The organism is Streptomyces sp. NPDC017943, from assembly GCF_044328425.1.
Lineage (GTDB): Bacteria > Actinomycetota > Actinomycetes > Streptomycetales > Streptomycetaceae > Streptomyces > Streptomyces djakartensis_A.
On the sequence record NZ_JBIRHH010000005.1, the window covers coordinates 671,657 to 718,651 of the forward strand.

37 protein-coding genes, 1 tRNA gene, 1 rRNA gene and 1 pseudogene (1 of these 40 running past the window's edge) are annotated in these 46,995 nt (G+C 71.6%); 15 read left to right on the forward strand and 25 right to left on the reverse strand.

The window, feature by feature from the left end; all coding sequences use genetic code 11:
* The 3 genes from miaB to ACH4C6_RS19880 all read right to left on the reverse strand — a co-directional run.
* A protein-coding gene (miaB, locus tag ACH4C6_RS19870; protein ID WP_398109888.1) for a tRNA (N6-isopentenyl adenosine(37)-C2)-methylthiotransferase MiaB crosses the window boundary here: on the reverse strand, window positions 1–294 show its 5' portion. 1,224 nt of this gene lie to the left of the window's left edge; only the first 294 of its 1,518 coding nucleotides appear in the window; its start codon is at window positions 292–294; the stop codon falls past the left edge of the window.
* Between the two features lie 63 nt (window positions 295–357).
* Window positions 358–1,011, reverse strand: a complete 654-nt coding sequence (locus ACH4C6_RS19875) for a response regulator (RefSeq protein ID WP_398109889.1) — start codon at window positions 1,009–1,011, stop codon at window positions 358–360.
* A gap of 25 nt (window positions 1,012–1,036) precedes the next feature.
* The gene (locus tag ACH4C6_RS19880) at window positions 1,037–1,984 is read right to left on the reverse strand and encodes a sensor histidine kinase (protein ID WP_398109890.1); all 948 of its coding nucleotides are present in this window, start codon (window positions 1,982–1,984) and stop codon (window positions 1,037–1,039) included.
* A 366-nt stretch (window positions 1,985–2,350) separates the two neighbouring features.
* On the opposite strand from ACH4C6_RS19880, the gene ACH4C6_RS19885 reads away from it, so the two are divergent.
* From ACH4C6_RS19885 to ACH4C6_RS19895, 3 genes are all read left to right on the forward strand, one after another.
* Entirely contained in the window at window positions 2,351–2,836 is a 486-nt protein-coding gene (locus ACH4C6_RS19885) for a TrkA C-terminal domain-containing protein (RefSeq protein ID WP_333935699.1), read from the forward strand.
* A 4-nt stretch (window positions 2,837–2,840) separates the two neighbouring features.
* On the forward strand, window positions 2,841–4,082 hold the full coding sequence (locus ACH4C6_RS19890; RefSeq protein WP_398109891.1) for a cation:proton antiporter: 1,242 nt from the start codon (window positions 2,841–2,843) through the stop codon (window positions 4,080–4,082).
* A gap of 157 nt (window positions 4,083–4,239) precedes the next feature.
* Window positions 4,240–5,241: a TAXI family TRAP transporter solute-binding subunit gene (locus ACH4C6_RS19895; RefSeq protein WP_398109892.1), complete on the forward strand. Its 1,002-nt coding sequence runs from the start codon at window positions 4,240–4,242 to the stop codon at window positions 5,239–5,241.
* 119 nt (window positions 5,242–5,360) lie between these two features.
* Here ACH4C6_RS19895 and ACH4C6_RS19900 read toward each other — a convergent pair whose 3' ends face one another.
* Window positions 5,361–6,767 (reverse strand): sensor histidine kinase, encoded by a 1,407-nt coding sequence (locus tag ACH4C6_RS19900; RefSeq protein ID WP_398109893.1) that lies wholly within the window; start codon window positions 6,765–6,767, stop codon window positions 5,361–5,363.
* 9 nt (window positions 6,768–6,776) lie between these two features.
* Window positions 6,777–7,463, reverse strand: a complete 687-nt coding sequence (locus tag ACH4C6_RS19905; RefSeq protein ID WP_398109894.1) for a response regulator transcription factor — start codon at window positions 7,461–7,463, stop codon at window positions 6,777–6,779.
* Between the two features lie 290 nt (window positions 7,464–7,753).
* On the opposite strand from ACH4C6_RS19905, the gene ACH4C6_RS19910 reads away from it, so the two are divergent.
* The 8 genes from ACH4C6_RS19910 to ACH4C6_RS19945 all read left to right on the forward strand — a co-directional run bounded on the left by ACH4C6_RS19910 (window position 7,754) and on the right by ACH4C6_RS19945 (window position 14,302).
* The gene (locus tag ACH4C6_RS19910; RefSeq protein WP_398109895.1) at window positions 7,754–8,530 is read left to right on the forward strand and encodes an amino acid ABC transporter ATP-binding protein; all 777 of its coding nucleotides are present in this window, start codon (window positions 7,754–7,756) and stop codon (window positions 8,528–8,530) included.
* Between the two features lie 77 nt (window positions 8,531–8,607).
* A complete protein-coding gene (locus ACH4C6_RS19915; RefSeq protein ID WP_398109896.1) occupies window positions 8,608–9,447 on the forward strand; it encodes a glutamate ABC transporter substrate-binding protein in 840 nt (279 codons plus the stop codon).
* 128 nt (window positions 9,448–9,575) lie between these two features.
* Window positions 9,576–10,253, forward strand: coding sequence for an amino acid ABC transporter permease (locus ACH4C6_RS19920; RefSeq protein WP_398109897.1), 678 nt, complete (start codon window positions 9,576–9,578; stop codon window positions 10,251–10,253).
* Complete coding sequence (locus ACH4C6_RS19925; protein WP_398109898.1) at window positions 10,250–11,158, forward strand: amino acid ABC transporter permease; 909 nt, start codon at window positions 10,250–10,252, stop codon at window positions 11,156–11,158. The genes ACH4C6_RS19920 and ACH4C6_RS19925 overlap by 4 nt, the downstream gene beginning before the upstream one ends.
* A gap of 275 nt (window positions 11,159–11,433) precedes the next feature.
* Entirely contained in the window at window positions 11,434–13,053 is a 1,620-nt protein-coding gene (locus tag ACH4C6_RS19930) for an FAD-dependent monooxygenase (protein WP_398109941.1), read from the forward strand.
* Between the two features lie 108 nt (window positions 13,054–13,161).
* Window positions 13,162–13,233, forward strand: coding sequence for a putative leader peptide (locus ACH4C6_RS19935; protein ID WP_309544753.1), 72 nt, complete (start codon window positions 13,162–13,164; stop codon window positions 13,231–13,233).
* A gap of 95 nt (window positions 13,234–13,328) precedes the next feature.
* A complete protein-coding gene (locus ACH4C6_RS19940) occupies window positions 13,329–13,892 on the forward strand; it encodes a cysteine dioxygenase (RefSeq protein WP_398109899.1) in 564 nt (187 codons plus the stop codon).
* Window positions 13,889–14,302 (forward strand): rhodanese-like domain-containing protein, encoded by a 414-nt coding sequence (locus tag ACH4C6_RS19945; RefSeq protein ID WP_398109900.1) that lies wholly within the window; start codon window positions 13,889–13,891, stop codon window positions 14,300–14,302. The genes ACH4C6_RS19940 and ACH4C6_RS19945 overlap by 4 nt, the downstream gene beginning before the upstream one ends.
* Window positions 14,303–14,426: 124 nt before the next feature.
* Here the strand turns inward: ACH4C6_RS19945 and recX are convergent, their stop codons facing one another.
* The 4 genes from recX to ACH4C6_RS19965 form a co-directional block, all read right to left on the reverse strand.
* Window positions 14,427–15,239, reverse strand: coding sequence for a recombination regulator RecX (gene recX, locus ACH4C6_RS19950; RefSeq protein WP_398109901.1), 813 nt, complete (start codon window positions 15,237–15,239; stop codon window positions 14,427–14,429).
* A gap of 3 nt (window positions 15,240–15,242) precedes the next feature.
* On the reverse strand, window positions 15,243–16,367 hold the full coding sequence (gene recA / locus ACH4C6_RS19955) for a recombinase RecA (protein WP_398109902.1): 1,125 nt from the start codon (window positions 16,365–16,367) through the stop codon (window positions 15,243–15,245).
* Between the two features lie 361 nt (window positions 16,368–16,728).
* The gene (locus tag ACH4C6_RS19960) at window positions 16,729–17,895 is read right to left on the reverse strand and encodes an AI-2E family transporter (protein WP_398109942.1); all 1,167 of its coding nucleotides are present in this window, start codon (window positions 17,893–17,895) and stop codon (window positions 16,729–16,731) included.
* A gap of 255 nt (window positions 17,896–18,150) precedes the next feature.
* Window positions 18,151–18,345, reverse strand: coding sequence for a DUF3046 domain-containing protein (locus ACH4C6_RS19965; RefSeq protein WP_398109903.1), 195 nt, complete (start codon window positions 18,343–18,345; stop codon window positions 18,151–18,153).
* A 79-nt stretch (window positions 18,346–18,424) separates the two neighbouring features.
* Here ACH4C6_RS19965 and ACH4C6_RS19970 point away from each other — a divergent pair, with 79 nt between their 5' ends.
* On the forward strand, window positions 18,425–19,369 hold the full coding sequence (locus ACH4C6_RS19970; protein WP_398109904.1) for a hypothetical protein: 945 nt from the start codon (window positions 18,425–18,427) through the stop codon (window positions 19,367–19,369).
* Here the strand turns inward: ACH4C6_RS19970 and ACH4C6_RS19975 are convergent, their stop codons facing one another.
* The 3 genes and pseudogenes from ACH4C6_RS19975 to ACH4C6_RS19985 all read right to left on the reverse strand — a co-directional run.
* Window positions 19,370–19,678: an AzlD domain-containing protein gene (locus ACH4C6_RS19975; RefSeq protein WP_398109905.1), complete on the reverse strand. Its 309-nt coding sequence runs from the start codon at window positions 19,676–19,678 to the stop codon at window positions 19,370–19,372.
* Complete coding sequence (locus ACH4C6_RS19980) at window positions 19,675–20,436, reverse strand: AzlC family ABC transporter permease (RefSeq protein WP_398109906.1); 762 nt, start codon at window positions 20,434–20,436, stop codon at window positions 19,675–19,677. The genes ACH4C6_RS19975 and ACH4C6_RS19980 overlap by 4 nt, the downstream gene beginning before the upstream one ends.
* A pseudogene (locus tag ACH4C6_RS19985) lies at window positions 20,322–21,290 on the reverse strand (AraC family transcriptional regulator); the annotation flags it as partial. The pseudogene ACH4C6_RS19985 and the gene ACH4C6_RS19980, both read right to left, overlap by 115 nt.
* A 91-nt stretch (window positions 21,291–21,381) precedes the next feature.
* On the opposite strand from ACH4C6_RS19985, the gene ACH4C6_RS19990 reads away from it, so the two are divergent.
* Together ACH4C6_RS19990 and ACH4C6_RS19995 are read left to right on the forward strand one after the other, a co-directional pair.
* Complete coding sequence (locus ACH4C6_RS19990; RefSeq protein ID WP_398109907.1) at window positions 21,382–26,310, forward strand: ATP-dependent helicase; 4,929 nt, start codon at window positions 21,382–21,384, stop codon at window positions 26,308–26,310.
* A gap of 28 nt (window positions 26,311–26,338) precedes the next feature.
* Window positions 26,339–27,169 carry an Fpg/Nei family DNA glycosylase gene (locus ACH4C6_RS19995; protein ID WP_398109908.1) on the forward strand — a complete coding sequence of 277 codons (831 nt, stop codon included), beginning with the start codon at window positions 26,339–26,341 and terminating at the stop codon, window positions 27,167–27,169.
* Window positions 27,170–27,407: 238 nt separating this feature from the next.
* Here ACH4C6_RS19995 and ACH4C6_RS20000 read toward each other — a convergent pair whose 3' ends face one another.
* From ACH4C6_RS20000 to ACH4C6_RS20045, 10 genes are all read right to left on the reverse strand, one after another.
* On the reverse strand, window positions 27,408–27,665 hold the full coding sequence (locus ACH4C6_RS20000) for a hypothetical protein (RefSeq protein ID WP_398109909.1): 258 nt from the start codon (window positions 27,663–27,665) through the stop codon (window positions 27,408–27,410).
* Window positions 27,666–27,900: 235 nt separating this feature from the next.
* Window positions 27,901–28,371, reverse strand: a complete 471-nt coding sequence (locus tag ACH4C6_RS20005; RefSeq protein WP_398109910.1) for a Dps family protein — start codon at window positions 28,369–28,371, stop codon at window positions 27,901–27,903.
* A gap of 268 nt (window positions 28,372–28,639) precedes the next feature.
* On the reverse strand, window positions 28,640–29,020 hold the full coding sequence (locus ACH4C6_RS20010) for a helix-turn-helix domain-containing protein (RefSeq protein WP_003993396.1): 381 nt from the start codon (window positions 29,018–29,020) through the stop codon (window positions 28,640–28,642).
* A gap of 109 nt (window positions 29,021–29,129) precedes the next feature.
* Complete coding sequence (locus ACH4C6_RS20015) at window positions 29,130–29,675, reverse strand: CinA family protein (RefSeq protein ID WP_398109911.1); 546 nt, start codon at window positions 29,673–29,675, stop codon at window positions 29,130–29,132.
* Complete coding sequence (gene pgsA / locus ACH4C6_RS20020) at window positions 29,672–30,349, reverse strand: CDP-diacylglycerol--glycerol-3-phosphate 3-phosphatidyltransferase (protein WP_398109943.1); 678 nt, start codon at window positions 30,347–30,349, stop codon at window positions 29,672–29,674. Before pgsA ends, ACH4C6_RS20015 begins: the two co-directional genes overlap by 4 nt.
* 368 nt (window positions 30,350–30,717) lie before the next feature.
* The gene (gene rimO / locus ACH4C6_RS20025; RefSeq protein WP_398109912.1) at window positions 30,718–32,220 is read right to left on the reverse strand and encodes a 30S ribosomal protein S12 methylthiotransferase RimO; all 1,503 of its coding nucleotides are present in this window, start codon (window positions 32,218–32,220) and stop codon (window positions 30,718–30,720) included.
* Between the two features lie 93 nt (window positions 32,221–32,313).
* Window positions 32,314–33,162 carry a helix-turn-helix domain-containing protein gene (locus ACH4C6_RS20030; protein ID WP_398109913.1) on the reverse strand — a complete coding sequence of 283 codons (849 nt, stop codon included), beginning with the start codon at window positions 33,160–33,162 and terminating at the stop codon, window positions 32,314–32,316.
* Window positions 33,163–33,426: 264 nt separating this feature from the next.
* A complete protein-coding gene (locus ACH4C6_RS20035; RefSeq protein WP_398109914.1) occupies window positions 33,427–36,180 on the reverse strand; it encodes a DNA translocase FtsK in 2,754 nt (917 codons plus the stop codon).
* A 129-nt stretch (window positions 36,181–36,309) separates the two neighbouring features.
* Window positions 36,310–36,990, reverse strand: coding sequence for a two-component system response regulator (locus tag ACH4C6_RS20040; RefSeq protein ID WP_398109915.1), 681 nt, complete (start codon window positions 36,988–36,990; stop codon window positions 36,310–36,312).
* Window positions 36,991–37,335: 345 nt separating this feature from the next.
* Window positions 37,336–42,804: a HAMP domain-containing protein gene (locus ACH4C6_RS20045; RefSeq protein ID WP_398109916.1), complete on the reverse strand. Its 5,469-nt coding sequence runs from the start codon at window positions 42,802–42,804 to the stop codon at window positions 37,336–37,338.
* Between the two features lie 379 nt (window positions 42,805–43,183).
* On the opposite strand from ACH4C6_RS20045, the gene ACH4C6_RS20050 reads away from it, so the two are divergent.
* Window positions 43,184–45,937, forward strand: coding sequence for a SpoIIE family protein phosphatase (locus ACH4C6_RS20050; RefSeq protein ID WP_398109917.1), 2,754 nt, complete (start codon window positions 43,184–43,186; stop codon window positions 45,935–45,937).
* Window positions 45,938–45,984: 47 nt separating this feature from the next.
* Here the strand turns inward: ACH4C6_RS20050 and ACH4C6_RS20055 are convergent.
* The 3 genes from ACH4C6_RS20055 to rrf all read right to left on the reverse strand — a co-directional run.
* Window positions 45,985–46,057: transfer RNA gene (locus ACH4C6_RS20055), tRNA-Thr, on the reverse strand.
* Window positions 46,058–46,130: 73 nt separating this feature from the next.
* Window positions 46,131–46,793: a DegT/DnrJ/EryC1/StrS family aminotransferase gene (locus ACH4C6_RS20060; RefSeq protein ID WP_398109944.1), complete on the reverse strand. Its 663-nt coding sequence runs from the start codon at window positions 46,791–46,793 to the stop codon at window positions 46,131–46,133.
* A gap of 114 nt (window positions 46,794–46,907) precedes the next feature.
* Window positions 46,908–46,995 (reverse strand): 5S ribosomal RNA (gene rrf, locus ACH4C6_RS20065); the annotation flags it as partial.

Consider the following 46,995-nt stretch of genomic DNA (forward strand, 5'->3'; position numbering starts at 1 on the left):
CTGCGCGAGGCAGCCGCCGACCGCGATCTGCATGCCGGGGCGGGCGGCCTTCTTCGGCGCGAGGTGGCCGAGGTTGCCGTACAGCTTGTTGTCGGCGTTCTCCCGGACCGCGCAGGTGTTGAAGACGACGACGTCGGCCTCGCCGTCGGCGCCCTCCGGGGCGCGGACGTAGCCCGCGTCCTCCAGCAGTCCGGACAATCGCTCGGAGTCGTGGACGTTCATCTGGCACCCGTAGGTGCGTACCTCGTACGTGCGCGTGCCGCCCACTGACTGGCTCCGGTCGATGCTGCTCATGACGACAAGGGTAGGCGCTCGGCGCACATGGCTCGGCCGCCTGTGGACAACTCCGCCCGGGGCTCAGGGCTCGATGAGCCCGGCCCGGATGGCGTACCGGGTCAGCTCCAGGCGGTCGCGCATGCCGAGCTTCTGCAGGAGGTTGGCCCGGTGGCGTTCGACCGTCTTGGCGCTGATGAAGAGCAGTTCGCCGATCTCCTTGGAGGTGTGGCCCTCGGCGACCAGCTTGAGGATCTCCTCCTCGCGCTCGGTGATGGCCCGCTCCGGCACGCCGTCGCCGCGCCGGAGCCGTTCCAGGTAGGAGCGGACCAGGGCCCGCTCGGCGCCCGGGTAGATGAACGGCTCGTCGCGCACGGCCGCCCGGCACGCCTCGACCAGGTCCCGGTCGGCGACGGACTTCAGGACGTAGCCGCTGGCCCCGGCCCTGAGCGCCTCGAAGAAGTACTGCTCGTTGTCGTACATCGTGAGGATGAGGATGTGCAGGCCGGGCAGCCGGCGGGAGAGCTCACGGGCTGCCTGGAGGCCGGTCATGCGGGGCATGGCCACGTCCAGGACCGCCAGGTCGACGGGGGTCTCCCGGGCCTTGGCCACGGCCTCCGCCCCGTCGCCGGCCTCGGCGACGACGGTGAGGTCCGGTTCGCCGTCCAGGATGAGACGGACCCCGCGCCGCACGAGGGTGTGGTCGTCGGCGAGCAGAACGCGGATCGGGGTGGACATCAGTGGGGTCCTTCGGTGACGGACATCAGCGGGTCTCTTCCGGGACGGGGATGCGCAGCAGCACGTCGGTGCCCCCGCCGGGGGCGGGTTCCAGACCGAGTGCGGCGCCGATCAGCAGGGCGCGTTCGCGCATGCCGGTGATGCCGGCGCCCTCGGCGGCCCCGGTGAGGCCGGTGCCGTTGTCGCGCACGAGGAGTTCGACGCCGCCGGGGACGGGCCGCAGCCGGAGTTCGGCGCGGTCGGCTGCGGCGTGCCGGGCGGTGTTGGTCAGGCTCTCCTGGGCGACCCGGTAGACGACCAGTTCGGCTTCCGGGCTGAGGGCGGGCAGGTCGCCGGTGACGTGGTGGCTCACGGTCAGCCCGTGGGTGGTGAACTCCCCGGCCAGCGAGCGCAGGGCACTGGCCAGGCCCAGCTCCTCCAGGACACCGGGGCGCAGCCGGCGTGCGATCCGGCGGATCTCGTCGAGGCCGGCCCGGGTCGCCTCCTGGGCCTGGCCGACCTCCTCGCGCAGGTCCCCGGGCACCCGGTCGGCGACGCGCTTGAGCTGGAGGAGGACGGCCGTGAGGGTCTGCCCGACCTCGTCGTGCAGCTCCCGGGCGATCCGGTGCCGCTCCCGCTCCTGCGCCGACAGGGCCCGGGCGGCGCCCTCCGCCCGCTCGGCCTCCAGCCGGTCGAGCATCGTGTTGTACGTGGTGATCAGGCCGGCCGCCTCCGCCGGGCCGCTGACCTCGGGGCGGTGTCCCGGGCGCAGCAGGTCGGCGGTGGCCATGGCCCGGTCCAGCCGCTGGAGGGGGACGAGGCCGAAGCGCAGCACGAGCGCGTTGGCGGTGAGCAGCAGCACGAGGCCGCCGAGCAGGACGAGGGCCTCGCCGGGCAGGACGGGCGTGGACACGGTGACCGGACCGAGCAGCAGGGCGGTGGCCACGACCAGGCCCGCGGCGTTGAGCGAGAAGATCCGCCAGAACAACGACACGTTCCCGGACCCGCTCCTTCCGCCCCTCGCGTACGACACAGCCCGTCCCAGCCTCTCCGACCTCCGGCCGTGGCGTATATCCGTCACGACACCCATGTCGTCACCGTACGGCCGGATGGGAGCATGCGGAGACGGCCGATCCGATGATCGGCACGGTTCACCGGAGCCCCGGGCCGTACGGACCTCGGCTCCGGTCCTTCCGGAGCCGGACGCGGGTCCGGGTTCCTCGTGGGCCGGACGCAGATCCGGGTCCTTCGGGGGCCGGACGCAGATCCGGGTCCCTCGGGGGCCGGACGCAGGTCCGCTCCCAGCCGAACACGACTAAAACGACAAACAACACGAACACGACGAACAAGGGGAAGCCACGTGTCAGCTCCGCGCCTGAGGGCGACGCCGCTACCGGGTATCGGGGTCCAGTACGACCTGGAGACCCGGGAACACCGCCATCTGTCGGTGGTGGCGCACCGCGACGGCACGCGCACGGTGAACGTGTACCGGGCCGACGACCCGGACTCCTGCGCGCACTCCCTGCGGCTGACCGGTTCCGAGGCGGGTTCGCTGATCGACGCGCTCAAGCCGTCGCACCACAGCCCGAGCCTGCTGTACACGACGGATCTGGGGCTGGTCGCCGAGCGGATCGAGGTGCCCGCCACCTCCCGCTGGAACGGGCGGGTGCTGGGCGACACGAAGATGCGGACGGAGACGGGCGCGTCGGTCGTGGCGGTGCTGCGGCGGGCGGAGGCCATTCCGTCGCCGGCGCCGGACTTCCGGCTGGCGGGCGGGGACCGGCTGATCGTCGTCGGGACCCGCGAGGGCGTGGACGCGGCCGCGACGATACTCGAGCGGGAGTGAGCCGGTGCACTCCGCGGTCCTGCTGATCGAGTTCGGTTCCATCATCCTCGGCCTCGGCCTGCTCGGACGGTTCGCCGCCCGCTTCCGGCTGTCGCCCATCCCGCTGTACCTCCTGGCCGGCCTGGCGTTCGGTGAGGGCGGTCTGCTGCCGCTGGGCGCGAGCGAGGAGTTCGTCGCCACGGGTGCCGAGATCGGCGTCATCCTGCTGCTGCTGATGCTGGGCCTGGAGTACACGGCGAGCGATCTGGTCTCCAACCTCAAGACGCACTACCCGTCCGGCCTGGTCGACTGCGCGCTCAACGCGCTGCCCGGAGCGGCGGTGGCGCTGCTGCTGGGCTGGGGCCCGGTGGCGGCCGTGGTGCTGGCCGGTGTCACCTGGATCTCGTCGTCCGGCGTGATCGCGAAGGTGCTGGGCGATCTGGGCCGGGTCGGCAACCGCGAGACGCCGGTGATCCTCAGTGTGCTGGTGCTGGAGGACCTGGCGATGGCGGTCTACCTGCCGATCGTCACCGCGCTGGTGGCGGGGGCCGGGCTGCTGGCCGGAAGCCTGACGCTGGCGATCGCCCTGGGGGCGGCAGGGCTCGTGCTGTTCCTCGCGGTGCGCTACGGCCGCGTCATCTCGCGGTTCGTCTCCAGCGACGACCCGGAGAAGCTCCTGCTGGTCGTGCTGGGCCTGACCATCCTGGTCGCGGGCGTCGCGCAGCAGCTGCAGGTGTCGGCCGCCGTGGGAGCCTTCCTGGTGGGCATCGCCCTGTCCGGGGAGGTCGCCGAGGGCGCGCACACGCTGCTCAGCCCCTTGCGTGACCTGTTCGCGGCGGTCTTCTTCGTCTTCTTCGGGCTGCACACCGACCCGTCGAGCATCCCGCCCGTGCTGGTGCCCGCTCTCGGACTGGCCGTCCTCACGGCACTGACGAAGATCGCCACCGGCTACTGGGCGGCCCGGCGCGCGGGGATCTCCGTCAAGGGCCGCTGGCGTGCCGGTGGTGCGCTCGTGGCGCGGGGCGAGTTCTCCATCGTCATCGCCGGGCTCGCGGTCGCGGCCGGTGTCGAGCCGTCCCTCGGCCCGCTGGCCACGGCGTATGTGCTCATCCTGGTCGTCCTGGGCCCGCTCACCGCGCGCTACACCGAGCCGGTGGCGTCCTGGTGGGCACGGCGCCGCGCGCCTCGCACTCCGGAGCTGGCGCCCCGGATGGCGAAGGCGGAGGCGGACGCAAAGGCGGAGGCGGAGGCTCCGGTCGCCGACTGAGCGGTCGGGCCGGGCGGACGGCGAGCGGGGTGGGTGGGACGTCGGTCGAGCCACGGCGGCGGGAAGAGGCGCGACCGCCGTCCCAGGCGCCGCCGGCCGTCGCGGTGACGCCCCCTCCCCTGGTCAGCGAGGCCCCTCGGCTGGCAGGATCGCGCGCATGTCCCAGAAGTTCCCCCGTGTCGGCAGGCGCCGGGCCGCGCAGGGCGGCACCGCCGCCGTCCTGGTCCTCGGCCTGCTGCTGTGGTGGCTGCGCCCCTGGGCGGAGGAGCCCCCCTCGGGGTCGATCGACTTCAGCACCGGCACGCGCGCGGGGGTCTACCACGAGTACGGCGAGCTGTTGCGCACCGCGATCGACAAGGACATGCCCGACCTGCAGGTGCGGTTGCTGACCAGCGCCGGTTCGCAGGAGAACGTCGCGGACGTGGCCTCGGGCGAGGCCGACTTCGCGATCGCGGCGGCGGACGCGGTCGCCACGTACATGCACGACAACCGCCCGGGGGCCGGCCAACTACGCGGGGTCGCGCGGCTCTACGACGACTACGTGCAGCTCGTCGTGCCGCCGGACTCGGACATCCGCTCGGTCGCCGACCTGCGGGGCAAGCGCGTGGCGATAGGGCTGCCCGACTCCGGGGTGCGACTGATCGCGAACGGTGTGCTCAGGGCGGCCGGCATCGATCCGGAGAAGGACATCGAGCCGGCCTCGGACGGCATCGACACCGGGCCCAAGCGGCTGGGACACGGCCTGGACGCGTTCTTCTGGTCGGGCGGACTGCCCACGGACGGGCTCAGCCGGCTGGCCAAGAAGTCGGCGTCGGCCTTCCGGTTCGTGCCGATCGACGCCACGCTGGTGGCCGCGCTGCACGAGCAGGGCGGAGCCACCCGCTACTACCGCGCCACGAAGATGCCGGAGTCGGCGTACCCCTCCGTGCAGCACGGCCACCCGGTGCCCACCCTGGCAGTCTCCAACCTGCTGATCACACGCAGCGACACGGACCCCCGGCTCACCGAGTGGCTCACGCGCACGGTGCTCGACAGCCGGGACCGCATCGGTGCGACCGTCCACTCGGCGCAACTGGTCGACGTGCGCACGGCGATCTACACGGACCCGCTGCAACTGCACGTCGGCGCCCAGCGGTACTACCAGTCGGTCAAGCCGTAGCGGCAGGGGCGGCGCAGCGCCACGGCCGGAGCCGGTGACGTCGCCGCCGGGCGATCGTCCGGTCCGCACAGGGCCGGACCGGACGGCGAGCCTGATCACATCAGGGACGCCGAGTCGGGTCAGGCGGCGGGCGCTGATCGCGGCACGCGTACGGTCACCCGCAGCCCGTGCGGCTCATGGTGGTCGTAGGCGATCGTGCCACCGCCGGCCGCGAGGAGCGCCCGGGAGATGGACAGGCCGAGGCCGGACCCCTTGATGTTCTGGTGGCGGCCGCTGCGCCAGAAGCGGTCGCCGACGCGGGCGAGTTCCTCATCGGTGAGGCCGGGCCCATGGTCGCAGACGGTGACGGTGACAGTGTCCCCCTCCGAGGCGACGGCCACCTCGACGGTCTCGCCCTCGGACGTGAACTTCACCGCGTTGTCGACGACCGCGTCCAGCGCGCTGGACAGGGCGACCGGATCGGCCCAGGCAGTGGTGGGCGGGCAGTCGCCGACCAGGGTCACGCCCTTGGCCTCGGCGGTCGGGGACCAGGCGGCCAGGCGTTCCGCGGTCAGCTCGCCGATGTCGGTGACCCTGAGGTCGGCCTCGCTGTGCTCGGCCAGCGCGAGGTCGAGCAGATCGTCCAGGACCTGGGCGAGGCGCTTGCCCTCGGCCTGGACGGAGGCGATCTCCTTGTTGCCCTCGGGCAGTTCGAAGGAGAGCAGCTCGATGCGCAGCAGCAGCGCCGCGAGGGGGTTGCGCAACTGGTGCGAGGCGTCGGCGACGAAGGCGCGCTGCTGCTCCAGCACGTCCTCCACGTTGTCCGCCATCTCGTTGAACGACCGGGCCAGCCGTCTGAGTTCCGGCGGGCCCCCGGCCGCGGCGACCCGGGACTTCAGCCGCCCGGTGGCGATGTCGTGGGTGGTGGCGTCCAGCACCCGTACGGGCTTGAGCACCCAGCCGGTGAGCCGCAGGGCGGCGCCGACGGCCAGCAGCATGGCGGCGAACTCGCCCGCGCCGATGACCAGCCAGCCGTGCAGGGTGCGGGAGCGCAACTGGCCCGTGGGCGAGTCGGTGACGACGACCGCGACGACGTCCCCGTCCCGGATGACCGGCGAGGCGACCACCAGGTTGTGCTGCTGCCAGGGCCAGACCTGCTGCGGGTCGTGGCTGCGGCGGCTGAGCTTCGCCTCGTCGAAGGCCTCGCGGACCTCGCCCTCCTCGGGCAGGGACCAGCGTGCCGGCGCATGGGCCATGGCGCTGCCGTTGCGGTAGAAGACGCCGGCGCGGATGCCGTAGACCTCGTGGTAGCTGCGCAGTTCGCTGCTGAGGGTGGCCAGCCGCTCGTTCTCGAAGGCCCCGGTGGGACCCTCGGGCGAGTCGGTGACGAACTGGGCGAGGGCCGCGAACCGGGCGGTGTCGTCGATCCGGTCGACGACGACCTTCTGCTGCTGGGCGCCGGCCAGGCTGACGGCGAGGGGCACCCCGAGGGCGAGCAGGACGGCCGCCATCAGGACGATGAGCAGCGGGAGCAGACGCGTGCGCACCCGGCCCCGCTATCCGGCGGGGGCGACGAGCCGGTAGCCGACGCCGCGCACGGTCTCGATGAGGGCGGGCATGCGCAGTTTGGCCCGCAGGGACGCGACGTGCACCTCCAGGGTGCGCCCGGTCCCCTCCCAGCTGGTCTGCCACACCTCGCTGATGATCTGCTCCCGGCGGAACACCACGCCGGGCCGCTGCGCGAGGAGGGCCAGCAGGTCGAACTCCTTGCGGGTCAGCTGGACCACCGCGCCGTCCACGCTGACCCGGCGTGTGGGGAGCTCGATGTGCACGGTCCCGAGCCGCAGGGCGGTCTCTATGCCGCTGGAGGTGTCCTCGTGCGAGGTGCGCCGGCTGACCGCGTGGATCCGGGCGAGCAGCTCCCCGGTGTCGTACGGCTTCACCACGTAGTCGTCGGCGCCCAGGTTGAGGCCGTGGATGCGCGAGCGCACGTCGGAGCGGGCGGTGACCATGATGACGGGGGTGGCGGTGCGCTTGCGGATCTTGCCGCACACCTCGTACCCGTCCTGGTCGGGCAGGCCGAGGTCGAGGAGGACGACACCGAAGCCGTCGCTCTCGGGGACGAGTGCCTGGAGGGCCTCCTCACCGCTGCGCGCGTGCGTGACGTCGAAGCCGTGCCGCGCCAGGACCGCCGACAGGGCGGCGGCGACGTGGTTGTCGTCCTCGACGAGCAGCAGTCTCACCCGGGCCCCCTTCGGTTCACTGGTCGTACGATCCAGGTGTGTACAAAAACGCGTGCACGCGCGCGCGTGCACCTTGTGCAGTCACGCTGATGGATGAGCACGCCGTCAAGAGGGTTCCGGTTGCGAGGAGCTTCCGTTACCCGGCTGGTATGAGCGCTGCTCGCAAGTGCTACGACATGTGTCCGATTGCTATCGGATCGTGATGCTCAGATTCCCCTCAGATGTAATGACGCAGGTCGTAGAGGGTTACTACTGTCCTCCGAAACCGAGGAGGACGGAGCCTGAGAGCGATGACCGAAGTATCGGTGGCCAAGGAAGATGTGGCCGCGACCGGCGATCTGGTCGTCCTGAAGAGCGTCAACAAGCACTTCGGCTCGTTGCACGTACTCCAGGACATCGACCTGACGATCGCCCGCGGTGAAGTCGTCGTGGTCATCGGACCCTCCGGGTCCGGCAAGTCCACCCTGTGCCGCACCATCAACCGGCTGGAGACGATCGACTCCGGCTCGATCACGATCGACGGCAAGCCCCTGCCCGCCGAGGGCAAGGCGCTGGCCCGGCTGCGCGCCGACGTCGGCATGGTCTTCCAGTCCTTCAACCTCTTCGCGCACAAGACCGTGCTCGAGAACGTGATGCTCGGCCAGATCAAGGTCCGCAAGAAGGACAAGAAGGCGGCCGAGGACCGGGCCCGCTCCCTGCTCGACCGGGTCGGTGTGGCCGCGCAGGCCGACAAGTACCCGGCACAGCTCTCCGGCGGCCAGCAGCAGCGCGTGGCGATCGCGCGGGCGCTGGCCATGGAGCCGAAGGTCATGCTCTTCGACGAGCCGACCTCCGCGCTCGACCCCGAGATGATCAACGAGGTGCTGGAGGTCATGCAGCAGCTCGCCCGCGACGGCATGACGATGATCGTCGTCACCCACGAGATGGGTTTCGCACGATCGGCTGCAAACCGCGTGGTGTTCATGGCGGACGGCCGAATCGTCGAGGAGGCTGCGCCCGACCAGTTCTTCAGCAACCCGCGCAGCGACCGTGCCAAGGACTTCCTGTCGAAGATCCTGCACCACTAGGCGCGCGCGTTGCTCCGGCGACGCCACGCCTCACCCGTAACGACGGTTCTTTCTCTTCACGGCAAAGGATGTTCACGATGAAGCTCCGCAAGGTCTCCGCCGCGGCCGCCACGGCTCTCGTCCTCGCTCTCACCGCCACAGCCTGTGGTGGTGACGACGGCGGTGACTCGAACAGCTCCGGCGGCGGCAAGACGATCAAGATCGGCATCAAGTACGACCAGCCCGGTCTGGGCCTGAAGGAGCCCGACGGTTCCTTCTCCGGTTTCGACGTGGACGTCGCGACCTACGTGGCCAAGGAGCTCGGCTACAAGCCCGACCAGATCGAGTGGGTCGAGACGAAGAGCGCCGACCGCGAGAACGCGCTGTCCCGCGGTGACGTGAAGCTGATCGCCGCCACGTACTCGATCACCGACGAGCGCAAGCAGAAGGTCGACTTCGCCGGTCCGTACCTGCTGGCCCACCAGGACCTGCTGGTGAAGAAGGACTCGGACATCACCAAGGCGACGGACCTCAACGACAAGAAGCTGTGCTCGGTCACCGGTTCGACCTCCGCCCAGAACGTCAAGAAGGACTTCGCCCCGAAGGCCCAGCTCAGCCAGCGCGGTGGGTACTCCGAGTGCCTCTCCGCCCTGCAGAGCGGTTCCGTGGACGCCCTGACCACCGATGACTCGATCCTCGCCGGCTACGCCGCGCAGGACCAGTACAAGGGTCAGTTCAAGCTCGCCGGCCTGAAGCTCAGCAACGAGAACTACGGCGTGGGCGTCAAGAAGGGCGACAAGGCGACCCTGGACAAGGTCAACGCCGCCCTGGAGAAGATGGTCAAGGACGGCGCCTGGGAGAAGGCCGTTCAGGACAACTTCGGCCCGGCGAACTACAAGAACGAGCCCGCCCCGAAGATCGGCCAGATCGTCCAGTAACGCGGAACTCCGCCGACGCAGGCTCCCCGCAGTCATTGCGGGGATCCACAGACGCGCCGCCGTCGCTGCTCTGACGGCGGCGCGCCACGTCCGCCCCCTACGCCACACACCCGGAAGCGCGGGAGATCGTGTTCGACTTTCTTTCAGACTATGACGACCCGACCCTGCTGGGCGCTTTCTGGGTCACCATCCAGCTCACCGTCTTCTCGGCCATCGGTTCGCTGATCTGGGGCACCATCCTGGCGGCTATGCGGGTCAGCCCGGTTCCGCTGATGCGCGGCTTCGGCACGGCCTACGTGAACATCGTCCGGAACATTCCGCTGACGGTCATCATCGTCTTCGCGTCGCTCGGCCTTGCCGACATCTTCGGCGTGACGATGGGCGCGCCGGACGACTTCGACCTCAAGTACTTCCGGCTGGCGGTACTGGGGCTCGTCGCCTACACCGCTGCGTTCGTCTGCGAGGCCATCCGCTCCGGCATCAACACCGTGCCGGTCGGACAGGCCGAAGCAGCACGAGCCATCGGACTCAGCTTCAGTCAGGTGCTGAGGCTCATCATCTTGCCCCAGGCGTTCCGTTCGGTGATCGGACCGCTGGCCAACGTGCTGATCGCGTTGACCAAGAACACGACGGTGGCAGCCACGATCGGCGTGGCGGAGGCTGCTCTCCTGATGAAGGAAATGATCGAGAACGAAGCTCAGACAGTGCTCATCGGCGCGGTCTTCGCCTTCGGTTTCGTGGTACTGACCCTGCCCACTGGCCTCTTCCTCGGTTGGCTGAGCAAGCGACTGGCGGTAAAGCGATGACCTCCGTTCTCTACGACACCCCTGGTCCGAAGGCCAAGCGGCGGAATGTGATCTTCACGGTCGTCTTCTCCGTCCTGCTCGCCCTGCTCCTGTGGTGGGTCTGGCGGACGCTGGACGACAAGGGGCAGCTGAACTGGGCCCTGTGGAAGCCGTTCACCACCTCCGAGGCGTGGACGACGTATCTGCTTCCCGGTCTGGCCGACACGCTGAAGGCCGCGGCCCTGTCGATGGTGATCGCCCTTCCGCTGGGCGCCGCCCTGGGCATCGCACGCATGTCGGATCACCGCTGGGTACGCATCCCGGTGGGCGCGGTCGTCGAGTTCTTCCGGGCGATCCCGGTCCTGCTGCTGATGCTGTTCGCCAACGAGCTGTACGTCCGCTCCACGGGCATCCCCAGCGACGAGCGGCCCCTGTACGCCGTAGTGACCGGCCTGGTGCTGTACAACGCCTCGGTCCTGGCCGAAATCGTACGCGCGGGCATCCAGTCCCTGCCCAAGGGGCAGTCCGAAGCCGCCATGGCGATCGGCCTGCGCAAGAGTCAGACGATGTCGAGCATCCTGCTGCCGCAGGCGGTCACTGCCATGCTGCCCGCGATCGTGAGCCAGCTGGTCGTCATCGTGAAGGACACCGCACTGGGTGGCGTGATGCTGGGGTTCACCGAGCTGCTCAACACCCGAAGCACCCTCGCAGCCAACTATGCGAACGTCATTCCCAGCTTCATCGTGGTGGGAATCATCTTCATCATCCTGAACTTCATGCTCACGTCCTTCGCCTCATGGCTGGAGAAGAGGCTGCGCCGGAGCAAGCGGAGTTCGGGAGCCGTCCTCGGTGCGGACAAGGTCGACGACCTCAACGCGGCCGAGGTGGGCGGCAGCTACGGCACGGGGGCCGGCGGCACGATCTGACAGCCCGCCCATGTGCGCACGATGGCCCGCCGGGGAACCGGCGGGCCATCGCCGTCCGCGGCCCCGGCTATGACCCTCGACCGGGCGCGGGGGCCGTTGATGACGAAGGCGCGGCCTGTTGCTCACGATGCGGCAGCATGATCGCCACCACCCGCCGGTCACTTGACGCAAGCACCCGCAATAGGTTGCATACGTTCTGTGATCGTGCACCCTGCTCCACCTTCGTGTTCGCCTACGTCTTCCAGGACAACACCACGGGCAGGGGGCGCCGCGTCGTGGATCCGGTGATCGTCGTCGGAGCGGGGCCCGTGGGGCTCACGCTCGCCCTGGCGCTGGCACGGCAGGAGGTGCCGTGCGTGGTCCTCGACGAGGGCCCGGGCAAGGACGAACCCCGTGCCGCGCGGACCGTCGTCCTGCGCGAGGACACCGCCGCCCTGATGGAACGGCTCTCCGGTGTCCCCCTGTCACGCCTCGGCGCGCATTGGGCCGGATGGCGGTCGATGCGGCGCAAGCAGGTGATGCGCGAGGTCGTCTTCGACGGCCCCGAGCCCTCCCCGCTGCCCTCCCCCCTGCACATCGCCCAGCACGTCCTGACCGGTGCCCTGCGCGAGGCCCTCGCGGACGAACGGCTCGTCAAGATCGCGGTGGAGAGCCGGCTCGACGCGCTGGAGCAGGAGCCGTCGGGCGTCACGGCCCACACCCGCGGCCCCAAGGGCACCTGGTGGCGGGGCAGTTATCTGGTGGGCTGCGACGGCCCCCGCTCGACCGTGCGCAAGCTCCAGGACATCCGCTTCCCGGGCCGTACGGCGGTGGAACGTCACGCCGTCGCCGCGCTGCGGACGGAACTGCCCTGGCACGACGAGGCGTTGCTGCACCGCATGCCGCCCTGGCGCATGTCGGGCCCCTCGGCCGGTGAGGTCACCGCCCGTCCGCTGCCGGACGGCGTATGGCGCCTGGACTGGCTGCTGCCCCCCGGCAAGGACCTGGTCACCCCGGAGCTACTGCTGAACCGTATCCGCGAGACCCTGGCCGGCTGGTCGGGCGGCACGGTCCCGCCGTACGAGCTGCTGGACACCGGTGTCCACACGGTCCACCACCGCCTGGCCCGGCGCTGGCGCGCCGACCGCGTCTTCCTCGCCGGGGACGCGGCCCACCTGCTCGGCGCCCTGGGCACGCACGGTCTCGACGAGGGTCTGCGCGACGCCGACAACCTCGCCTGGAAACTGGCCGTATCCTGGCACCACGGTCCGCACGAGGCCCTCCTGGACAGCTACCAGGCCGAGCGCAGGGCAGTCGTCGCCGCCCGGTTGCGCGCCGCCGACCAGGCGCTGCCGGTGCTGCGCGGCGGCGGAGGACTGCGTTCCTACGTGCCCGGCTCGTCCAAGGGCCACGACACGCTCCTCACCGAAGGACATCTCGGGCACGGCCAGCTGGGCGCGCCGGGTGCGTACGGCGACTCCCCGCTCGCGCCGCGCGATCTGGAGGGCGAGACCCCCGTGGACACGGCGCCCGGGGCGCCCGTCACCGACGTGCGGGTCACCGCGGAGGACGGCACCTTCGTGCGGCTGCGGGACCGGCTCGGCCGGGGCGCGCTGCTCGTGGTGCTGATCGCGCCCGGCACCGGTGTGTGGGAGCGCAAGCACTGGGCCAAGGCCGGCCTCATGCCCCGGCTCGCGGCGGCCGTGACGGCGCTCCCGCACCCGGCCGAACTGCTGGTCGCCGAGGCCTACCCGGGTGCGGCCGCCCACACGGTCCTGCTGGTGCGCCCCGACGGCCATCTCGTCACCGCGCTGAGCGGAGTGCGCCCCGCCGATCTGTACGCCGCGGCGGAGGCCGCCGTGGGCGGACCGGTGAACGCCCGGGCCGGGGCCGGCGCCTCCGTCGGGGCGCCCTGACACGGCACCGCCTCCGACGTGCTCACTGTCACCGTGCGTCCGCATGGTGACAGTGAGTTGACCGGCTTGGGCGGCCGTGGTGTACTCCGGTGCGTGACCGACACCTGTGTGCGCCTGTGGCGGAGGGTCCATATGGACCTCGTCCGCTATGCGGGCTGCGTGTGTCGCCCGTCCTGCTGACTTCGCACTTTCCCTCTCGCTGCGCGCGCCGCGGCCCCTTCGCGTCGGCTGCCGCGCCCTTCGCGAACCCTCACCAGGACTTCAGGACGGCACCCGTGTCTGTATCCCCCTCTGCGTCCCCTTCCGCATCACCTTCTGCGTTCCCTTCCGCTAACCCCTCCGGTTCGGCTCCCAGTCAGGCCGACCTCTACGACTTCGTGCGGCGGACGGCCGCCGACAGCGAGCTCATCTCCTCCCTGCCGCTCGACCCCGAGGGTCGTACGTGGGTGCGACTCGACGGCCCCGGCGGCAGCGAGGCCTGGCTGATCGGCTGGCCGCCGGGCACGGGCACCGGCTGGCACGACCACGCCGACTCCGTCGGCGCCTTCCTGACCGCCTCGGGTGAACTCAGGGAGAACTCGCTCGCCGCCCGGCTGCCCACCGACGGCTGGAAGACGCTCGAGCTCAGCGAGGGCGTGGACCGGGAGCGACGGCTGGGCGCCGGCCAGGGCCGCGCCTTCGGCCGGCACCATGTGCACGAGGTGCTGAACGAGTCCACCGACCGGCATGCGATCTCCGTCCACGCCTACTACCCGCCCCTGCCGCAGATCCGCCGCTACAGTCGAAGTGGCCCCGTGCTGCGACTCGAGCAGGTCGAACGACCGGAGGACTGGCAGTGAGTGCCCCGGAAAGTGCCGGCCGCGCACAGCCGCCCGTGGGGATCGACGAGCTCTTGGAGCGGGTGCGCGCCGGTTACGCACGCATCGCGCCGCAGGAGGCGTACGAGGAGGCCCGGGCGGGGGACGCGCTGCTAATCGACATCCGCTACGCGGCCCTGCGTGAGCGGGACGGTCTCGTCCCGGGCGCGGTTGTCGTCGAGCGCAACGAACTGGAGTGGCGTCTCGATCCGCAGGGCTCCCACCGCCTTCCCGAGGCGACGAGTCACGATCTGCGCATCGTCGTCTTCTGCAACGAGGGCTACGCCTCCAGCCTGGCGGCCCACTCCCTGCATCAGCTGGGTCTGCACCGGGCCACCGACCTGGTCGGTGGCTTCCAGGCCTGGAGGGAGGCCGGGCTACCGGTGGAGTGACCCGCCCCCACCCGGGCCCTCTGTTTGCTCGGGCTCTCCGTGATGCCCGGCACCGAGCGGGAGTGGCGGGCGGCAGAGGAGAGGCGGCAGCGCCATGTCCACGTCCTGCTGCGCCTGACGGCGCTCAGTACTCCTCGCCTCCCAGGAACTCCGTGTCCTGCCCCTCCTCCTCCAGTGCCTGCCGGACCACTCTCAGGGCCATGCCCTCCGGGTAGCCCTTGCGGGCGAGCATGCCGGCGAGGCGGCGGAGCCGCTTGTCGCGGTCGAGGCCCTGGGTGGAGCGGAGTTTGCGGGCGACCAGCTCGCGGGCGGTCGCCTCCTCCTGCTCGGAGTCCAGTTGGGAGACGGCCTCGTCGATGAGGGTCGCGTCGACGCCCTTGGTGCGCAGTTCCCTGGCGAGGGCGCGCCGGGCCAGGCCCCGGCCGTGGTGACGGGACTCGACCCAGGCGTCCGCGAAGGCGCTGTCGTTGATGAGGCCGACCTCTTCGAACCGCGACAGCACCTCCTCGGCCGCCTCGTCCGGGATCTGCCGCTTGCGCAGGGCGTCGGCGAGCTGCTTGCGGGTCCGCGGAGTCCCGGTGAGCAGGCGCAGGCAGATCGCCCGAGCCTGCTCGACCGGGTCCGCCGGAGGCGCCCCCTGCTCTGCCCTCGAAGAGGAGGGGGCGCCTTCGTCCTCGGCACCGGCCGTCTCGCCGAAGCCGCGCCGGCGACGCCCTCGCCGGCCGCGCGGCCCGCCGTCACGCGAGCCACCCCGAGGAGAGCCTCCCTCGGGCGAGCCGCCCCCGCCGCCCCCGTGCGACTCGTCGTCCCCGAAGGGCGCACTCCCGTACCCGTGCTCCGCGTCCCCGGCCGAGCCGATGTCGCCTCCGGTGCCCCTCCCCCGGGGGGCACCGGAGGCGGCGTACTCGTACTCCGCCCAGTCGGTTCGTCGTGTCACGGGTCAGCTCTTGGCTGCGGCGGCCTTGGACTTGCTGGTCTTCGCCGCTGCCGGGGCGGGAACGGCCGGCGTCTCGGCCGGGGCGGAGACCGCGGTGTCGGTGCCCGGCTCGGCGGCGGCCGGCTCCTCCGGGCGCACGCCGACGCCCAGCTTCTCCTTGATCTTCTTCTCGATCTCGTTGGCCAGGTCGGGGTTGTCCTTCAGGAAGTTGCGCGCGTTCTCCTTGCCCTGGCCGAGCTGGTCGCCCTCGTACGTGTACCAGGCGCCGGCCTTACGGACGAAGCCGTGCTCCACGCCCATGTCGATCAGACCGCCCTCGCGGCTGATGCCCTGGCCGTAGAGGATGTCGAACTCGGCCTGCTTGAAGGGCGGCGCGACCTTGTTCTTGACGACCTTGCAGCGGGTGCGGTTGCCGACCGCCTCGGTGCCGTCCTTCAGGGTCTCGATGCGGCGGATGTCGATGCGCACCGAGGCGTAGAACTTCAGCGCGCGGCCACCGGTCGTGGTCTCCGGGGAGCCGAACATGACGCCGATCTTCTCGCGGAGCTGGTTGATGAAGATGGCGGTGGTCTTGGACTGGTTGAGCGCGCTGGTGATCTTCCGCAGGGCCTGGCTCATGAGCCGGGCCTGCAGACCGACGTGGCTGTCGCCCATCTCGCCCTCGATCTCCGCGCGCGGGACGAGCGCGGCGACGGAGTCGATGACGATGAGGTCGAGGGCGCCGGAGCGGACCAGCATGTCCACGATCTCCAGGGCCTGCTCGCCGTTGTCGGGCTGGGAGAGGATGAGGTTGTCGATGTCGACGCCGAGCTTCTTCGCGTACTCGGGGTCGAGGGCGTGCTCCGCGTCGACGAAGGCGACCTGGCCTCCGGCCTTCTGCGCGTTCGCCACCGCGTGCAGGGTGAGGGTGGTCTTACCGGAGGACTCCGGTCCGTAGATCTCCACGACGCGGCCGCGCGGGAGGCCGCCCACGCCGAGAGCCACGTCCAGGGCGGTGGAGCCGGTCGAGATGACCTCGATGGGCTCCTTGGACCGCTCGCCCATGCGCATGACCGCGCCCTTGCCGAATTGCCGTTCAATCTGTGCGAGAGCGGCATCCAGCGCCTTCTCGCGGTCGGTTCCTGCCATGGGTTCCACCCGATTTGCTTGAGTCGATCGCTTCACGTCAATGACGCTAACGCCTGCCACTGACAATGCGTCCTGACGCACGTCCGGCCTGTGGATAACGCGGGCACTTCTCCACCCAAACTACGTCGAAACGCCCGCCGTTGAGCCCTGCCGGCGCACCCCATAAGAATGGATGTTCGATTTTGGTGTCAAGCGCACCACGCGGCACCCGCATGTCGTGTTCTCCGGCGTCGCACCGGGGCGTCCCCCGCGTCTACCCCAGGCATGCCCGGCATCCCGCGCATCCAGTGCGTCCCATGCGTCCCATGCGTGCCGTGCGTCCCACACAGCCGGATGCGGGCCCGCAGCCGAGGACGCGGCGTCAGGAGGAGTCCCCTCCGGTGCCCTCGTCGTCATGTCGTTCCGCCCCCGTGCGGCGCCGCGTCCCCCACAGTCCCCTGGCGCGCACGAGCAGACCCGGCCCCTCGCTGCGCCAGCGATGCCCCTGCACCCGCGGGTCGTCCGTGACGTCGTAGCGCTTCACGTACGCGCCCAGGAAGGCCTGCAGCGTGGCGACGGCGGGAATGGCGATCAGGGCGCCGACCGCGCCGAGCAGGGCGGTGCCGGCGATGACGGAGCCGAAGGCGACGGCGGGGTGGATGTCGACGGTCTTGGACGTGAGCTTGGGCTGCAGCACGTAGTTCTCGAACTGCTGGTAGACCACGACGAAGATCAGCACCCACAGCGCGTACCAGGGGTCGACCGTGAACGCGATCAGCATCGGAAGGGCGCCGGCGAGGTACGTGCCGATGGTGGGGATGAACTGCGAGACCAGTCCCACCCACACGGCGAGCACGGGCGCGTAGGGCACGTCCAGGGCCTGGAGCAGCACGAAGTGCGCCACTCCGGAGACCAGGGCCATCAGACCGCGCGAGTAGATGTAGCCGCCGGTCTTGTCGACGGCGATCTCCCACGCGCGCAGCACCTCGGCCTGGCGGGCGGGCGGCAGGACGGAGCAGATCGTGCGGCGCAGCCGCGGGCCGTCGGCCGCGAAGTAGAACGAGAAGAGCGCGATCGTCAGCAGCTGGAACAGGCCTCCGATGACCTGGGCGGACACGTCCAGGACGCCCGTGGCGCTGTTCTGCACGTAGTTGCGCAGCCAGTCGGAGCGGAGCAGACCCTCCTGGATGTCGACGCGCTTCAGATCGGTCTTGAAGTGGGCGTTGACCCAGTTGATGACGGAGTCGAGGTAGTCGGGGAAGCCTTCGACCATCCTGATGATCTGGCCCGCCAGCATCGATCCGAGCAGCGTGACGAAGCCGGCCGCCACGATCAGCACGCCGATGAAGACGACGAACGCGGCGAACCCCCTGCGCATGCCGCGCGCGGCCATCCAGCCCACCGCGGGCTCGATGGCGAGCGCCAGGAAGAACGCGATGAGGATGTTGATCAGCAGCCCGGTGAGCTGGTGGAAGGCCCAGCTGCCGAGCTGGAACGCGGCGACCAGGGCGAGCGCGAGCACCAGGGCGCGCGGCAGCCAGCGCGGCATGCGGCCGCTCGGACCGGCCGTGCCGGCCGGGGCCCGGTCGGACGGCGGCGTCGTACCGGACGCGGAGGACTGGAGGGCTGCCTGCCCGGACTCGTCAGTGGGTGCCACGGACCAAGTCTCGTACACACCACCGACAGCCGTCTGCCCGCCTGCGATCTTCGTTCCCGGCGGGTCACTGCGCCCCCGCACCGCCGGTACCGTCCGGCTTCCCGGGAGGCCGTCCGAGCCGCTCCCCCCGGTCACCCCTCAGCCGGGTCAGCGGCGCTCCCGTGGCACGTCCATCACCGTGCAGACCACCTGCCACACGTCCTTGGCGTCCCAGCCGGCGTCCAGCGCCTCGTTCACCGTGCGCCCGCCGAGCTCCGACATCACGTGGTCGCGCGCGAAGGTGTCGGCGTAGCCCGCACCGAAGTGCTCCGCCATCCGCTGCCAGAAGACCGTCAACCGCATGACTCCAGTATCCCGCCCCTGCGGGTGGGCCTGAGCCGGGACCGCCACCCGGCGCCGTGTTGCGCCCTACGGTCGTCCCATGGCCGATACCGGAGCGTCCGCACTCCCCCCGACCGTCCCGGCGCACAGCCCCGTCACGCGCGCGGAGCGGTTCGTCTGGCTCACCGCGCGCGTGCTCGAGCAGCGCCTGTTCGCCCACCGCTTCCGGGGCGCTCCGGCCGAGCCGGTGGAGGCGGCGCTGGAGGCCTACCGCAACGAGGACGGCGGGTACGGCCACGCCCTGGAGCCGGATCTGCGCGGCCCGGTCAGCCAGCCGTTGCACGCCGCCCACGCGCTGCGCGTCCTGGACGCCGTGGGACGCTGCGCCGGGCAGCGTGTGGAACGCCTGTGCCGCTATCTGACGTCCGTCTCCACAGCGGACGGTGCGCTCCCGGCGGTGCACCCGAGTCAGCAGGGCTTCCCGGCGGCGCCCTTCGTGACGGTCGTGGACGATCCGCCCGGAGACCTCCTGGCGACCGGGCCGGTGGTCGGTCTGCTGCACCGCAACGAGGTGTGGCACGCGTGGCTCTTCAGGGCCACGGACTTCTGCTGGCAGGCGGTGGAGTCCCTGGAGAAGTCGCACCCGTACGAGGTCCAGGCCGCGGTGGCCTTCCTTGACTCCGTCCCCGACCGTCCCCGCGCGCAGGCGGCCGCCGACCGGCTGGGCCGGCTGGTGCGGGAACACCGCCTGGCGGCGCTCGACCCGGAGGACCCGGACGCGTACCCGGTCTCCCCGGGCTACGCGCCGGGCGAGCACCATTTCGCCTACGACTACGCGCGGAGCCCGCACTCGCTCGCGCGCGCGTGGTTCACCGACGAGGAGATGGACCGCTCGCTGGACCATCTCGCGGCGCAGCAGCGGGACGACGGCGGGTGGCCGGTGCGGTGGCGGCACTGGGCACCCGCTCCCGCCCTGGAGGCCCGTCCCCTGGTGACGATCGAGGCGCTGCGCACGCTCGGCGCGTACGGCCGCCGCATCGCCTGATCAGCCGCCCAGGGCCCGTACGCCCGCCGTCACGACGACGGCCGCCGCGACGACGAGGAGGAACGGCGCGCGCAGCAGCAGTGCGACGGCGGCGGCGCCCACCCCTGCGGCCCGGGCGTCCAGGACCAGCGTCTGCCCCTCGGCGAAGGTCTGCTGGGCCGTGAGGGCGGCGAGCAGAGCCACGGGCAGCAGGGCGGCCAGCCGCTTGACGACAGGCCGCTCCAGGGCGTGCGCGGGCACCAGGAGCCCGGCCAGCTTGACGGCGTAGCACCCGAGGACGGTCACGCCGATGGCGATCCAGACGTTCACAGCACCGCCCCCTGCGACTGGTCGCGGCCCTGTTCCCCGTCGGGCCCGCGTCCCGTGCGGCGGCCGCTCGCCCACAGCACCAGGGGCGCCGCGAGCGCGGCCAGCAGGACCGGGACGCCGGCGGGCAGCACGGGCAGCAGTCCGAGGCCGAGCAGGACGGCGAGTGCGGCGACGGCGCGCTCCGCGCCGCTCTTGAGCATCGGCGCGAGCAGGGCCAGGAACACCGCCGGTCCCGCCGCGTCCAGCCCCCACGCGTCGGTGTCCCCGATGGCCTCGGCACCGAGAGCACCGAGCAAGGTGGTGAGGTTCCACAGGACGTACAGGGTCAGGCCCGTCACCACGAAGCCCAGGCGCGCCCCGCGGCGTGTGCGCTGCGCCAGCGCGACGGCCGCCGTCTCGTCGATCACCCACTGGGCGGCGAACGGCCGCACCGCGCGCGGGAGGGCCAGCACCTGGGACAGGCGCAGGCCGTAGAAGGCGTTGCGGACGCCGAGGAAGAAGGCCCCGGCCGCGGCCGTGAAGGGGGCGCCGCCGGCCGCGAGGGCACCCACCAGGGCGAACTGCGAGGCCCCGGTGAACACCAGGAGGCTGAGCGCGCAGGTCTGCGCCAGGGTGAGTCCGCTGCCGGCCGAGGTCACGCCGAAGGCGAACCCGGACAGCCCGACGGCCACTCCGACGCCCAGCGCGTCCCGTACGACGGCCCGGTCCGCCGTCTTCCCGTCGGTCCTCGTGTCTTCGAGAGTCGTTCGATCCACCACACCCCGCACGGTACGGGCGAGGGTCAGCGCACGTCTTGTACGTTCTTGCGCTCCCGCTGGTACGCGCCCGGCGGCACGCCGACGATGCGGCCGAAGTGCCGGTTCAGGTGCGGCTGGTCGGTGAAGCCCACGGCCACGGCGACCTCCGAGGGCGCCGTTCCCAGGTCGAGCAGGGCCCGGGCCCGGCGCACGCGCGCGTCGGTGAGCCAGGTGTGGGGCGGCATCCCGTAGGTGTCCCGGAAGGCCCGCAGCAGGGCGAAGGGGCTCGTTCCGAGGTCGGCTGCCAGGCGCTCCAGGCTCGGCGGTCGTGCCATGCGTTCCTCCAGCACCCCACGCGCGCGTGCCGCGATACGGGCCCCGGCGGTACGCACCTCGCGTTGCGGCAGCGGTCCCCCGTTGAGCCGCAGCAGCCTGGTCACGGCGACCCGCAGCAGGGTGTCCGCGGCGAGCGCGTTGCCCTCGTCGGCCGCCCGCAGCACCTGATGCACCAGCCCCACGGCGTACGGGTCGTCCACCACCGGGCTCACGAAGCCCGGTGTCCCGCGCAGTGACGTGGTCTCGGCGGCGATCTCCGCGACGACGTCGGGAGACGGGTACACCGCTCCGTACCGCCAGCCCTCGGGCACGCCGGCCCGCCCGGTGTGCGGCGTGTCGGGATTGACCAGCGCCAGGGCCCCGGCGCCCGCGTACTGGTCGCCGCCGCCGTGGTGGAAGACCTCCACCCCGTCCGCGATGGCGGCGATCACGAAGTTCTCGTGCGTGTGCCGCACGAAGGTCTTCCGGACGTACCGGGCCCGCAGCAGGTCGACCCCGGGCAGCTCTTCGTACTGCCAGTGCCGCGCGCGCTCGTTCATATGACCATTGTCCGGGTGCCCGGGGACCGGACGCCGGACCCCGCCGGTCCGTGTCCGGCCGGATGTCAGTGGCGGGGTGCACGATGGACGCATGGCCAGCACTGCACCCGGACCCCTGGACGGCTTCTCCCCCGCGACCCGCGCCTGGTTCACGGGCGCCTTCTCCGCGCCCACCACGGCCCAGGCGGGGGCCTGGCAGGCCATCCACGAAGGCTCGGACGTGCTGGTCGTCGCCCCCACCGGCTCGGGCAAGACGCTGGCGGCCTTCCTGGCGGCCCTGGACCAGCTGGCGTCGACGCCCCCTCCGGCCGATCCCAGGAAGCGCTGCCGCGTGCTGTACGTCTCGCCCCTGAAGGCGCTGGCCGTGGACGTGGAGCGCAACCTCCGCAGTCCGCTGACCGGCATCCGTCAGGAGTCCGTGCGCCTGGGCCTGCCCGAGCCCGAGGTGAAGGTCGGTATCCGCTCGGGCGACACCCCGCCCGCCGAGCGCCGTGCCCTGGCGACCCGCCCCCCGGACATCCTGATCACGACGCCGGAGTCGCTGTTCCTGATGCTGACGTCGGCCACCCGCGACGCGCTGGCCGGTGTCGAGACGGTGATCCTCGACGAGGTGCACGCGGTCGCCGGCACCAAGCGCGGCGCCCACCTCGCCCTCTCCCTGGAGCGGCTGGACGAGCTCCTGCCCAGGCCGGCCCGGCGCATCGGCCTGTCGGCGACCGTCCGGCCGGTCGACGAGGTGGCCCGCTTCCTCTCTCCGCGCCGCAAGGTGGAGATCGTCCAGCCCGAGTCGGGCAAGGAGTTCGACCTGTCCGTGGTGGTCCCGGTCGAGGACCTGGCCGAGCTGGGCGGCTCCCCGGTGGCCGACGGCCAGGAGGGCGCCGAGCGGCCCTCGATCTGGCCGCACGTGGAGGAGCGGATCACCGACCTCGTCCAGTCGCACCGCTCCACGATCGTCTTCGCGAACTCCCGCCGCCTCGCGGAGCGCCTGTGCAACCGCCTGAACGAGATCGCCTACGAGCGGGCCACGGGTGAGCCCCTCGAGGAGCACCACTCCCCCGCCGCGCTCATGGGCGGCTCGGGGGCCGCCCAGGGCGCGCCGCAGGTCATCGCCCGGGCGCACCACGGATCGGTGTCCAAGGAGCAGCGCGCCCTCGTCGAGGAGGACCTGAAGGCGGGCCGCCTGCCGGCGGTGGTGGCCACGTCAAGCCTCGAACTGGGCATCGACATGGGCGCGGTCGACCTCGTGGTCCAGGTCGAGTCGCCGCCCTCGGTGGCCTCCGGCCTGCAGCGCGTGGGCCGGGCGGGCCATCAGGTGGGGGCGGTCTCCACCGGAGTCGTCTTCCCCAAGTACCGCGGCGACCTGGTCCAGGCGGCCGTGGTGACCGAGCGCATGCGGACCGGCGCCATCGAATCCCTCCGGGTGCCCGCCAACCCGCTGGACGTCCTGGCCCAGCAGATCGTCGCCATGACGTCCCTGGACACCTGGCAGTTCGACGACCTCCTCGCCGCCGTCCGCCGGGCGGCCCCCTTCGCCTCGCTGCCCGAGTCCGCGTTCACCGCGGTCCTCGACATGCTGGCGGGCCGCTACCCGTCCGACGCCTTCGCGGAGCTTCGCCCGCGCGTGGTGTGGGACCGCGTCACCGGTGAGATCACCGGCCGTCCCGGCGCCCAGCGCCTGGCCGTCACCTCCGGCGGCACGATCCCCGACCGCGGTCTGTTCGGCGTCTTCCTCGCGGGCTCCGACCCGAAGAAGGGCGGCGGCCGGGTCGGCGAGCTCGACGAGGAGATGGTCTACGAGTCCCGCGTCGGTGACGTCTTCACCCTGGGCACCAGCTCCTGGCGCATCGAGGACGTCACCCGCGACCGCGTGCTGGTCTCACCCGCCCCTGGTGTCCCGGGCCGGCTGCCCTTCTGGAAGGGCGACCAGCTGGGCCGCCCGCTGGAGCTGGGCCGGGCGGTGGGCGCGTTCCTGCGCGAAGTCGGCTCGCTGTCCGCGGAGGACGCCCGGCTGCGCCTGCTCGCCGCCGGACTGGACGCCTGGGCGGCCGACAACGTGCTCTCCTACCTGGCCGAGCAGCGCGAGGCGTGCGGCCACGTCCCGGACGACCGGACGATCGTCGTGGAGCGGTTCCGTGACGAGCTCGGCGACTGGCGCGTGGTGGTGCACTCCCCCTTCGGCGCCCAGGTGCACGCCCCCTGGGCGCTCGCGCTCGGCGCCAAGCTGTCCGAGCGGTACGGCATGGACGCCCAGGTCATGCACGCCGACGACGGCATCGTGCTGCGCCTGCCGGACGCCGACCTGATGGGCCTGGACCTGCTCGCCCAAGAACCGGTGAAAACGGGCCGGGAGTACGACGCGGAGCAGGCACCCGTGAGCGCCGCCGACGTCGTCTTCGACAAGGGCGAGGTCGATCAGGTCGTCACCGACCAGGTGGGCAGCTCGGCGCTCTTCGCCTCCCGGTTCCGCGAGTGCGCCGCCCGCGCGCTGCTGCTGCCGCGCCGCAACCCGGGCAAGCGCACCCCGCTGTGGCAGCAGCGGCAGCGCGCGTCCCAGCTGTTGCAGGTGGCGAGCGAGTTCGGCTCCTTCCCGATCGTCCTGGAAGCGGTCCGCGAGTGCCTTCAGGACGTCTTCGACGTGCCCGGCCTCGTCGAGCTGATGGGCGATCTGGAGTCCCGCAAGGTCCGGCTCGTCGAGGTGACCACCCCCGAGCCGTCCCCCTTCGCCCGCTCCCTGCTGTTCGGCTACGTCGCCCAGTTCCTCTACGAGGGCGACTCCCCGCTCGCCGAGCGCCGGGCCGCCGCCCTGTCGCTGGACTCGCGCCTGCTGGCCGAGCTGCTCGGTCAGGCGGAACTGCGCGAACTGCTCGACGCGGAGGTCCTGACCGAGCTGGAGCGTGAGCTGCAGTGGCTCACCGAGGACCGCCGGGTCAAGGACGCCGAGGGCGTCGCGGACCTGCTCCGCATGCTGGGTCCGCTCACGGACGCGGAGCTCGCCGAGCGGGGCGCCGAACCCGAGTGGGCGCAGGAACTCGCCGGTGCGCGCCGGGCCATCCGCGTCAGGATCGCCGGAGCCGACCACTGGGCGGGCATCGAGGACGCGGGCCGTCTGCGCGACGCCCTGGGCACGGCCCTGCCCGTCGGCGTCCCGGAGGCCTTCACCGAGCCCGTCAAGGACCCCCTGGGCGATCTCCTCGCCCGCTACGCCCGCACCCACGGCCCGTTCACCTCCGCCACGGCGGCGGCCCGCTTCGGTCTGGGCGTGGCCGTCACCGAGGGTGCCCTGCAACGGCTCGCCGCGGCGGGCCGGGTCGTCCAGGGGGAGTTCCATCCGGCCGGCATCGGCCAGGAGTGGTGCGACGCGGCCGTGCTGCGCCGCCTGCGCCGCCGCTCCCTGGCCGCCCTGCGCCACGAGCTCGAGCCGGTGCCGCCGCCCGCGCTCGCCCAGTTCCTCCCCCAGTGGCAGCACATCGGCAAGGGTCACGCGCTGCGCGGCATCGACGGGCTGGTGCGCGCCGTCGAGCAGTTGCAGGGCGCGTCCGTGCCCGCGTCCGCGCTGGAGAAGCTCGTCCTGCCGTCCCGGGTCGTGAACTACACACCGGCCATGCTGGACGAGCTGACCGCAGCCGGGGAGATCGTCTGGGCCGGGGCGGGCTCCCTGCCCGGCAAGGACGGCTGGGTCTCCCTCTACCTGGCGGACGCGGCCCCGCTGCTCCTGCCGCCCCCGCACCCCCTGGAGCTGACCGCCCTGCACCAGTCGGTCCTGGACACCCTCTCCGGCGGCTACGGCCTGTTCTTCCGGCAGATCGCCGACCAGGTCCGGGCCACCACCCACCCCGAGGCGGGCGACCAGCAGCTCGCCGACGCCCTGTGGGACCTGGCCTGGTCGGGCCGTCTGACCAACGACACACTCACCCCCATGCGCTCCCTGCTCGGCTCGGGCCGCACCGCCGGGTCCACGGCCCACCGCGCCAAGCGCGCCGTCCCGCGCGGCCGCTACGGCTCCCTGACCGCCGCCGCCCGGACCGCGTCCCGGTCCGGCCCGCCGACGGTCGCCGGCCGCTGGTCCCTGCTTCCCGCCCACGAGCCGGACCCGACGGTCCGGGCCCACGCCCTTGCCCGCACCCTGCTCGACCGGCACGGCGTCGTGACCAGGGGCGCGGTCGCCGCGGAGGGCGTCGAGGGCGGCTTCTCGGCGACGTACCGCGTCCTGTCGGTCTTCGAGGACAGCGGCCAGGCCCGCCGCGGTTATGTGGTGGAGGGGCTCGGCGCCGCCCAGTTCGCGATGGACGGCGCCGTGGACCGGCTGCGCGCGGTGTCCAACGCCCGAGACCGGGGCGACGGCCTGCCCGCCCCGCCCGCGGGGACCGGCCAGGACGAGTTCGCCGCCCACGACTTCGCCGGCCCGGACGACCCCGCCGCGCCGCCCGCCGGCGACCACACCGCTCACCCGGGCCTCGGCGGCTTCCCCGCCGCCGACTTCCCGGACGCCCCGTTCGGCGCCTCCCCCCGCGCCCGGGACGAGTGGGTGTCCCCGCGCGACCACCCGGCCCAGGACACACCGCCCTGGCACAACGGCGGCGGGAGTCCGTACGGATCCGGGTTCTCCGCCCGCCGCGACCGTTCCGACGCGTCCCCTGCCGTCGTCCTGGCCGCCGCCGACCCGGCGAACGCGTACGGCGCCGCCCTGCCCTGGCCCGAGCCGCCGACCGGCGCCGGGCACAAGCCCGGCCGGAAGGCCGGCTCCCTGGTGGTGCTGGTCGAGGGTGAGCTGACGCTCTACATGGAGCGCGGCGGCAAGACCCTGCTCGCCTGGGCCGCCGACCCGGACGGCGCACCCACCGACGATCCACGTCTGCGCATCGCGGCGGAGGCGCTCGCCGCTGCCGCCCGGGCCGGCTCCCTCGGCACGGTCACCGTGGAGCGCGTCAACGGCGCCCAGGCCCTCACGTCCCCCATCGGCGCCCTGCTGGAAGGAGCGGGCTTCATCGCGACGCCCCGCGGTCTGCGGCTGAGGGTTTGATCCCCGGCCGGCGTGCGACTCTTGAACCATGCCCGAAGGTGACACGGTCTGGCAGGCCGCGAGGCGGCTGCACGACGCCCTCGCGGGCAGGGTGCTGACCCGCAGCGACCTCCGGGTGCCCCGCTTCGCCACGGCCGACCTCACCGGCCGCACGGTCCTCGACGTCACGCCCCGCGGCAAGCACCTCCTCACTCGCATCGAGGGCGGGCTGACCCTCCACTCACACCTGCGGATGGACGGCGCCTGGAAGATCTACGAGAACGGCCGCCGCTGGACCGGCGGGCCGGGGCACCAGATTCGCGCGATCCTCGGCACCACGGAGCGCACGGCCGTCGGCTATCGCCTGCCCGTCCTGGAACTGCTGCGCACCGCCGACGAGTCCCGCGCCGTGGGCCACCTCGGCCCCGACCTGCTGGGCCCCGACTGGGACCCCGACCGCGCCCTCGCCAACGTCCTCCGAGATCCGGCGCGCGCCCTCGGCGAGGCCCTGCTCGACCAGCGCAACCTCGCCGGTATCGGCAACGTGTTCAAGTGCGAGATGTGCTTCCTCCTCGGCGTCACCCCCTGGCTCCCGGTCGGGGATCTGCCCGCCGACCGAGCCGCGCACCTGCCCGAGCTGGCCAAGAAGCTGCTGGAGTTCAACCGCGACCGCCCGATCCGCGTCACCACGGGCCGCCGCGGCCAAGACCTCTACGTCTATGGCCGGGCCCGCCGCCCCTGCCTGCGCTGCGGCACCCCGATCAGGCTCGCCGACCAGGGCGACGGCTCACGGGAACGCCCCACGTACTGGTGCCCCACCTGCCAGCCGGGCCCGTCCCCGGCCCCCTCCCCCGCCCGCAGGCGCAGCCACACCATGTGACGGCGTGTGCCGTACGCGCCGCGGATCCCCGGTTCCGCTCGAAGCCGCCGGCACCTCCACGCACCACACGACGGCCCCGACAACAGGACTCACCCCCGCCGTGCGCGGACTCACCCCCGCCGTGCGCGGACTCACCCCTGCCGCGCGTGGACTCAACCCCGCCGTGCACGGACTTCACCCCTAGCGCGCCTGGACTCATCCCCGCCGCACGTGGACTCACCCCCGCCGCGCGTGAAACTCATCCCCGCCGCGCGTCCGCCCGTCGCCGCGCAGTCGCCCACCCACCCCGCCTGCGCCCGGCAGCCACGGTCCCCGGTGCCCGCCGCTTCGGCACGCAGTGCACCGGCAGCACGCTCAGCCCCCAACCCCCGGCGGCGACCGCCGCCTCCAGCAGCCCGGCCTCGGAGTCCGTCACCAACCGCAGCACCGCCCACCACCACAGCGCACCGAAGCCGAGCGCGGTACCGCGCATCCCCCAGCGTGCTATGCCTGTCACGACCCCCACCCCCGCCCCACACCCGGACGGCGACCACCGCGCATTCCTCGGACGGCGGGCGGCGGCGCACCCCGGGTACGCCCCGACGCGCCGCGCACCCCTGAACGCACCCCTGCACGCCGAACGGCGCCAGCCATGTCCCACCCGCCGGGCCCACACGCACCCCGCGGCCCGTACGCCCCACAGGGCCCCCACGGCTCGCCCGGCCCGGCACCCACCGTGGCGCCCGCCCGGTTCACCCGTTCTCGGCCTGGAACATCCAGTGATGCTTCTCCAGGGCCGCTGTCATCCCGATGAAGATGTCCTGGCTCACGGGGTCGGGCTCGCCGGTCGTCTCGATCCGCTCCCGCATCCGCGCGATCACCGCGCCCAGCGCCTCGACCAGCGTCCCCACCGCGGTGGTGTCGTCGACCCAGCCCTCCGGGGTGACGCCGATGCCGCTGCCGACGGCCACGGTCGCCGCCCGCCCGTCGGGCGAGATGCCCAGGGCCGCGGCCCGCTCCGCCACGGTGTCGGAGTAGGTGCGTGCGGTGTCGACGACCTCGTCGAGCTGAAGGTGCACGGAACGGAAGCGCGGCCCCACCACGTTCCAATGGATCTGCTTCGCCACGAGGGCGAGGTCCACCAGGTCGACCAGGGCGCCCTGCAGTGCCTCGGACACGGTCTTCAGGTTCGCGTCCGACAACGGGCTCTTCACGACGTACATCCGCACCTCCGAGAACGGCCCCCGCCATCCCCTCAACGATGACCGCCCCACGCCCCACCGGCAAACGCAGACAAACCGGACAGCAGGCGGCCGGCAGCCGGCAGGCCCGGCGTCCGACGTTCGACGCCCGGCGCCCGCGTCGACGTCCGGCGAGGCGCACCCCGGACCTCACCGCTCCCCGCGCAAGCGAAAACCCCGGACCGGTGCCCCTCCGAATCTCCGGAGAAGCCCGACCGGGGCCTCGATCATGCCGTGTGAGCGTGGAGCCTCACGCGGCGACGACGTCCACCGCCTCGGCAGGCGCCTTGATGGTCACCCGTTCCGGTGGCACACCGGTCACCGAGACGGAACCCAGCATGGGTCGTACCGGTGTGGGCACAGGCTCGCTGGGGGTGGCCGCAGCAGACTGGGCCAGCTCGGCGAGGGCGAGCTCGTCGCTCACTTCCCGCATGAGCTCGGACATCCGTACGTCCAGCGCGTCGCAGATGGCGGAGAGCAGCTCGGAGGAAGCCTCCTTCTGCCCCCGCTCCACCTCGGAGAGATAGCCGAGTGAGACTCGGGCGGACGAGGAGACTTCGCGCAGAGTACGGCCCTGGCGCTGGCGCTGCCGACGCAGCACGTCACCCAGCAGGCGACGGAGCAGAATCATCGGTGGCTCCCTCCTCGGACCGCGTAGCCGCATCCATTACGCCCCACCGTACCGCCTTGCGCCGCGGCCGTGCGGGGAGCGATGTCGTGTTCACTCAGGGCTGCAAACATCAAAACCCCCCGTTCCGTTCCGTATCCTGTGCCCGCTCATTCCTGGTCTGTTCGCCCGCGAGCTCCTGCAGGAGCAGTGCGAGTACGCTCCGTACACTCTCTCTACGAATTTCCTCGCGGTGGCCGTTCAACCGCAGACCCTCCACTTTTCCGCCGCGGGCAGAACCGAAATCCTGTCCGGAGGGCCCGTCCACGGCGACGTAGACCGTCCCGACGGGCCGGCCGTCCTGCGGCTCCGGGCCCGCGACTCCGGTGGTCGCAATCCCCCAGTCCGCACCGAGCGCCGCGCGCACGCCCGCCGCCATCTGGGCCGCGACCTGCGGATCCACCGCTCCCTGTGCCGCCAGCAGAGTGGCGTCGACGCCGAGCAGCTCGTGCTTGAGGTCGGTGGCGTAGGCGGTCACCGAGCCTCTGAAGACCTTGGACGCCCCGGGGACCGATGTGATCTCCGCGGCCACGAGGCCACCCGTCAAGGACTCCGCGACAGCGAGCGTCCCGCCCCTCACCGTGAGTAGTCGCACCACGTCGGTGGCCGTGGAACTCACGCTTCCGTCTCCTCCAACGCAGCCTTGCGCTCGGCGACTCCCCGCCGGCGCAGCACAATGGCCTGTTTCACATAGTCGAGGCCGGTCACCACGGTGAGCACGACCGCCGCGGCCATCACCCACCACCTCAGGGTGGCCAGCCAGCCCGTCAGCGCCAGCACGTACATCCCGACGGCCACGCCCTGGGTGAGGGTCTTCAGCTTCCCGCCGCGGCTGGCGGGGATGACGCCGTACCGGATGACCCAGAATCGCAGCAGGGTGACGCCGAGTTCCCGGCCGAGGATGACGCCGGTGACCCACCAGGGCAGATCGCCGAGCGCGGACAGGCAGATCAGCGCCGCCCCCATGATCGCCTTGTCGGCGATGGGGTCGGCGATCTTCCCGAAGTCCGTGACGAGGTTGTACGTCCGGGCGAGATGGCCGTCGAACAGGTCGGTGATCATGGCGATGGCGAAGGCCGCCCAGGCCAGCGAGCGCCAGGCCGGGTCGTATCCGCCGTCGGCGAGCATCAGCGCGACGAAGGCCGGCACCAGGACGAGCCGGAGCATGGTCAGCAGATTGGCGATGTTCCAGACGCTGGCCTGGTTGACGGCCGCGGCCGCCAGCTTCGCGCCTCGTGGGTGCCTTCCGTCGCCACCCCTGCCCTCGAGGCCGTCGGCCTCCCCGAGCAGCACGCCACCGTCACCGGCGACCGCGCGACCGTCACCGGCCCTGCCCACCGCGCCACTGCCGCCGGCCGTGCCGCTGCCGCCGCCACCGGAGCCGGGCGCGCCGTCCACGGCGGCACCGGCCTCCCCGGCGACCGCCTCACGACCGGGCACCGCGCCGGCGGCACCACCACACTCCGCCTCGTCGGGCGCTCCGGACCCGGCTGCGGACGAACCGCCGTCGGCCGAGGGAGCCGCCGCGCGCCCCGCCACCGCCCCGGGAACCGTCCCCGAGGCCGCGACGGCCGGAGACACCGTTCCGGCCGGGGTCACCGCACCGGCCGCGGCCCTCCGCGCACCGGAGGCACCACCCGCCGCGGATGCCGGGACACCGGTCATCTGCCCGCCTCCTCACTCCACGCAGGCAAGGCGAACGAGCTCTGCAACGGCTCGGCCACCAGGTCGACACCTTCCGTGCCGACCACCTTCGCCTCGACCATACGGCCGATGCTCAGACCCGCGCCGCTCGTGAGCAGCACCTGGCCGTCCGTCTCGGGCGCCTGGTGCTCCGCGCGCCCGTACACGCCCTCCTCGTCGTCCACGGACTCGACGAGGACGTGCACGGTCTGGCCGACGCGCTCCTCGGCGCGCTGCGAGACGAGTTCCTCTGCGAGCCGCGAGACGCGGGCCAGCCGCTCGTCGACGACGTCCTGGTCGAGCTTGCCGTCGTAGGTCGCGGCCTCGGTGCCCTCCTCGTCGGAGTAGCCGAAGACGCCGATGGCGTCCAGCCGCGCGCCGTTCAGGAACCGCTCCAGCTCCGCGAGGTCCGCCTCGCTCTCGCCGGGGAAACCGACGATGAAGTTGGAGCGCACGCCCGCCTCGGGCGCCTTGCCGCGGATGGTGTCGAGCAGTTCCAGGAAGCGGTCGGTGTCGCCGAAGCGGCGCATCGCGCGCAGCACGCCGGGCGCGGAGTGCTGGAAGGACAGGTCGAAGTAGGGGGCGACCTTCGGGGTGGAGGTCAGGACGTCGATCAGGCCGGGCCGCATCTCGGCCGGCTGGAGGTAGCTGACGCGCACCCGCTCGATGCCGTCGACCTCGGCCAGCTCGGGCAGCAGGGACTCCAGCAGGCGGATGTCGCCCAGGTCCTTGCCGTAGGAGGTGTTGTTCTCGGAGACCAGCATGATCTCCTTGACGCCCTGCTCGGCCAGCCAGCGCGTCTCGTTCAGCACGTCCGAGGGGCGGCGCGAGATGAAGGAGCCGCGGAAGGACGGGATGGCGCAGAAGGAGCAGCGGCGGTCACAGCCGGAGGCGAGCTTCACCGAGGCGACCGGCGAACCGTCCAGCCGGCGGCGCAGCGGCGCGCGGGGTCCGGAGGCCGGAGCGAGGCCCTCCGGGAGATCGGCGGGCGCGGCGGCGGGCTCGGCGGGGCCGTGCCCGGGCAGTGCGACCTCGGCGGCCGACTCCTGGCGCTCGGCCGGGCTGATCGGCAGCAGCTTGCGCCGGTCGCGCGGGGTGTGCGAGGCGTGGATGCCGCCGTTGAGGATGGTCTGGAGCCGGTCGGAGATGTCGGCGTAGTCGTCGAAGCCGAGGACACCGTCGGCCTCGGGGAGGGCCTCGGCGAGTTCCTTGCCGTACCGCTCGGCCATGCAGCCCACCGCCACGACGGCCTGCGTTCTGCCGTGTCCCTTGAGGTCGTTGGCCTCGAGGAGGGCGTCGACGGAGTCCTTCTTGGCGGCTTCGACGAAGCCGCAGGTGTTCACGACGGCGACGTCGGCTTCCTCGGCGTCCTCGACGAGCTGCCAGCCGTCCGCCTCCAAACGGCCTGCGAGCTCCTCCGAGTCCACCTCGTTACGGGCGCAGCCAAGGGTGACGAGTGCGACGGTACGGCGTTCAGGCATGGGCTCAAGACTACTTCGTCCCGCCGACACCCCACGTCGACGGGGTTGACCGTTTCCCGGCCAACCCCGTGCGAAGTGCGCTTTACGGACAGGTCATCCGGCTTCGGGATCACCCTTGGTGTAGGTCAGGCGTTCGACAGAACCGGGCTGGAAGTCCTCTTCGATCTTCTTGCCGTTGACGAAGAGGTCGATCGCGCCGGCGTCGCCGAGGACGAGGTGGACCTTGGTGCTGTCCTGGAAGGTCTTGGTGTCGCCCTGCTTGAGGACGCCGTCGAAGAGCATCCGGCCGTTGTGGTCCTTGGCGGCGATCCAGCTGCGGCCGTCGGCGGCGGCCACGCGGACGGTGACCTTGTCCTGCGGCGCGGCGGCGATGGCGCTGTCGGACGGCGCGGGCTTGGGGTCGGCGGGCTTCTTGGTCTTGGTGGTCGGCGAGGCGGAGTCGCTGGGCGTGGAGCCCTCGGCCACGTTCGCCTCGCTGCCGCCGTCGTCACCGCCCTGGAACATGGTGAACCCGACGAAGCCGATCACGGCGACGATCGCGGCGACCATGGCCGCGGTCCAGTTGGGTCCCCGCCGCTCGGGACGGATGCGCTCCGCCTCGAAGAGGGGCGCCGCCGGGGTCGGCGCCGGACGCCCGCCGTGGTCCTCGCCGTACTGGGCGAGCAGGGGCTCCGGGTCGAGGTGGACGGCCCTGGCCAGGGTCCTGATGTGCCCGCGGGCGTAGACGTCCCCGCCGCAGGGCGAGAAGTCGTCCGCCTCGATCGCGTGCACGATGTTCATGCGGACCCGGGTGGCGCTACTGACGTCGTCGACGGTCAGCCCGGCGGCGATACGGGCCTGCCGCAGGGCGTGGCCGATGGAGGGGCGGGCTTCCTCGTGATCTGCTGCGACGCTGTCGTCTTCGAACGGACGCTCGTCTTCAGGTGAGTTGCCGATGGACACGGGGGCGCCTTTCGAGCGTGTAGCCGCCTGTGCTGGAGGTTCAGTCTAGGGGGAGGGCAAAAAGATGGGGCAACCGGGCGGTGACACTTTGTACGCCATCGGAATGGCCCGACAGTCCGATGGTGGGGTCGCTGCGTTTCGCTTCCCTCAACTTGACGTACGCCGAAGGGAAACGGTTGCCCGCTGATCCTTACGGGTGAGTCACGATCGGACCACCCGATTGCCGTACGGCCCGACGATCACCGTGCCCCGTTTCCCTACCCTTCAGACTCCCCCCCGGATCAGGGCGAGCACGCCATCCAGCTCGTCAGGCTTCACAAGAACGTCACGAGCCTTCGAACCCTCGCTCGGTCCGACGATGTTCCGCGACTCCATGAGGTCCATCAGCCGCCCGGCCTTGGCGAAGCCGACGCGCAGCTTGCGCTGGAGCATGGACGTCGAGCCGAACTGCGTGGAGACGACCAGTTCGGCCGCCTGGCACAGCAGGTCGAGGTCGTCGCCGATGTCCTCGTCGATCTCCTTCTTCTGCTTGGTGCCCACCACGACGTCGTCCCGGAAGACCGGCGTCATCTGGTCCTTGCAGTGCTGCACGACCGCCGCGACCTCGGCTTCGGTCACGAAGGCGCCCTGCATACGGGTGGGCTTGTTGGCCCCCATGGGCAGGAACAGCCCGTCGCCCTTGCCGATGAGCTTCTCGGCGCCGGGCTGGTCGAGGATGACGCGCGAGTCGGCCAGCGAGGAGGTGGCGAACGCCAGCCGGGAGGGCACGTTCGCCTTGATCAGGCCGGTGACGACGTCCACCGAGGGGCGCTGCGTGGCGAGCACCAGGTGGATGCCGGCCGCGCGCGCGAGCTGCGTGATGCGCACGATCGCGTCCTCGACGTCGCGGGGCGCGACCATCATCAGGTCGGCCAGCTCGTCGACGATCACCAGCAGGTAGGGGTACGGCTGGAGTTCGCGCTCGCTGCCCTCGGGCGGCTTGACCTTGCCCTCGCGCACGGCCTTGTTGAAGTCGTCGATGTGCCGGTAGCCGTAGGCGGCCAGGTCGTCGTAGCGCAGGTCCATCTCGCGCACGACCCACTGGAGCGCCTCGGCGGCCCGCTTGGGGTTGGTGATGATCGGCGTGATCAGGTGCGGGATGCCCTCGTAGGCGGTCAGCTCGACCCGCTTGGGGTCGACCAGGATCATCCGCACGTCCTCGGGGGTCGCCCGCATCATGATCGAGGTGATCAGGCAGTTGATGCAGGAGGACTTGCCGGAGCCGGTGGCGCCGGCCACCAGCATGTGCGGCATCTTCGCCAGCGAGTGCATGACGTAGCCGCCCTCGACGTCCTTGCCGAACGCGACCAGCATCGGGTCGTCGTCCTCCGCGGACTCCGCGAGGCGCAGGACGTCACCGAGGTTGACCATCTCGCGGTCGGTGTTGGGGATCTCGATGCCGACCGCGGACTTGCCGGGGATCGGGCTGATGATCCGCACGTCCGGGGAGGCGACGGCGTAGGCGATGTTCTTGGCGAGCGCGGTGATGCGCTCGACCTTCACGGCGGGGCCGAGTTCCACCTCGTAGCGCGTGACCGTCGGCCCGCGCGTGAAGCCGGTGACCCGGGCGTCGACCTTGAACTCGGTGAAGACGGTGGTCAGCGCGGCCACTATGGCGTCGTTGGCGGCGCTGCGGGCCTTGCCCGGGCCGCCGCGCTCCAGCAGGTCGAGCGACGGCAGGGAGTAGGTGATGTCGCCCGAGAGCTGGAGCTGCTCCGCGCGCGCGGGCAGTTCGCGCGGCTCGGCGGGCGGCGCCTTCGTCAGGTCGCGGACGCCGGCCCTCGGCTTCTGGGGCTGCGGCTCGGCCTGCGGCGGCCGGTCGGGCTGCGGCTGGTCCTGCTGGGGCCGGGCGGCCGGGACGGGTGTCGGGGTGGTGACCTCCTGGTCGCCGGTGCGCACACCCTGGGTGAGGTCGGCGACGACCGGCGAGGGCGGCATGCCGTGCAGCACGGCACCGTCGAGCGCGGCGGCGGCCGCCGCGGCGACGTCCACGGCGTCCCTGGGGCGGTCCATGTCGGGCTGCGGCACCGCCGAGCGCCTGGGCCGTCCCCGGCGCTGCGACAGGGCCTCCTGCTCGGCGCCGTCGGGGTCGTACGCCCCGGGCGCCGGCGCACGCCTGCCGCGCGGGCGCGCGGGCAGGGCCTCACGCCACTGCTCCTCGTAGCGCTCGTCGTCGTCGGCGTAGCCGTAGTCGTCGTACTCGGCCGGGTCCCGGACGATGCCGAGCCGCACCCCGAGCAGCCGCAGCCGCTGCGGGATGGCGTTGACCGGCGTGGCGGTGACGACGAGCAGCCCGAAGATCGTCACCAGCACCAGCAGCGGCACCGCGAGCACATCGCCCATGGCGTACGACAGCGGCGTCGCCATGGCCCAGCCGATGAGGCCGCCGGCGTCCCGTATGGCCGTCATGCCGTCACCGCGCGCGGGTGAGCCGCACGCCACGTGGACCTGGCCGAGCACGCCGATGACGAGCGCGGACAGGCCGATGACGATGCGTCCGTTGGCCTCGGGCTTCTCCGGGTGGCGGATGAACCGCACCGCGACGACCGCGAGCAGTATCGGCACGAGCAGGTCGAGCCGGCCGAAGGCACCGGTCACCAGGATCTCGACCAGGTCGCCCACCGGGCCCTCGAGGTCGGCCCAGGTGCCCGCGGCGACGATCAGGGCGATGCCGAGCAGCAGCAGGGCGACGCCGTCCTTGCGGTGGGCCGGGTCGAGGTTCTTGGCACCCTGCCCCAGGCCGCGGAAGACGGCGCCGACGGCGTGCGCCACACCGAGCCACACGGCGCGCACGAGGCGGTACACGCCCCCGGTGGGACTGGGCGCCGGCCTGGGCGCGACCTTCTTGGCCGCGGCCTTCCTGGCGGGCGCCTTCTTCGCGGGGGCCTTTCGGGCAGCGGCCTTCTTCGCCGGAGCCTTCGCCGAAGCGGCCGCCTTCTTCGCGGGCGGCTTCCTGGCTGCGGAGGGACGTGAGGCCATGGGTGTGAGGTTACCGGTGGAGACGGCAAGGGACACGTGTGCCCACTGCTTCACCCGTTCGTGTCGCTCCCGGAGGAGGCGCGAAGCTGACGCGCGGTCACCGGGTGGACAACCCGGCCTGCGCGCGCGTCAGTTCTGCGAGGACACCGAGGAGGTGCTTCCGGTGCCCGGCTCCAGCGCGTCCAGCGCCCGCCGCAACCCCGTGAGCTTGCGCTCCAGATGAGCCGCCGTGGCCACCGCGGCGGCGTCGGTCGACTCGTCGTTGAGCTGCTTGGTGAGCGCCTCGGCCTGCTCCTCGACGGCCGCGAGGCGAGCGGAGAGCTCCGCGAGCAGGCCGGCCGACTCCTTGGCCTCGCCGCCCGCGTCCTTGCCGCTGCCCTCCAACTGCAGCCGCAGCAGGGACGCCTGCTCACGCAGCTGGCAGTTCTTCATGTACAGCTCGACGAAGACGGAGACCTTCGCGCGCAGCACCCACGGGTCGAACGGCTTGGAGATGTAGTCGACCGCGCCCGCCGCGTAGCCCCGGAAGGTGTGGTGCGGGCCGTGGTTGATCGCCGTGAGGAAGATGATCGGGATGTCCCGGGTCCGCTCGCGCCGCTTGATGTGCGCGGCGGTCTCGAAGCCGTCCATGCCCGGCATCTGCACGTCCAGCAGGATGACCGCGAAGTCGTCCGTGAGCAGCGCCTTGAGCGCTTCCTCCCCGGACGATGCCCGCACCAGCGTCTGATCGAGCGCCGAGAGGATCGCCTCCAGCGCCAGCAGATTCTCCGGCCGGTCATCGACCAGGAGGATCTTGGCCTTCTGCACCATGGCCCGCCCTCCTCGCCCCGGCGTGGGGCCTCCCCTGTCCGCAGGACCTGGGGAAGCGTCGGTGGGTGCCGCCCCAGGGGACGACTCCCTTGCGCCGTCCGTCCTTGTGCCGGTCATCGTAGCCGCACCCCGCCCGTCGCCACACCCTGTCACCGTGTTGTCACTGTGCACAGAGCGGAAACGCAGCGGGAGACCAGAAGGTTCCCCGGATCTTCCCGTTCTACACGGCTGCGCGCCCACCGAGTTCGGCCCGGCCCGGCGTCCACACCGGGCCCGGCCTTCACAGCCCGGCGTCCACACCGGGCCCGGCCTTCACAGCCCGCCGGACACCCGGCGGGCCCTGCCTCACTCCCCTCGCATCCACTGCTGCATGACCGTCAGCAGGTGATCGGGGTCGACCGGCTTCGTCACGTAGTCGGAGGCGCCCGACTCGATCGCCTTCTCCCGGTCGCCCTTCATCGCCTTCGCGGTCAGCGCGATGATCGGCAGCCCCGCGAACTGCGGCATCCTGCGGATCGCCGTCGTCGTCGCGTACCCGTCCATCTCGGGCATCATGATGTCCATCAGCACGACCGCCACGTCGTCGTGCTGCTCCAGGACCTCGATGCCCTCGCGGCCGTTCTCGGCGTACAGCACCGACAGGCCGTGCTGCTCCAGGACGCTGGTCAGGGCGAACACGTTGCGGATGTCGTCGTCGACGATCAGGACCTTCTGGCCGCCGAACCGGATGCCCCGCTGCGGCTTCGGCGCCGGCTCCTGCTCGGCGGGGACCCACTGCTCGGGCTGGGAGGGCCGCGCCGGCAGCTCGGGCGCCCTGCGCCGCCGCCGGAACAGCGCGGCCGGCCCGTTCTGCGTCTCGCGGTACGACGTCACCTCCGCCGGCGTCTCGGCCTCCGCGGCCGACGGCTCCGAGACCTCGCCCGCGGACACCGCCTCGGCCGCCTCCAGGGCGGGCAGCTGCTGCTGGTAGCCCTGCGGCGGCAGCTCACTGGGGTGCAGCGGCAGGTACAGCGTGAAGGTCGAGCCGCGTCCCGGCTCGCTCTGCGCGTGGATCTCACCGCCCAGCAGCTGCGCGATCTCCCGCGAGATGGACAACCCCAGGCCCGTGCCGCCGTACTTGCGGCTGGTGGTGCCGTCGGCCTGCTTGAACGCCTCGAAGATCACCCGCATCTTGCTGGAGGCGATGCCGATACCGGTGTCCGTCACGGAGAACGCGATCAGCTCGGCGTCCGGATCGGTCAGCGACCCGGTCTCCAGCAACTGCTCCCGGATCTTCTGCGGCACGTCCTCCCGCGCCGGCCTGATCACCAGCTCCACGGAACCCGAGTCGGTGAACTTGACCGCGTTCGACAGCAGGTTGCGCAGCACCTGCAACAGGCGCTGCTCGTCGGTGTGCAGGGTGGCGGGCAGCTCCGGCGAGACCCGCACCGACAGGTCCAGGCCCTTCTCGGCGGTCAGCGGGCGGAAGGTGGCCTCCACGTAGTCCACCAGCTGCACGAGCGCGATCCGCGTCGGGGAGACGTCCATCTTGCCCGCCTCGACCTTCGACAGGTCCAGGATGTCGTTGATGAGCTGGAGCAGGTCGGAGCCGGCCCCGTGGATCGTCTCGGCGAACTCCACCTGCTTCGGGGAGAGGTTCCCCTCGGCGTTGTCCGCGAGCAGCTTGGCGAGGATCAGCAGCGAGTTCAGCGGCGTACGCAGCTCGTGCGACATGTTCGCCAGGAACTCGCTCTTGTAGCGCATCGACACCGCGAGCTGCTCGGCGCGCTCCTCCAGGACCTGGCGCGCCTCCTCGATCTCGGTGTTCTTCACCTCGATGTCGCGGTTCTGCTGCGCCAGCAGCTCGGCCTTCTCCTCCAGTTCGGCGTTGGACGCCTGAAGGGCCTTCTGCCGCTGCTCCAACTCGGCGGAACGCTCGCGCAGTTGCTCGGTCAACTCCTGCGACTGCGCCAGCAGCGACTCGGTCTTGGTGTTGACGGAGATGGTGTTGACGCTGGTGGCGATCATCTCCGCGATCTGGTTCAGGAAGTCCTTCTGGATCTGCGTGAACGGCGTGAAGGACGCCAGCTCGATGACCCCGAGGACCTTCCCCTCGAACAGCACCGGCAGCACGATCACCTGCGCGGGCGGCGCCTCGCCGAGCCCCGACGAGATCCTCAGGTAGCCGCTGGGCGCGTTCTCCACCAGGATCGTGCGCTTCTCCGTGGCGGCCGTCCCGATCAGCGCCTCACCGGGCTCGAACGACGTCGGCATGGAGCCCATCGAGTAGCCGTACGAACCGACCATCCGCAGCTCGTACTGGTCGTCGGCCGCGACGTTGATGTCCTCGCCGTCGACCAGCGGCATGGCCAGGAAGAACGCGCCGTGCTGCGCCGAGACCACCGGGGTCAGCTCGCTCATGATCAGCGAGGCCACGTCCTCCAGGTCCCGGCGGCCCTGCATCAGCCCCGAGATCCGGGCGAGGTTGCCCTTGAGCCAGTCCTGCTCCTTGTTGGCGATGGTGGTGTCGCGCAGGTTGGCGATCATCTTGTTGATGTAGTCCTGGAGTTCCTGGATCTCCCCGGACGCGTCCACGTCGATCTTCAGGTTGAGATCGCCGCGGGTCACCGCGGTGGCCACGCGCGCGATGGCACGCACCTGCCGGGTCAGGTTCCCGGCCATCTCGTTCACCGACTCCGTCAGGTCCCGCCAGGTGCCGTCGACGTCCCGCACGCGTGCCTGCCCGCCGAGCTGCCCCTCGGTGCCCACCTCGCGGGCCACGCGCGTGACCTCCTCGGCGAACGACGACAGCTGGTCGACCATCGTGTTGATGGTCGTCTTCAGCTCCAGGATCTCGCCCCGCGCGTCGATGTCGATCTTCTTGGTCAGATCGCCCTTGGCGATGGCCGTGGTCACCATCGCGATGTTGCGCACCTGGCCCGTCAGGTTGGACGCCATCTGGTTCACCGACTCGGTGAGGTCCTTCCACGTACCGGCCACACCCGGCACGTGCGCCTGGCCGCCGAGAATGCCGTCCGTGCCCACCTCACGAGCCACCTTCGTGACCTGCTCGGCGAACGAACTCAGCGTCTTCACCATCGTGTTGATGGTGTCGGCGAGCTGCGCGACCTCACCGCGCGCCTCGATGGTCACCTGCCGCGTCAGGTCACCGTTGGCGACCGCCGCCGAGACCTGGGAGATGTTGCGCACCTGCGTGGTCAGGTTCTTCGCCATCAGGTTGACGTTGTCGCTCAGGTCCTTCCAGATGCCCGTGACGCCCGGCACATGCGCCTGGCCGCCCAGGATGCCCTCGGTGCCCACCTCACGGGCCACCCGGGTCACCTGCTCGGCGAACGAGGACAGTTGGTCGACCATCGTGTTGACGGTCGTCACCAGCTCGAGGATCTCGCCCTTGGCGTCGACGGTGATCTTCTTCGACAGGTCGCCCCGGGCGACCGCGGTCGTGACCTCGGCGATGTTGCGCACCTGGATGGTCAGGTTGTTCGCCATGCCGTTCACGGACTGGGTGAGGTCCTTCCAGGTGCCGGAGACGCCCTGCACCTCGGCCTGGCCGCCCAGGATGCCCTCCGTACCCACCTCGCGGGCGACCCGCGTGACCTCCTCGGCGAACGACGACAGCTGGTCCACCATCGTGTTCAGGGTGTTCTTCAGCTCCAGGATCTCCCCGCGGGCGTCCACGGTGATCTTCTGGGACAGGTCGCCGCGCGCCACCGCCGTGGCCACCTGGGCGATGTTGCGCACCTGGCCGGTCAGATTGGACGCCATGCCGTTCACGGAGTCCGTCAGGTCGCGCCACACACCGGCCACGCCCGGCACCTGCGCCTGACCGCCCAGCCGGCCGTCCGTACCCACCTCCCGAGCGACCCGGGTCACCTGGTCGGCGAAGGCCGACAGCTGGTCCACCATCGTGTTGATGGTGTTCTTCAGCTCCAGGATCTCGCCCCGCGCGTCCACGTCGATCTTCTGCGACAGGTCGCCCCGGGCCACCGCCGTCGTCACCTGGGCGATGTTGCGCACCTGGGAGGTGAGGTTGCCGGCCATCGAGTTGACGGAGTCGGTCAGTTCCTTCCACGTGCCCGACACGCCGTCGACCCGGGCCTGACCGCCGAGACGACCCTCCGTGCCCACGTCCCGCGCCATCCGGGTCACCTGGTCCGCGAAGCTCGACAGCTGGTCGACCATCGTGTTCACGGTGTTCTTCAGCGCGAGCATCTCGCCGGAGACGTCGACCGTGACCTTCTGCGACAGGTCGCCGTTCGCCACCGCCGTCGTCACCTGGGCGATGTTCCGCACCTGCCCGGTGAGGTTGCGGAACGCGGTGTTGACGGAGTCCGTCAGGTCCTTCCACGTCCCGGCCGCCCCGGGCACCTGCGCCTGACCGCCCAGCTCACCCTCGACACCGACCTCGCGGGCCACCCGCGTCACCTCGGCACCGAAGGCGGACAGCTGGTCCACCATCGTGTTGACGGTGTTCTTCAGCTCCAGCATCTCGCCGGCCACGTCGACCGTGACCTTCTGCGACAGATCGCCGTTCGCCACCGCCGTCGTCACGGCCGCGATGTCCCGCACCTGCGTGGTCAGGTTCCGGAAGACCGTGTTCACCGAATCGGTGAGGTCCTTCCACGTCCCCGCCGCACCCGGCACGTTCGCCTGACCGCCGAGCCTGCCCTCGGCACCGACCTCGTTGGCCACCCGCGTGACCTCGTCCGCGAAGATCCGCAGCGTCTCGGTCATCTGGTTGATCGTCTCGGCGAGCTGGGCGACCTCACCGCGCGCCGGCACCGTCACCTTCCGCGACAGGTCACCGTTGGCCACCGCGGTCGTCACCTCGGCGATCCCGCGCACCTGGGCCGTGAGGTTCCCGGCCATGGTGTTCACGGAGTCGGTGAGCTCCTTCCACACCCCGTCCACGCCGGGCACCTGCGCCTGACCGCCCAGCGCGCCCTCGGTGCCCACCTCCCGGGCCACCCGCGTCACCTCGGAGGAGAACGCCGACAGCTGGTCCACCATCGTGTTGACGGTGTTCTTCAGCTCCAGCATCTCCCCGGCCACGTGCACCGTGACCTTGCGCGACAGATCGCCCCGGGCCACCGCCGTCGTCACCAGCGCGATGTCCCGCACCTGGGCCGTCAGCCGGTGCGCCATCGTGTTGACGGAGTCGGTGAGGTCCTTCCACGACCCCGACATGCCCCGCAGCCTCGCCTGACCGCCCAGCTTGCCCTCGGTGCCCACCTCACTGGCCACCCGCGTGACCTCGTCGGTGAACGTCGACAGCTGGTCGACCAGGTTGTTCACCGTCCGGCCGACCTTGAGGAACTCGCCCCGCAGCGGCTGCCCGCTGCCCTCCGGCACGTGCGTGCGCAGCTCCATGCGCGGCGACAGATCACCGTCGGCCACCGCCGACAGCACCCGGCTGACCTCGGAGACCGGCCGCACCAGGTCGTCCACCAGCGCGTTCGAGTTGTCGATCGCGGTCGCCCACGAGCCCTCGCAGACGCCCGTCTCCAGCCGCTCGGTCAGCTTGCCCTCGCGGCCCACCATCCGCCGCACCCGCGACAGCTCACCCGTCAGGTGCAGGTTCCGGTCGGCCACCTCGTTGAAGACCGCGGCGATCTCCGACATCACGCCGTCGCCGGACACCGTGAGCCGCTTGCGGAAGTTGCCGTCCCGCATGGACACCAGAGCCGACAGCAGTCTGTTCAGCGCCGCCGTGTCCACCTCGGTCGTGCCGTTGCGCGCTGTGCCCTGGTTGCTCGGGGACTGTCCGCCTTTCGCGCGCGTCCTGCTGCCACGCGTCGCTGCGCCAGACTCCACTGTGTCCCTCCCGCAAGGGTCGACCGTCACTGCTGTGCTCGGGTTCCACTCTCGGCGTACCGGTTACTACTGCGTATTCTCCGCCCTGCGCACCGAGGCGGTCCCAGGGGCTGCTGCCCGCCGTACGCCTCCGGCACTCAGCCTGCCCGGACCCGTACAAGAAGCGTGCCCAGTGTTTCACCCCGGCCGAACCAGGCCATAACAGTTCGGCAGCTTCGCACATCGTCCGCACACCCTCCGGACGGAAACACTGCAGACCGGCACCCGCTCGGACCGCGAAGGTAAGTAACCTTGCATCCGGCTGTCCAGCCACGCCGGTCCGTCCGGCCTGGGCGGTGGCACGAAGACGAGCGGGCATCGGAGGGGCGGCCGCAGACACATGACCACCGGACTGATCCCGGGGGAACAACCCTCGGACCCCCGGCCGACGGGCGGACTGCCGCACCAGCGGCACGAACCGGACGGCCCCGCAGCCCAGCACGACGAGAACCGGTCGAGGAGTTCTGTGATCACCGCGCGCGCGGCCGCCAGTTTCGAGCCCGTCGGGCGCTCGGTCGCGAGCGCCCGCTCGTTCGTCCGGGACACCCTCCAGGGCTGGGGGTTCGCCGACATCGTCGACGACGCCGTCGTTCTCACCAGCGAACTGGTGACCAACGCCGTCGTCCACGCCGGCACCTCCGCCGACGTGCTGTGCCTGCGCAGCGACGAGGGCGCGCGCATCGAGGTCGCCGACCGGTACCCGGAGCGCGAGGTTCCCCTCCAGGGCAGCGCCGTCACCATGGGCAGCCCCGACCGCGAGGGCGGCCGCGGCCTGCAGCTGTGCGCGGCCCTCGCCGGCCGCTGGGGCGTCGAGTACACCCCCACCCACAAGACCGTCTGGTTCCGGCTCGACCTGCCCGCACGCGCGGTCGGCACCCGCGCCGCCGGCCCCGCCCTCCCCTCCGAGCTGCTCCCCCTGGCCGACGGCCGGGTCCGCGTGGCCGTCGTCCAGATCGACCGCACCGGCCACATCACCGCCTGGAACGAGGACGCCGAGGACCTCTTCGGCTACCCCGCCGACCAGGTCACCGGCAAGCCCCTCACCGACTTCGCCGCCTGGCCGCACACCCCGGGCACCAGCACCGGCATCGCCGAGGCCCTGCGCCTGTCCCGCTGGGAGGGCAGCTACGGCATCCGCGACGCCGACGGCCGGGTCGTCCCCGTCTACGCCTCCCACCTGCGCGTACGCGACACCGGCGGCGAGCCGTCCACCGTGTGCCTGCTGGTGCGCGACCACGAACGGGCCGTGCTCCAGACGCCCCTGCGCGTCCCGGCCTCCGACACCTCCAGCAGCACCGAGGGCCAGAGCAGCGACCCCTTCGAGGTGTTCATCGGCTCCCCCGCCCCGGACGATTTGGACGGCCTCCTCCAGCGCACGGTGGAACGCGCCCGCGACATGCTCGACGGCGACTCCGCCTTCCTCCTGCTCGCCACTGACGACGAGACGGAACTGGAGGTCCGCGCCTCCACCGGCCTGCCCTCCGCGCGTCAGCGCTTCGCCCGCGTCCCCGTCGAGGCGGGCCCCGGCCGCTACGGCTCGGCCCGCATGCCCGCCGTCCACGACGACCTCGCGGCCGTCCCCGGCGCCGTCCCCCTGCTGAACGGCACCGGCATGCGCTCGGTCGTCACGGTCCCGCTCAAGGTCGAGGGCCGTCTCACCGGCTCCCTCGGCGTCGCAGCGGAGGCCCCCGCCAGATACTCCAACGAAGAGGCCCTGCGCCTGCAATTCGCCGCCGACCGCATCGCCCTCGCCGTCGAATCGGCGCGCCTGGGCGAGCTGGAGCGGCTGCGCCGCGGCTCCCTCAGCTTCCTGGTCGAGGCCTCCGACCTGCTCGCCGGCACCCTGGACCGCGACCAGACCCTCGCGCTGATGGCCCAGATGACGGTCCCGACCCTCGCCACCTGGTGCGCCGTCTACACGATCGCCGACCAGTCCTCCGAACCCGACCTGTCCTACGTGCTGCACGAGGACGAGGAACTCATCGACGGCATCAAGTCCTTGCTGTCGAAGATCCCGCCGCCCGACCCGGTCCCCACGCCCGGCGCCCGCGTATGGCCGGCCCCCGGCGAGAACGCCCACAAGGCCGCCCTGCGCAGCTCGATGCGCAGCCTCGGCCTCAGCGGCGGAACGGGCACCCAGGTCACCCCCGGCATCGGCCCCACCCTCGCCACGGCCTCCGCGGTCGGCGGCGAGACGGTCGTCCTGCCCTTGGTCGCCCGCAACCGCGTCATCGGCATGCTCACCCTGGGCAAGCCGGCCGACGAGCACTTCCGCCAGGAGATCCTGGAACTCGCCGAGGACCTCTCCCGCCGGGCCGCCCTGGCCCTGGACAACGCCCGCCTCTACTCGGAGCGCACGGCGATCAGCCAGGCCCTCCAGCGCAGCCTCCTGCCGCCCGAGCTGCCGTCCATCGACGGCGTCGAGGTCGAGGTCATCTACCGCGCGGCCGGCGAGGGCAACGAGGTCGGCGGCGACTTCTACGACGTCTTCCCCATCCGCGACGGCGCCTACGGCTTCGCCATCGGTGACGTGTGCGGCACCGGCCCGAACGCCGCAGCCGTCACGGGCCTGGCCCGCCACGCCCTGCGCCTCCTCGCCCGCGAGGGCCTCAGCGGCCCGGCGGTACTGGAGCGGCTCAACTCCGCCATCCTCGACGAGGGCGCCCGCAGCCGCTTCCTCACCCTGCTGTACGGCGAGATGCGCCCCCAGGAGGACGGCAGCGCCGAGCTGAAGGTCGTCTGCGCCGGCCACCCCCTGCCGCTGCGCCTGCGCCAGGACGGCACGGTCGAGCCGGCCGCCGAACCCCAGCCCCTCCTCGGCGTGATCGAGGACCTGGAGCTGTACGAGGAGACGGTCACGCTCGGCCCGGGCGATGTCCTGCTGTGCGTCACGGACGGCGTCACCGAACGCCGCGAGGGCACCCGCATGCTCGGTGACGACGGTCTCGCCGACGTGCTGACCACCTGCACGGGCCTGACGGCCGGAGCGGTCGCGGCGCGCATCATGCGGGCGGTGGAACGCTTCGCCTCGGACGCCCCGTCCGACGACATGGCGATCCTGGCCATGCGCGTCCCGGGCCTCCACCAGGACTAGGACAAGAAAGAAGGCCCCACCCGTGAGGGTGGGGCCTTCTTTGCCGGAGCCCCCAAACGGAATCGAACCGTTGACCTTCTCCTTACCATGGAGACGCTCTACCGACTGAGCTATAGGGGCCTGTCGCTTCGGGGGTTCGCCCCGCGGCAACGGAATAGATCATACCCCGAACAGAAGCGTGCTCCCAACCACGTCAGAAGGCCGGCTGCAGCAGGCCGCCCAGGGCATTGCAGGCGGAGACGATCCGCTGCATGTCCCGCTTGGTGAGGGTGGCGTCCACCGGCAGTGCCAGCGTCTCGTCGGCGGCTCGCTCGGTCTCCGGCAGTGACACGCACCGCCGGAATTCGGGCAGCCGGTGCACGGGTGTCTTCACCGGCACCCGGCAGTCAACTCCCTTGTTGCGCAGGGCCCGTGCGAAGGCGTCCCGGTCGGGCCGCCCGTTCCCCGGTACGCGCACGACGTACTGCTGGTAGGAGTGCCCGTCGCCGTCGTCCGGTGTCCGCACGCCCCTCAACTTGGCGTGCAGATAGGCCGCCCGCTCCCTGCGCCTCGCTATCTCGTCGTACGGCGCCTCGGACTCCCCCTGTTCCAGGACGAGCAGTCCGTGCCGCTGTCCCACCCGGTGCAGCCGCGCGAGGTCGGCGAGCCGGCCGAACCGGTGCACCACCACCATGGCTGCGGTCCGGGGCGTCAGGGCGGCCTCCACGGCATCGGCGTCGAGGCAGTACGTGGAGGGATCTATGTCGGCGAACACGGGCATGGCTCCGGCCATGGCGACGGACTCGGCGATCTCGACGTTCCCGAAGGCCGGGACGACGACCTCGTCACCGAGTCCGACGCCGGCGGCCTTGAGCAGTGCGGCAGTACCCATGCTGTGCATGCTCGTTGCGCAACGTGAACGTCAAGTGACGGACAACAAAAAAGGGTTGGACCCCGAACCGAAGTCCGGGGTCCAACCCTTGTAAGAATTGTTCGGCGGCGTCCTACTCTCCCACAGGGTCCCCCCTGCAGTACCATCGGCGCTGTAAGGCTTAGCTTCCGGGTTCGGAATGTAACCG

What these genes read in the sequence shown, in the direction of transcription:
- recA (WP_398109902.1), bottom strand. Translation starts at nt 16,367, where the DNA reads ATGGCAGGAACCGACCGCGAGAAGGCGCTGGATGCCGCTCTCGCACAG.
- ACH4C6_RS19925 (WP_398109898.1), top strand. Translation starts at nt 10,250, where the DNA reads ATGACCTCCGTTCTCTACGACACCCCTGGTCCGAAGGCCAAGCGGCGG.
- ACH4C6_RS19910 (WP_398109895.1), top strand. Translation starts at nt 7,754, where the DNA reads ATGACCGAAGTATCGGTGGCCAAGGAAGATGTGGCCGCGACCGGCGAT.
- rimO (WP_398109912.1), bottom strand. Translation starts at nt 32,220, where the DNA reads ATGCCTGAACGCCGTACCGTCGCACTCGTCACCCTTGGCTGCGCCCGT.
- ACH4C6_RS19875 (WP_398109889.1), bottom strand. Translation starts at nt 1,011, where the DNA reads ATGTCCACCCCGATCCGCGTTCTGCTCGCCGACGACCACACCCTCGTG.
- ACH4C6_RS20035 (WP_398109914.1), bottom strand. Translation starts at nt 36,180, where the DNA reads ATGGCCTCACGTCCCTCCGCAGCCAGGAAGCCGCCCGCGAAGAAGGCG.
- ACH4C6_RS20050 (WP_398109917.1), top strand. Translation starts at nt 43,184, where the DNA reads ATGACCACCGGACTGATCCCGGGGGAACAACCCTCGGACCCCCGGCCG.
- ACH4C6_RS19895 (WP_398109892.1), top strand. Translation starts at nt 4,240, where the DNA reads ATGTCCCAGAAGTTCCCCCGTGTCGGCAGGCGCCGGGCCGCGCAGGGC.
- ACH4C6_RS19915 (WP_398109896.1), top strand. Translation starts at nt 8,608, where the DNA reads ATGAAGCTCCGCAAGGTCTCCGCCGCGGCCGCCACGGCTCTCGTCCTC.
- ACH4C6_RS19965 (WP_398109903.1), bottom strand. Translation starts at nt 18,345, where the DNA reads ATGCGGTTGACGGTCTTCTGGCAGCGGATGGCGGAGCACTTCGGTGCG.
- ACH4C6_RS19970 (WP_398109904.1), top strand. Translation starts at nt 18,425, where the DNA reads ATGGCCGATACCGGAGCGTCCGCACTCCCCCCGACCGTCCCGGCGCAC.
- ACH4C6_RS19990 (WP_398109907.1), top strand. Translation starts at nt 21,382, where the DNA reads ATGGCCAGCACTGCACCCGGACCCCTGGACGGCTTCTCCCCCGCGACC.
- ACH4C6_RS20005 (WP_398109910.1), bottom strand. Translation starts at nt 28,371, where the DNA reads ATGTACGTCGTGAAGAGCCCGTTGTCGGACGCGAACCTGAAGACCGTG.
- ACH4C6_RS20010 (WP_003993396.1), bottom strand. Translation starts at nt 29,020, where the DNA reads ATGATTCTGCTCCGTCGCCTGCTGGGTGACGTGCTGCGTCGGCAGCGC.
- ACH4C6_RS19960 (WP_398109942.1), bottom strand. Translation starts at nt 17,895, where the DNA reads ATGCCGCGCTGGCTGCCGCGCGCCCTGGTGCTCGCGCTCGCCCTGGTC.
- ACH4C6_RS20040 (WP_398109915.1), bottom strand. Translation starts at nt 36,990, where the DNA reads ATGGTGCAGAAGGCCAAGATCCTCCTGGTCGATGACCGGCCGGAGAAT.
- ACH4C6_RS19995 (WP_398109908.1), top strand. Translation starts at nt 26,339, where the DNA reads ATGCCCGAAGGTGACACGGTCTGGCAGGCCGCGAGGCGGCTGCACGAC.